This window comes from Streptomyces albicerus (assembly GCF_008905045.1).
Classification (GTDB): domain Bacteria; phylum Actinomycetota; class Actinomycetes; order Streptomycetales; family Streptomycetaceae; genus Streptomyces; species Streptomyces albicerus.
On the sequence record NZ_VWMY01000061.1, the window covers coordinates 9,129 to 65,177 of the forward strand.

General features: G+C 70.4%; 51 protein-coding genes and 3 pseudogenes. 24 read left to right on the plus strand and 30 right to left on the minus strand.

What is annotated here, in order from left to right; all coding sequences use genetic code 11:
* Nucleotides 1–45: 45 nt before the first annotated feature.
* Both GAS53_RS41220 and GAS53_RS41225 read right to left on the minus strand, forming a co-directional pair.
* Entirely contained in the window at nt 46–333 is a 288-nt protein-coding gene (locus GAS53_RS41220) for a DUF1905 domain-containing protein (protein ID WP_151482896.1), read from the minus strand.
* 89 nt (nt 334–422) lie between these two features.
* A complete protein-coding gene (locus tag GAS53_RS41225; protein WP_151482897.1) occupies nt 423–815 on the minus strand; it encodes a nuclear transport factor 2 family protein in 393 nt (130 codons plus the stop codon).
* A gap of 440 nt (nt 816–1,255) precedes the next feature.
* Between GAS53_RS41225 and GAS53_RS41230 the strand changes: the two genes are divergently transcribed.
* The 4 genes from GAS53_RS41230 (at nt 1,256) to GAS53_RS41245 (ending at nt 5,811) form a co-directional block, all read left to right on the plus strand.
* On the plus strand, nt 1,256–1,666 hold the full coding sequence (locus GAS53_RS41230) for a hypothetical protein (protein WP_151482898.1): 411 nt from the start codon (nt 1,256–1,258) through the stop codon (nt 1,664–1,666).
* Between the two features lie 116 nt (nt 1,667–1,782).
* Nucleotides 1,783–4,119: an ABC transporter ATP-binding protein/permease gene (locus tag GAS53_RS41235; protein WP_151482899.1), complete on the plus strand. Its 2,337-nt coding sequence runs from the start codon at nt 1,783–1,785 to the stop codon at nt 4,117–4,119.
* Nucleotides 4,120–4,138: 19 nt separating this feature from the next.
* A complete protein-coding gene (locus GAS53_RS41240) occupies nt 4,139–4,819 on the plus strand; it encodes an SH3 domain-containing protein (RefSeq protein WP_151482900.1) in 681 nt (226 codons plus the stop codon).
* Complete coding sequence (locus GAS53_RS41245; RefSeq protein ID WP_151482901.1) at nt 4,819–5,811, plus strand: serine/threonine-protein kinase; 993 nt, start codon at nt 4,819–4,821, stop codon at nt 5,809–5,811. Before GAS53_RS41240 ends, GAS53_RS41245 begins: the two co-directional genes overlap by 1 nt.
* 89 nt (nt 5,812–5,900) lie before the next feature.
* On the opposite strand, the gene GAS53_RS41250 is transcribed toward GAS53_RS41245, so the two are convergent.
* A complete protein-coding gene (locus GAS53_RS41250) occupies nt 5,901–7,181 on the minus strand; it encodes a streptophobe family protein (protein WP_151482902.1) in 1,281 nt (426 codons plus the stop codon).
* Between the two features lie 163 nt (nt 7,182–7,344).
* Between GAS53_RS41250 and GAS53_RS41255 the strand changes: the two genes are divergently transcribed.
* Both GAS53_RS41255 and GAS53_RS41260 read left to right on the plus strand, forming a co-directional pair.
* Complete coding sequence (locus GAS53_RS41255; RefSeq protein ID WP_151482903.1) at nt 7,345–8,604, plus strand: DUF6777 domain-containing protein; 1,260 nt, start codon at nt 7,345–7,347, stop codon at nt 8,602–8,604.
* A gap of 117 nt (nt 8,605–8,721) precedes the next feature.
* A complete protein-coding gene (locus GAS53_RS41260) occupies nt 8,722–9,243 on the plus strand; it encodes a DinB family protein (protein ID WP_151482946.1) in 522 nt (173 codons plus the stop codon).
* Here the strand turns inward: GAS53_RS41260 and GAS53_RS41265 are convergent.
* From GAS53_RS41265 to GAS53_RS57025, 3 genes are all read right to left on the minus strand, one after another.
* Nucleotides 9,237–10,019: a class I SAM-dependent methyltransferase gene (locus tag GAS53_RS41265; RefSeq protein WP_151482904.1), complete on the minus strand. Its 783-nt coding sequence runs from the start codon at nt 10,017–10,019 to the stop codon at nt 9,237–9,239. The two genes, GAS53_RS41260 and GAS53_RS41265, sit on opposite strands and share 7 nt — an antisense overlap.
* The gene (locus tag GAS53_RS41270; RefSeq protein ID WP_151482905.1) at nt 10,016–11,245 is read right to left on the minus strand and encodes an epoxide hydrolase family protein; all 1,230 of its coding nucleotides are present in this window, start codon (nt 11,243–11,245) and stop codon (nt 10,016–10,018) included. Before GAS53_RS41270 ends, GAS53_RS41265 begins: the two co-directional genes overlap by 4 nt.
* Before the next feature lie 96 nt (nt 11,246–11,341).
* The gene (locus GAS53_RS57025; RefSeq protein ID WP_225859403.1) at nt 11,342–11,611 is read right to left on the minus strand and encodes a hypothetical protein; all 270 of its coding nucleotides are present in this window, start codon (nt 11,609–11,611) and stop codon (nt 11,342–11,344) included.
* 47 nt (nt 11,612–11,658) lie between these two features.
* Between GAS53_RS57025 and GAS53_RS57030 the strand changes: the two genes are divergently transcribed.
* The 3 genes from GAS53_RS57030 to GAS53_RS41285 all read left to right on the plus strand — a co-directional run bounded on the left by GAS53_RS57030 (nt 11,659) and on the right by GAS53_RS41285 (nt 13,293).
* Nucleotides 11,659–11,829: a hypothetical protein gene (locus tag GAS53_RS57030; RefSeq protein WP_225859404.1), complete on the plus strand. Its 171-nt coding sequence runs from the start codon at nt 11,659–11,661 to the stop codon at nt 11,827–11,829.
* Nucleotides 11,830–12,431: 602 nt separating this feature from the next.
* The gene (locus tag GAS53_RS41280) at nt 12,432–12,707 is read left to right on the plus strand and encodes a hypothetical protein (protein ID WP_151482906.1); all 276 of its coding nucleotides are present in this window, start codon (nt 12,432–12,434) and stop codon (nt 12,705–12,707) included.
* Between the two features lie 103 nt (nt 12,708–12,810).
* On the plus strand, nt 12,811–13,293 hold the full coding sequence (locus GAS53_RS41285; protein ID WP_151482907.1) for a VOC family protein: 483 nt from the start codon (nt 12,811–12,813) through the stop codon (nt 13,291–13,293).
* A 36-nt stretch (nt 13,294–13,329) separates the two neighbouring features.
* Here GAS53_RS41285 and GAS53_RS41290 read toward each other — a convergent pair.
* The 3 genes and pseudogenes from GAS53_RS41290 to GAS53_RS41300 form a co-directional block, all read right to left on the minus strand.
* Nucleotides 13,330–14,301, minus strand: a pseudogene (locus GAS53_RS41290) (ABC transporter ATP-binding protein); the annotation flags it as partial.
* 135 nt (nt 14,302–14,436) lie between these two features.
* The gene (locus GAS53_RS41295; RefSeq protein ID WP_151482908.1) at nt 14,437–15,387 is read right to left on the minus strand and encodes an SGNH/GDSL hydrolase family protein; all 951 of its coding nucleotides are present in this window, start codon (nt 15,385–15,387) and stop codon (nt 14,437–14,439) included.
* A gap of 145 nt (nt 15,388–15,532) precedes the next feature.
* A complete protein-coding gene (locus GAS53_RS41300; RefSeq protein WP_151482909.1) occupies nt 15,533–16,939 on the minus strand; it encodes a pyridoxal phosphate-dependent decarboxylase family protein in 1,407 nt (468 codons plus the stop codon).
* A gap of 921 nt (nt 16,940–17,860) precedes the next feature.
* Between GAS53_RS41300 and GAS53_RS41305 the strand changes: the two genes are divergently transcribed.
* On the plus strand, nt 17,861–18,256 hold the full coding sequence (locus tag GAS53_RS41305) for a hypothetical protein (protein ID WP_151482910.1): 396 nt from the start codon (nt 17,861–17,863) through the stop codon (nt 18,254–18,256).
* 182 nt (nt 18,257–18,438) lie between these two features.
* Here the strand turns inward: GAS53_RS41305 and GAS53_RS41310 are convergent.
* Nucleotides 18,439–18,675, minus strand: a pseudogene (locus GAS53_RS41310) (replication-relaxation family protein); the annotation flags it as partial.
* A 304-nt stretch (nt 18,676–18,979) separates the two neighbouring features.
* Between GAS53_RS41310 and GAS53_RS57035 the strand changes: the two are divergent.
* Nucleotides 18,980–19,241, plus strand: a pseudogene (locus GAS53_RS57035) (NF041680 family putative transposase); the annotation flags it as partial.
* Between the two features lie 193 nt (nt 19,242–19,434).
* Here the strand turns inward: GAS53_RS57035 and GAS53_RS41320 are convergent.
* The gene (locus GAS53_RS41320; RefSeq protein ID WP_151482911.1) at nt 19,435–22,335 is read right to left on the minus strand and encodes an AfsR/SARP family transcriptional regulator; all 2,901 of its coding nucleotides are present in this window, start codon (nt 22,333–22,335) and stop codon (nt 19,435–19,437) included.
* 372 nt (nt 22,336–22,707) lie between these two features.
* Between GAS53_RS41320 and GAS53_RS41325 the strand changes: the two genes are divergently transcribed.
* Nucleotides 22,708–23,537, plus strand: a protein-coding gene (locus GAS53_RS41325; RefSeq protein WP_192583498.1) for an IS5 family transposase whose coding sequence is annotated in 2 segments (ribosomal slippage) — nt 22,708–23,038 and nt 23,038–23,537 — 831 coding nt in all. Because the reading frame shifts where the segments join, the coding sequence is not laid out codon by codon here.
* Between the two features lie 273 nt (nt 23,538–23,810).
* On the opposite strand, the gene GAS53_RS41330 is transcribed toward GAS53_RS41325, so the two are convergent.
* Nucleotides 23,811–24,380 (minus strand): hypothetical protein, encoded by a 570-nt coding sequence (locus GAS53_RS41330; protein WP_151482912.1) that lies wholly within the window; start codon nt 24,378–24,380, stop codon nt 23,811–23,813.
* 406 nt (nt 24,381–24,786) lie between these two features.
* Here GAS53_RS41330 and GAS53_RS41335 point away from each other — a divergent pair, with 406 nt between their 5' ends.
* Nucleotides 24,787–25,482 carry a L,D-transpeptidase family protein gene (locus GAS53_RS41335; RefSeq protein WP_151482913.1) on the plus strand — a complete coding sequence of 232 codons (696 nt, stop codon included), beginning with the start codon at nt 24,787–24,789 and terminating at the stop codon, nt 25,480–25,482.
* Nucleotides 25,483–25,528: 46 nt separating this feature from the next.
* Here GAS53_RS41335 and GAS53_RS41340 read toward each other — a convergent pair whose 3' ends face one another.
* Genes GAS53_RS41340 through GAS53_RS41355 form a run of 4 tightly spaced genes read right to left on the minus strand, consistent with a single transcriptional unit; the run spans nt 25,529 to nt 30,082 of the window.
* Nucleotides 25,529–26,731, minus strand: a complete 1,203-nt coding sequence (locus GAS53_RS41340) for a Gfo/Idh/MocA family protein (protein ID WP_151482914.1) — start codon at nt 26,729–26,731, stop codon at nt 25,529–25,531.
* A 60-nt stretch (nt 26,732–26,791) separates the two neighbouring features.
* Entirely contained in the window at nt 26,792–28,135 is a 1,344-nt protein-coding gene (locus GAS53_RS41345; RefSeq protein ID WP_151482915.1) for an ABC transporter substrate-binding protein, read from the minus strand.
* A gap of 10 nt (nt 28,136–28,145) precedes the next feature.
* A complete protein-coding gene (locus GAS53_RS41350) occupies nt 28,146–29,096 on the minus strand; it encodes a carbohydrate ABC transporter permease (RefSeq protein ID WP_151482916.1) in 951 nt (316 codons plus the stop codon).
* 14 nt (nt 29,097–29,110) lie between these two features.
* Entirely contained in the window at nt 29,111–30,082 is a 972-nt protein-coding gene (locus GAS53_RS41355; RefSeq protein WP_151482917.1) for a carbohydrate ABC transporter permease, read from the minus strand.
* Between the two features lie 164 nt (nt 30,083–30,246).
* Here GAS53_RS41355 and GAS53_RS41360 point away from each other — a divergent pair, with 164 nt between their 5' ends.
* Nucleotides 30,247–31,407: an ROK family transcriptional regulator gene (locus GAS53_RS41360; protein WP_151482918.1), complete on the plus strand. Its 1,161-nt coding sequence runs from the start codon at nt 30,247–30,249 to the stop codon at nt 31,405–31,407.
* A gap of 100 nt (nt 31,408–31,507) precedes the next feature.
* Nucleotides 31,508–31,717 carry a hypothetical protein gene (locus GAS53_RS41365; protein WP_151482919.1) on the plus strand — a complete coding sequence of 70 codons (210 nt, stop codon included), beginning with the start codon at nt 31,508–31,510 and terminating at the stop codon, nt 31,715–31,717.
* A 22-nt stretch (nt 31,718–31,739) separates the two neighbouring features.
* On the opposite strand, the gene GAS53_RS41370 is transcribed toward GAS53_RS41365, so the two are convergent.
* The 4 genes from GAS53_RS41370 to GAS53_RS41385 are packed head-to-tail and all read right to left on the minus strand — an operon-like array spanning nt 31,740 to nt 35,593.
* Complete coding sequence (locus GAS53_RS41370) at nt 31,740–32,567, minus strand: carbohydrate ABC transporter permease (protein WP_151482920.1); 828 nt, start codon at nt 32,565–32,567, stop codon at nt 31,740–31,742.
* Nucleotides 32,564–33,484: a carbohydrate ABC transporter permease gene (locus GAS53_RS41375; RefSeq protein ID WP_151482921.1), complete on the minus strand. Its 921-nt coding sequence runs from the start codon at nt 33,482–33,484 to the stop codon at nt 32,564–32,566. The genes GAS53_RS41370 and GAS53_RS41375 overlap by 4 nt, the downstream gene beginning before the upstream one ends.
* A complete protein-coding gene (locus tag GAS53_RS41380) occupies nt 33,474–34,820 on the minus strand; it encodes an extracellular solute-binding protein (protein ID WP_151482922.1) in 1,347 nt (448 codons plus the stop codon). The genes GAS53_RS41375 and GAS53_RS41380 overlap by 11 nt, the downstream gene beginning before the upstream one ends.
* 38 nt (nt 34,821–34,858) lie before the next feature.
* Nucleotides 34,859–35,593: a sugar isomerase domain-containing protein gene (locus GAS53_RS41385; RefSeq protein ID WP_151482923.1), complete on the minus strand. Its 735-nt coding sequence runs from the start codon at nt 35,591–35,593 to the stop codon at nt 34,859–34,861.
* Between the two features lie 239 nt (nt 35,594–35,832).
* Between GAS53_RS41385 and GAS53_RS41390 the strand changes: the two genes are divergently transcribed.
* The 4 genes from GAS53_RS41390 to GAS53_RS41405 all read left to right on the plus strand — a co-directional run bounded on the left by GAS53_RS41390 (nt 35,833) and on the right by GAS53_RS41405 (nt 40,256).
* Complete coding sequence (locus GAS53_RS41390; protein ID WP_192583499.1) at nt 35,833–37,995, plus strand: alpha-N-acetylglucosaminidase; 2,163 nt, start codon at nt 35,833–35,835, stop codon at nt 37,993–37,995.
* 27 nt (nt 37,996–38,022) lie between these two features.
* On the plus strand, nt 38,023–38,805 hold the full coding sequence (locus GAS53_RS41395) for a GntR family transcriptional regulator (protein WP_151482925.1): 783 nt from the start codon (nt 38,023–38,025) through the stop codon (nt 38,803–38,805).
* A gap of 142 nt (nt 38,806–38,947) precedes the next feature.
* On the plus strand, nt 38,948–39,649 hold the full coding sequence (locus GAS53_RS41400) for an ATP-dependent Clp protease proteolytic subunit (RefSeq protein WP_404829401.1): 702 nt from the start codon (nt 38,948–38,950) through the stop codon (nt 39,647–39,649).
* A gap of 1 nt (nt 39,650) precedes the next feature.
* The gene (locus tag GAS53_RS41405; RefSeq protein ID WP_151482926.1) at nt 39,651–40,256 is read left to right on the plus strand and encodes a ClpP family protease; all 606 of its coding nucleotides are present in this window, start codon (nt 39,651–39,653) and stop codon (nt 40,254–40,256) included.
* A 28-nt stretch (nt 40,257–40,284) separates the two neighbouring features.
* On the opposite strand, the gene GAS53_RS41410 is transcribed toward GAS53_RS41405, so the two are convergent.
* The 3 genes from GAS53_RS41410 to GAS53_RS41420 all read right to left on the minus strand — a co-directional run bounded on the left by GAS53_RS41410 (nt 40,285) and on the right by GAS53_RS41420 (nt 43,450).
* Nucleotides 40,285–40,701 (minus strand): helix-turn-helix domain-containing protein, encoded by a 417-nt coding sequence (locus tag GAS53_RS41410; RefSeq protein WP_151482927.1) that lies wholly within the window; start codon nt 40,699–40,701, stop codon nt 40,285–40,287.
* A gap of 126 nt (nt 40,702–40,827) precedes the next feature.
* Nucleotides 40,828–41,832 carry a cation diffusion facilitator family transporter gene (locus GAS53_RS41415; protein ID WP_151482928.1) on the minus strand — a complete coding sequence of 335 codons (1,005 nt, stop codon included), beginning with the start codon at nt 41,830–41,832 and terminating at the stop codon, nt 40,828–40,830.
* 127 nt (nt 41,833–41,959) lie between these two features.
* On the minus strand, nt 41,960–43,450 hold the full coding sequence (locus GAS53_RS41420; RefSeq protein ID WP_151482929.1) for a CAP domain-containing protein: 1,491 nt from the start codon (nt 43,448–43,450) through the stop codon (nt 41,960–41,962).
* A 281-nt stretch (nt 43,451–43,731) separates the two neighbouring features.
* Here GAS53_RS41420 and GAS53_RS41425 point away from each other — a divergent pair, with 281 nt between their 5' ends.
* The gene (locus GAS53_RS41425) at nt 43,732–44,715 is read left to right on the plus strand and encodes an aldo/keto reductase (RefSeq protein ID WP_151482930.1); all 984 of its coding nucleotides are present in this window, start codon (nt 43,732–43,734) and stop codon (nt 44,713–44,715) included.
* A gap of 135 nt (nt 44,716–44,850) precedes the next feature.
* On the opposite strand, the gene GAS53_RS41430 is transcribed toward GAS53_RS41425, so the two are convergent.
* Together GAS53_RS41430 and GAS53_RS58570 are read right to left on the minus strand one after the other, a co-directional pair.
* Nucleotides 44,851–46,035: an MFS transporter gene (locus GAS53_RS41430; protein WP_404829402.1), complete on the minus strand. Its 1,185-nt coding sequence runs from the start codon at nt 46,033–46,035 to the stop codon at nt 44,851–44,853.
* A 35-nt stretch (nt 46,036–46,070) separates the two neighbouring features.
* Complete coding sequence (locus tag GAS53_RS58570) at nt 46,071–46,241, minus strand: hypothetical protein (RefSeq protein WP_404829403.1); 171 nt, start codon at nt 46,239–46,241, stop codon at nt 46,071–46,073.
* Nucleotides 46,242–46,305: 64 nt separating this feature from the next.
* On the opposite strand from GAS53_RS58570, the gene GAS53_RS41435 reads away from it, so the two are divergent.
* Nucleotides 46,306–46,683, plus strand: a complete 378-nt coding sequence (locus GAS53_RS41435) for a MerR family transcriptional regulator (protein WP_151482931.1) — start codon at nt 46,306–46,308, stop codon at nt 46,681–46,683.
* A gap of 26 nt (nt 46,684–46,709) precedes the next feature.
* Here the strand turns inward: GAS53_RS41435 and GAS53_RS41440 are convergent, their stop codons facing one another.
* On the minus strand, nt 46,710–47,456 hold the full coding sequence (locus tag GAS53_RS41440) for an MBL fold metallo-hydrolase (RefSeq protein WP_151482932.1): 747 nt from the start codon (nt 47,454–47,456) through the stop codon (nt 46,710–46,712).
* A 69-nt stretch (nt 47,457–47,525) separates the two neighbouring features.
* The gene (locus GAS53_RS41445) at nt 47,526–47,801 is read right to left on the minus strand and encodes a YkvA family protein (RefSeq protein ID WP_151482933.1); all 276 of its coding nucleotides are present in this window, start codon (nt 47,799–47,801) and stop codon (nt 47,526–47,528) included.
* Between the two features lie 226 nt (nt 47,802–48,027).
* Between GAS53_RS41445 and GAS53_RS41450 the strand changes: the two genes are divergently transcribed.
* Nucleotides 48,028–51,219, plus strand: a complete 3,192-nt coding sequence (locus GAS53_RS41450) for an amidohydrolase family protein (RefSeq protein WP_151482934.1) — start codon at nt 48,028–48,030, stop codon at nt 51,217–51,219.
* Between the two features lie 57 nt (nt 51,220–51,276).
* Here the strand turns inward: GAS53_RS41450 and melC2 are convergent, their stop codons facing one another.
* Together melC2 and melC1 are read right to left on the minus strand one after the other, a co-directional pair.
* Complete coding sequence (gene melC2 / locus GAS53_RS41455) at nt 51,277–52,101, minus strand: tyrosinase MelC2 (protein WP_151482935.1); 825 nt, start codon at nt 52,099–52,101, stop codon at nt 51,277–51,279.
* A gap of 27 nt (nt 52,102–52,128) precedes the next feature.
* Nucleotides 52,129–52,485, minus strand: a complete 357-nt coding sequence (gene melC1, locus GAS53_RS41460; protein ID WP_151482936.1) for an apotyrosinase chaperone MelC1 — start codon at nt 52,483–52,485, stop codon at nt 52,129–52,131.
* Between the two features lie 340 nt (nt 52,486–52,825).
* On the opposite strand from melC1, the gene GAS53_RS41465 reads away from it, so the two are divergent.
* Nucleotides 52,826–53,644 (plus strand): aminoglycoside adenylyltransferase family protein, encoded by an 819-nt coding sequence (locus GAS53_RS41465; RefSeq protein ID WP_225859405.1) that lies wholly within the window; start codon nt 52,826–52,828, stop codon nt 53,642–53,644.
* 557 nt (nt 53,645–54,201) lie between these two features.
* Nucleotides 54,202–55,299 carry a multiple monosaccharide ABC transporter substrate-binding protein gene (gene chvE / locus GAS53_RS41470; protein WP_192583500.1) on the plus strand — a complete coding sequence of 366 codons (1,098 nt, stop codon included), beginning with the start codon at nt 54,202–54,204 and terminating at the stop codon, nt 55,297–55,299.
* Nucleotides 55,300–55,373: 74 nt separating this feature from the next.
* On the opposite strand, the gene GAS53_RS41475 is transcribed toward chvE, so the two are convergent.
* The gene (locus GAS53_RS41475) at nt 55,374–56,039 is read right to left on the minus strand and encodes a Tat pathway signal sequence domain protein (RefSeq protein ID WP_151482939.1); all 666 of its coding nucleotides are present in this window, start codon (nt 56,037–56,039) and stop codon (nt 55,374–55,376) included.
* Nucleotides 56,040–56,049 lie beyond the last annotated feature (10 nt).

The window sequence follows — 56,049 nt, forward strand, 5'->3', positions numbered from 1 at the left end:
CCACGAGAACCACCCCCACAAGACGCCCACAAGAAAGGGAGCGGTTCAGTCCGTGATGCGCTCCTGCAGACGTACGGTCACGGTGTCCCCGGCCTCCTTGCCGATCGCCTTGCGTACGTCGGCCTTGACGGGAAGCTTGTGGGTGCCGTCGCCGAGGGCCATGAACGAGCTCCGGAAGGGATGGCCGTCGATCGTCCCGCGGACCTTGACCAGACCCCGGGTGCCGAAGAACCCGACGGACTCGGGCCAGATGAGATATGTCCAGCCGCCCTTTTCGGGGCTCTTCTGAAGTACGGCAGTGAATTGCTGATCCAGTTCGGTGTCCGTGTTCATGATTTCCCCTGCTTTCCCGGCGGTCTCACACTGGTGCTTTCTCACATACGAGACCATCGGGCGCGGCAAAACTCATCGCGGACGCCGTGTCACGCCCCGGTGGGCACCCGGTCCAGGAATCCGTGCACGCTCCGTATCCGCCCGTCGGCGTCCAGGGAGATCACGTCGAACCCGGCGACCGGTGCCGACCCGTCCGCGGTGCTGACCAGCTCCCAGCCGAAGCGCGCGATGTCGTGGTGCCCGTCCACGGCGCCGGTCAGCCGGAAGGCGAAGCCGGGGAACTGCTCATGGGCCGCGGCGATCACGGCCGCGATGCCGTCGTGTCCGCGGACGTCGGCGAGCGGGTCGGTGTAGCTGCCGTCCACGGTCCAGGCGGCGGCCACGGCCTTCGCGAGGGCCTCGTCCTCGCCCGCGTTCCAGGCCTCGAAGTAACGGGCGACGGCACTCTCGTATCGGTCCTGACGGTCCTCGTTCGCGGACATGGGCGATCAGCCTCCATCGACGTCGTACGTGCTGGTCAGGGCCCGGATCGAACGTTCTCGGGATCCGGTACCGCAACCATGCCCGCCGCCGCCCGGCCCGTCGATTACCCCTCGGGTAATGAGCCCGTACCCCTTGGATGGAGTGCTCGTGGGACCGGGGCCCGCGCGGCCCGTGCCGTTTCGGCCAATCGACGCCGTGAATATGCCAGGAGACTGGCCGGAAAGGCATGGTGACAGTGTGTCAGGAGTGGTGATACTTGAATGCTGGGGCCATTCACCATCCGGAGCGCCGCCCGGAAAACGCCCCGAGAACCGACCAGGAAACCGACTGGGAAACCGCCAGGCGAACCATCTGTAGAACAGCGCCATCGTGCACAGCAAGCGAGCCGCAGGAAAGAGAGGCCGGACCGGCAGCAAGCGGATGCAATGGGGGAGCGATCGTGCACGACGAATTCCTTTGCCATGTCACCGCGTATGGAGTGTGCGGAGGTATGTGGGTCGGCGTACCGCTCGGTACATACCGAGCGCCCACCTTGGCGCTGGCGATGTGGTGGTTACGGGACCGGGCGTCATGGATAGCCGAGCGCCTCGATCCGAACCCCGATGCCCCGTACTTCCCGCCGAACTCGATGGCACCCGTCGCGAACACGGCCCCGGACGTTCCCGGTGTGCTGCGCGCATGGTGCGGTGACATCACTCAACAGGAGCTGGCCGCCGAGGAGTTGGCCGCCGGGCATCTCATCCGCATCGCCATGAGCGACGACACCACCGAATACGAGCTGCTCGCGGAGTCGGTCGACGCCCTGCGGATGCAGCGCACGCTTCCGTTCCTGTCCGTCCCGGCCGCCTGATCCCGGCGGAGTCCCGGCGGGGCCGCTCGGGCGCGGCTCCCGCCGACCGTGCGCAGTGGGCGCAGATCGACCGTGCGCAGTGGGCGCAGATGTGAACGAATAGCTAGAATTCAGGCATGGGAGAGCGGTCTGCGGCGCCCGAACTCGTCCTCGAAACCGAGACGGGCTCCACGGTGATGACCCCGAACCACGCCTATCACCTCGGCCGCGACCCGCTCAGCGACATCGTTCTCGACGACGCCCGGGTCTCCTGGCACCACGCGGTCCTGCGGCCCGACGCCGACCACTGGACGATCGAGGACGAGAACAGCACCAACGGCACGTACGCCGACGGCCGCCGCGTCCACGAGTGGGACGTCGGCCCTGGCAGCGTCATCCGCTTCGGCAACCCTTCCGACGGGCCGTGCGCCGTGCTCGTCGGCCGGCCACCGCCCACGCCCGAGCGTCCCTCCGCCGTCTCGATGCCCGCCGCGACCGGCACCTTCCGGCAGCCCACGACCGTCCGTCCGCTGCCCGCCCGCACCGTCCGCATCGGCCGCGGCGGCGACAACGACCTGGTCATCGACGACCTGGTCGTCTCCAGGCGGCACGCAGAGCTTCGCGCGCTTGCGGACGGGACGTACGAGATCGTCGACCTGGGCAGTCACAACGGCACATTCCTCAACGGGCAGCCCGTCACCCGCGCCGGGATCGCCGAGGGCGACATCGTCGGGATCGGCCACTCGGCGTTCTGCCTGGTCGGCGACCAGCTGCAGGAGTACGTCGACACCGGCGAGGTCTCGCTCGACGTACAGGACCTGTCGGTCGCCGTCGACCGGGGCCGCAAAACGCTCCTCGACCGGGTCTCCTTCCCCGTCGGCGAGAAGTGCCTGCTCGCCGTCGTGGGTCCCAGTGGCGCCGGAAAGTCCACGCTGCTGAACGCCCTGACCGGGCAGCGCCCCGCCGACCGTGGCACGGTCCTGTACGACGGCCGCGACCTGTACCGGGACTACGCCGAGCTCCGCCAGCGCATCGGCCTGGTACCGCAGGACGACATCCTGCACGCCCAGCTGACCGTGCGACGGGCCCTCGCCTACGCCGCCGAGCTGCGCTTCCCGCAGGACACCGCGAAGGCCGAGCGCCGGGCCAGGGTCGACGAGGTCCTGCGCGAGCTCGGCCTGGAGCAGCGCGCCGGGCAGCCCATCCACAGCCTCTCCGGCGGCCAGCGCAAGCGCGTCAGCGTGGCCCTCGAACTGCTCACCAAGCCCTCGCTGCTCTTCCTCGACGAGCCGACCTCCGGCCTCGACCCCGGCATGGACCGCTCGGTGATGCACATGCTGCGCGGGCTGGCCGACGACGGCCGTACCGTCATCGTGGTCACGCACAGTGTGCTCAGCCTCGACGTCTGCGACCGGCTGCTCGTGCTCGCACCCGGCGGCAAGGTCGCCTACTACGGGCCGCCCGACGAGACCCTCGACTTCTTCGGCTACGAGCAGTGGCCCGAGGCGTTCGAGGCCTTCGAGCGGGACCACGACCGGGACTGGGCCGGCGAGTACCGCGAGTCGCTCCAGCACCGGCAGTACATCGTCAACTCCACCGCCCAGCCGCACCTCGCTCAGGCCGTCCCGGCCCCCGGCACCGTTCCCCGGCCGCCCAAGGCCCAGAGCTGGGGCTCCCAGCTGGGCACGCTGGTGCGCCGGTACGCGGCCGCGCTCAGCGCCGACCGGACGTTCCTCGCCATCATGATCGCCCTGCCGTTCGTGATGGGAGCCATGGCCAGGGCACTGGCCGGAAGCAAGCTGACGCAGGAGACGGCGATGAACGCGCTGCTCATCCTCTGCGTCGGCGGAGTTCTGACGGGCGCGGCCAACGCCGTGCGGGAACTGGTCAAGGAACGCGTGATCTACCAGCGCGAACGGGCCGTCGGCCTGTCCAGATCGGCGTACCTGATGTCCAAGGTCGTCGTCCTCGGCGCGATCACCGTCCTCCAGGCCGTCGTCCTGACCCTGGTGGCGCTGCTCGGCGTCGACCTGAACGCGCCCGGCGGCGAGGGCGTGGTCATGGCGCCGCTCGTCGAGATCACGGTCGCCGTCGCGCTGCTCGCCTTCACCGCGATGATGCTCGGCCTCCTCGTCTCCGCGCTGGTGCGCAAGGAGGAGGTCACGATGCCGCTGCTCGTGCTCCTCGCCATCGTCCAGGTCGTGTTCTGCGGCGCGCTGCTGAAGCTCGACGGCGTCCCCGGCATCGAGCAGCTGTCGTGGCTGGTGCCGTCGCGCTGGGCGCTCGGCGCGATGGCGGGCACCATCGGGCTGGCCCGGCTCGTGCCGGGCGACCTCACCGCCGACCCGCTGTTCAAGCACTCGGTGGGCGTGTGGCTGCTCAACATGGGCATGCTCGTCGTCCTCGCGACCGTCTTCGGATACGCGGTCGCCCGGCTGCTGAGGCGGCACGAACCGGAAGTCATGCGGAAGTAGGAAACAGGAAGCAGGCGCGATGACGACAATCCCCGACTTCCGCCCCACGCACGTCGTCCCCGGGGACGGCATGCCGGCCTGGGAGGCCCCGGATCCCACCAGGCCCACCGTGCCGCTCGACGCCCTCCTGCCGGTCCGTCTCGTCGAGCGGCGCGGTGACTGGGGACACGTCGTCTGCGCCAACGGCTGGTCCGCGTGGGTCGACGGCCGCCTGCTGGTCGCCGTACCGCAGGACCCGCCGGCCGCCGGACAGCCCCTCGCCCGCACCGCGGACCCGCGCCCGCTGCTCGCCCGCGTCGAGGAGACGGTGGGCCGCTACCGGCAGACGGTCGAGGAGTTCGCGGCCGGACACCTGGACGGGGAGTCCTTCCACGGCCGTACGCAGGGGCTGCGGGTCGGGATCGTCGTCGACGGGGAGGCCGTGTGGCTGTACGAGGCCGAGCACGAGCGGTGGGTGTACTGCGACGGCACACGGCTGAGTACCTATGCGACACCGGAACCGCCCGCCGAGGCCGGTCCGGAGCGGCCCGCCGCCGGTCGTCCCGAGTCGCCTGCCTCCGGCGACCCCGAGCCGACACAGGTCGTGCGGGACATCGGGCCGGAGCCCACGCAGGTGGTGGGAAATTCGGGACCGCCCAGGAACGCGGGGGACGCGGACCACGCCCCCACCCGGCTCGTCACGGGCGACGGTGACGGCTGATGCCGCACGACACGAGCCTGTACTCGGGTCGGCCCTCCGACCTGATCGGCAAGCAGATCGCGGGCTACCGGATCGAGCGCGAGATCGGCCGGGGCGGCATGGCCGTCGTCTACCGCGCCAAGGATCTGCGGCTCGACCGCACGGTCGCCCTGAAGTTGCTCGCACCGGAACTGGCCCGCAACGACACCTTCCGCAAACGCTTCACGCACGAGTCGCGGGTGGCCGCCGCGATCGATCACCCGCACATCGTGCCGGTCTTCGAGGCGGGCGAGACCGACGGCGTCCTCTACATTGCCATGCGGTACGTCGCAGGCCGCGACCTGCGTCATCTCCTCGACCGTGAGGGGCCGTTGGCCATCGCGGTGGCCACCCGCATCGCCGGCCAGGTGGCGTCCGCGCTCGACGCCGCCCACGACCACGGCCTGGTCCACCGGGACGTCAAACCTGGCAACATCCTGGTCGCGGCAGGCACGGACAGCGACCACCCCGAGCACGTCTACCTCACCGACTTCGGTCTCACGAAGAAGTCGCTGTCCCTGACCGGGTTCACCACGGTCGGCCAGTTCGTCGGCACACTCGACTACGTGGCGCCCGAGCAGATCTCCGGGCGCCCGGTCGACGGACGCTGCGACGTGTACAGCCTCGCCTGCGTCGTCCACGAGACACTGGCCGGCCGGCCGCCGTTCCAACGGGACGACGACATGGCCCTGTTGTGGGCCCACCAGTACGACCAGCCGCCCCCGCTGACCGAGCAGCGCCCCGACCTCGCCGCCCTCGTCGACGGAGTCATGGTGAAGGCCCTCGCCAAGAGCCCCGACGACCGGTACGACTCCTGCCTCGCCTTCGTGGCCGCGTTGCGCTCCGCCGCGACCGGGGCCGCGGCGGCGGGGCACGCGCCCACTCAGGTGGATCTCCGCGTCGTGGGGGCGCCCGAGCGGGTGGGGCCGCCGCCCGAACCGCCGGGCTGGGCGCGGCCGGTGTTTCCTCGTTGATCTCGGTGAGGCTTCGCCTGGGGCCGGTGGGTAAGCGCGGGTTGTGGTGGGCTGGTCGCGTTCCCCGCGCCCCTTAGGGGCGCGGGAACTCAGACCTTCGGATTCTCCACCTCGCCGTGCCGGTGCATCCGTGAGGCGAGCAGCGCGCCCGCGAAGCCGGTGACCAGCCCCCAGAGCACGGCGAAACCGAGGGTGCCCCACAGCCGGGGGCGCAGGAAGAGGTCGCCGGACAGCCCGCTTCCGACGTCTCCGATGCCGAGCAGCGACAAGCCGTAGTGCGCGTCGATACGGCCGATGAGGCAGACCGTGAGCACGGTGAGAACGAGCGCGACCGCCATGTGCAGGGCGTGCTGCCAGGCCCGCATCCGGGCCGGGGAACGCGAGACCATCAGGAAAGCGACCCCGAGCAGCAGTACCGCGTTGACGACGACGAGCCACCACACTTTGCCGTCCTGCTCGGACAGCGTCCGCAGGTTGAGGGTCGAGATGTCCGGCGTACGCAGCACGATGTCCAGCACGTGCGGCATCGGCAGCCCGAACGGCCCCTCGACGCGGCCTTCCCAGGACCCGCCCAGACCGATCGTGAAGGCGAGCCAGACGAGGTTCGGCAGCCCGAGGAGGATCACGGCGAGCGTCTCTGCCGCATGACCGCGCGTCGCCGCCACCACCAGGGCGATGACCACACCCAGGGCGACGTACGCGAGCAGCAGCACGACCATGGCGTACGCGGCGGGCCGTACCGACTCCTGGAAACGCAGCAGCCGGGGCGGCAGCGGGGCCCTGGGCGAGACGAGCAGCGCCAGGACGAGGACGGCTGCCAGCCACAGGAGGCCGTAGGACAGCGTCACCGGCACATCGGCCTTGAAGCCGACCCGGGGCGACGACGCGCCGAACAGCTCGCCGATGTCGGAGAGCGTGCCCTCGCCGAGCGAGATCGCGAAGGTCTGGCGGGCCGACAGCGCGACGGCGGTCAGCGCGAGGAGCCACAGGAAGGCGATCCTGGCGGCCCAGCTCGCCAGTTCGGGGGCCCCGGCGACGGCTCGGTGGCGCAGCGGCCGGAGGAAACCGGCGGCGACGACCAGGACGCCGGTCAGTGTCACCGACAGGGGGATGACCGTCAGTCCCGCCCGGGTCTCGGCGATCGCCCCGGCGTTCCCGGCGAACTCCACCGAGCCGCCGACCGCCACCACGACGGTGGCCGCCACGACACGCGGGAAGGCGCCGTCCGGCAGATCGGCGGCCCCGGCCGCCCACAGCCCGAGGGCGGCGACCACGACCATGGCGATCAGCCCGGCCAGGACCGTCGCCAGCGCCTGCACCCAGCCGTGGCGGGCCACTGTTACCTGGTCGGGGGCTGTCTGGAGGCTCACCCTGCCACGCTAAGCAGGCCTTCGGCTGCGCGCCCGCCGAGAGGGCCGACCGCGTCGGCTTGCGGCCGGTACGGGACCGGAGCACACAATGGGCTCGTTGTGGAAGAAAGTGGCACAAAGTGCGTGAAGTGCCGCGGGATCCCTACGCCGGGAAGAAGAGCTCGTGAGCGTCGAACCGCCGTCCTCCGGCCGCCCCACAGGACCGCCTTCCGGCCCCTTGTCGGGGCCGACACAGCCGGGTCCCACGCCCCCTCCGGGCGAGCGCGCTCCGTTGGGCCCGTCGGGTGGCGACTCGGGTGGCGGTCCTTCAGGTCCCCCATCCGGCGGTGGCCCGGGCGGTCCGAGTGGCCCGCTCGGTCCCGGCGAGCCAGGTGAGGGCTCCGGCAAGGGCCCCGACCGGGCCTGGTGGAAGTCGGCGCCGCGCGTCGCCGTCATCGCCGCCGCGGTCGTGGCCGCCGTGACCCTGGTTGTCGTCTTCACCCGTTCCGACGGCACGTCGGGCTCGGGTGGCGAGGTCTTCCTCCAGGCCGCGGGCAAGTCGGGTCCAGACCCGTTCACCGAGTCGACGGCCAAGGAGAGCTCCACCGCACCCGTGACACCTTCGCCGACGGACACCCCGGAATCCGCCAACGTGACGCGGGGCGTGGACGGTTCGGCACCCGGCCTCTACGGCGGTACACGCAAGGTGGCCAGCTGCGACGTGGAGAAACAGATCTCCGCGCTCCAGCAGGCTCCGGCCAAGAACCAGGCGTTCGCCTCCGTCCTGGGCCTGCAGCCCTCCGGCGTCCCCGCATACCTGCGCTCGCTCACCCCCGTACAGCTGCGGATGGACACCCGCGTCACCAACCACGGCTACCGTGACGGCAAGCCCACCAGCTACCAGGCGGTCCTCCAGTCCGGCACCGCGGTCCTCGTCGACGACCGCGGTGTGCCCCGGGTGCGCTGCGCCTGCGGCAATCCGCTGCTGCCTCCGGTCGCGCTGAAGAGCACACCGAAGAGGACCGGCGACTCCTGGCCGTCGTACCGGTCCTCGAACGTCGTGGTCGTCGCGCCCGCGCCCCAGGTCATCAACATCTTCGTGATCTACGACCCGGACAACGGCGACTGGATCAAACGCCACAAGGGCGACACGGGCGGCAAGGACCAGAAGACGGCTCCGCCGGCCAAGCAGCCCTCCCCGTCGGTGAGTTCCCTGCCGCCCTCGCCGAGTTCCCCGTCTCCGTGCGTGTCCTCACCGACGCCCGACGGCTCGGCGAGCCTCTGCCCGTCCACGCCGTCCACCCCTTCGTCACCGGCACCCCAACCGGAGTCCCCGTCCTCCGAACCCCCGACGACAGAACCCGCTCCCGAGGCCTCCTCCGAGTTGCCGCCCGCCTACACGTCGTCCGACACGACGACGAGCGCGGCCGCCAGCTACCAGTGAGCGGAAACTCGGTGGCGGATCTCCTGCACACGTCGGATGCTCACCCATATGGCGGACACCTTTGAACCGGAGCCGGCGAAGCAAGCGCAGCCCGAGCGGAGTTTCGGGTGGTGGGACATGTTCCTCGATCCCGATGAGGATCCGCGGAGCGAAGGGGGGTTCGTTGGGGAACGGGCCACGATCCTCGGGTATCTGCGGGACCAGCGGCTGACGTTCGAGATGAAGTGCGCCGGGCTCGATGCCGAGGGGATGGCGCGGCGTTCGGTCGAGCCGTCGAATCTGTCGTTGCTGGGGCTGGTGCGCCACCTCGCGGGGGTGGAGCAGGTCTGGTTCCGGCGGGTCATGGCCGGTGAGGACATCACACGCCACTACCGCACCCCGGAGGACCCGAACGGCGACTTCAACGGCGCGGTGCCCGACCCTAAGGTCGTCGCGCAGGCCTGGGACACCTGGCGTACCGAAGTCGCGTTCGCTGAACGGTTCGTGGAGCAGGCGCCCGACCTCGGCGTCACCGGCACCGACGACGGCGAGCCGATCGAGCTCCGCGAAGTGCTGGTGCACATGATCGAGGAGTACGCGCGGCACAACGGCCACGCGGACTTCCTCCGGGAGCGCATCGACGGACGGGTCGGTCAGTAGCCCTCGCCACGCCCGACCAGGATCAGCTCATGCAGGTACCGCTTCGTGATGCTGCCGCCGTGGCGGGTGTCGATCAGCTGTCGGATACCGTCCAGCAGTCCCCGGCGTGCGGGCGGTTCCAGCGCGCGGTGGTTCGAGTACGTCAGCAGCAGGTCGATGTACCCCTGGGTGGTGTAGGTGATCTCCTGTGCGAAGCGCAGTGACTCGACCCGGCCGAACTCCTCGAACTCCCTTGTGTCCGTGGCCACTTCGGACTCACTCGACTGTCGCAGCCCGGGCGGAGTGGCCGGATCCCAGCGCTCGTAGCACTCCTGGACGTCGATGAAGAAGTCGATGCTGCCGCCGGCCACGTGGTGCGTGGTGACGAGGGCGAGCGTCCCGTCCGGCCGGAGCGCGTCCGCCGCCCTGGCGAGCCGTACCGCGGGGTCGAGCCAGTGGAACGCCGTCGCCGACACCATCAGGTCGAAGGGCTCGCGGGGCAGGGGCCATTGCTCGAAGTCGGCCACCTCGACGTGCACCTGCGGGAAGGCCCGCAGATTGCGCCGGGCCACCGCGGCCATCGACGGCCCCAGCTCCACAGCGGTGATGTGACAGCCCAACCCGGCGAGGGGCACGGTCAGTTGGCCGGTCCCGGGGCCGACTTCGAGAACTCGGCTGTCCGGGCCCAGCCCTACGCGTGCGGCCAGTGCCTCGACCAGGGCGGGCGGATAGACGGGCCGCGCCCGGTCGTACAACTCGGCGTCCTCGTCGAAGATGCCACGCAGCGAAGGCGTCATGCGGCACCGCCGCTCTGGCCGCTCTGCTCCCCTTGAGATCCCCGAAGGTCCCGGAAGAACGCCCGTACATCCCCGACGAGCAGATCCGGCTCCTCCATCGCCGCGAAGTGCCCGCCCCGGTCGAACTCCGTCCAGCGCACGATGACCTCCGTACGATCCGCGACGTGCCGCAGCGGGATGAAGTTCTCCCTGGGGAAGACGGCGAGCGCGGTCGGTGCGGTCGACGGCTGCACGGGTGCGCCCCAACCGTCCGCGTGCGCCCGCTCGTAGTAGATCCGCGCGGACGAACCGGCCGTCCCGGTCAGCCAGTACAGCATCACGTTCGTGAGCAGCTGGTCCCGGCCGACGGCGTCCTCGGGGTGCTCGTCCGAGTCGGTCCACTCCTTGAACTTCTCGGCGATCCAGGCGAGTTGGCCGACGGGCGAGTCGGTGAGCCCATAGGCGAGAGTCTGCGGCCGGGTCGACTGGAGGACGCCGTAGCCCTGCCGCTCACGGGTCCACTCCTGGGTGCGTTCCCAGGAGGCGAGCGCGCGTTCACGCTCCCGCGGGCTGAGCGCGGCCAGCTCCTCGACCCCCGGTTCGGCGGTCGCTTGGGCACCCGGCAGCAGGTTCAGGTGGACGCCGATGATCCGGTCGGTGTGGGCGCGGCCCAGCTCGCGAGAGATCGCCGCGCCCCAGTCGCCGCCTTGCGCGCCGAAGCGCCCGTAGCCGAGCCGGTCCATCAGCTCGGCGAACGCTGCGGCGACCCGGCCGAGTTCCCAGCCCGTGTCCCGGGTGGGTCCGGAGAAGCCGAAGCCCGGAATGCTCGGCACCACCACATGGAACGCGTCGGCCGGATCACCGCCGTGGGCGCGCGGATCGGTCAACGGCCCCACGACATCGAGGAATTCGACGATCGAGCCCGGCCAGCCGTGCGTGATGATCAGCGGAGTCGCGTCCGGTTCCGGCGAGCGGATGTGCGCGAAGTGGACGTTCGCCCCGTCGATCGTCGTCGTGAACTGAGGCCACTCGTTGAGCCGGGCCTCCGCCGCACGCCAGTCGTACGCGTGCCGCCAGTACCGTACGAGCTCCCGCAGATAGTCGCGCGGAACTCCGTACGCCCAGCCCACACCCGGCAGTTCGTCCGGCCATCGCGTCCGGTCGAGGCGTGTGTGCAGATCGTCGAGGTCGGCCTGGGGGATGTCGATGCGGAAGGGCTGGATCGTGTCGTCGTCCGGGGAGGTCATGGCGGGCCATGCTAGTTCCGTGCGGGGACCCGGTCGCGTGAATAAAAGCCGTGGTCACCGGCGGCTCAGGCCGTCAACGGCCGGCAATGCGGTTCGTCATTGGACGCGGTTGCGGCCCACGTACACGTTCCTTGCACGGTAGTACGTGTCCCCGCCAGGGCCGGAGTTGCCCGAGGAGCCCTCCATCTGGAGGTTGACGATCAGCCAGAGCGGCTTGCCGACGAAACCGGCGCCGCGGTGGACGGCCTTCCAGGTGCCGTCGAGGTAGTAGTGGATGTCCACGTCGGTGCCGTTCACCTTGGTGATCCAGGCGCGGTACGTGTGCCAGCTGCCCGGTGACGGGACGCCGACGATGGTCGTCGACACGTCCGAGGATGTACGGAAGGTGTTGAACCAGTTGTTGGAGTTCCCCCTTGAACTCCAGGATGTCGCTCTTCGGTGGCCAGCTGTTGACACCGGTCAGCCAGAACGCGGGCCAGGTGCCGGCCGCGCTCGGCGCCTGGAACTCTCCCTTGACCTCGTACTCGGGGAACTGGCTGGTCACCACGATCTGGTTCTTCGCGTGCACCGCGCCCGAGTGGTAGCGGATCGGCAGATGCGGAGGGGAACTGCTCGTCCCCTCGTCCCAGGAGATGCGGGACGCCTTGAGGGTGAGGACGCCGGAGCCCAGATAGATGTGGTTGTGGTCGCTCGCGCTGCCGTACATCCGGGCACTGCCGTTGTGGTCCGAGCCCCACGGGTAGAGGTAGTTCCACTCGGCCTCGAAGGCGCCGTAGCTTGCGAAGGACCCGTTGATCACGTCCTCCCAGGCGGCGGCTCGCGCCACGGCCGGAGTCGCCCGTCCGGCCAGAGTCGCCGCCCCGGCCATCGCGGCTGCTCCGCCGAGGAATCTCCGCCGCCCGTACGCCCCGCCTCGTAACGGCACACCACGCATGACCGTCTCCTCAGAGTCCGAGAGAAACCAGAGACCGACGAACGTGTCTGAATCAGAGACCGACAAAAAGCGTCAGGACTCATCACGCTCCCGCTGGAACCACCAGGCGTCAACGGTCAGGACAAGCCACTTCCCTCCCGTGAGCCCCGGCCGCACCGACGCCCGCGAGCCGCGCGCGGCGTACCGGCCGGCCTGGCATCGTGGGCCGGTGACCGGGCGAGACCGGAGCAGAACGACACCACGGAGGAAGCGATGATCGCACGCGTGGCCGTGTGGGAACCGATGCCGGACGACGACCGGGACTGGGTGCTGGAAGCGGCGGCCGGCGTCCCCGGCGTCCACGCCGCCTATCACCTCGTCGACCCCGACACGGGCAATGGCCTGTCCGTCGCCTTCTTCGAGGACGAGGCCGCGGCCATGGCCGCGCGTCAGGCCATCGTCAAGCGGGCGGAGGAGATCGGGTGGCACGACACGCCCCACCCCGCGCCCGTCTCCGAGACGATCTACGAGGTCAAACGGCATACGTAGAGCTGCGGAACGAAAGGCCCGCGTTGGTGTCCGGGCCACCGATGAGTTTCCGCACGAGGATCCGTCTACACAGGCGACAACGTTCCCGCTCCAGGAGGTGCCCATGACCACCGACGGATTCACCACGTGTCTCTGGTTCGACGGCCAGGCCGAGGAGGCCGCCAACTTCTACGTCTCGGTCTTCAAGAACTCCCGCATCGGCAAGATCCTCCGCCACACCGAGGCAGGGCCCGGCGAGCCCGGTTCCGTACTGACCGTCGACTTCGAGGCCAACGGCCAGAAGTTCGTCGCCCTGAACGGCGGCCCGCAGTTCAAGTTCAACGAGGCCGTCTCCTTCGAGATCCGCTGTGAGGACCAGGCCGAGGTGGACTTCTACTGGAACACGCTCACCGAGGACGGAGGCGAGGAGGGCCCCTGCGGCTGGCTGAAGGACAAGTTCGGCCTCTCGTGGCAGGTCGTCCCGGCCAGGCTGATCGACATGATCAGCGACTCGGACCAGCAGAAGGCGGGCCGCGCGATGGAAGCGATGATGAAGATGCACAAGCTCGACATCGCCGCCTTGGAGAAGGCCTACGCCGGCGAGTGAGGTGGCCGCCACCGGCAGAGCGGCCGCCTCACCGAGTCAGGCGAGCTGGCCGCCCTGCAGTGCGGTGTACATACCGCCGCGCCGCATCAGCTCCTCGTGCGACCCGATCTCCCGTACGGCACCGTCCCCCATCACCACGATCCGGTCCGCACCCCGGATCGTGGACAGCCGGTGCGCCACCACGAAGGTGGTGCGCCCGCGCACCAGCCGGGCCAGGGCCTGCTGGACGAGCGCCTCCGACTGGGTGTCCAGCGCGGACGTCGCCTCGTCGAGGATGAGCACACGCGGATTGCGGATGAGGGCCCGCGCGATGGCCAGCCGCTGCCGCTGTCCGCCCGACAGCCGTGCCCCGTGCTCGCCCACCAGGGTGTCGAGCCCATGCGGCAGCCGGTCCACGAACTCCAGCGCGTTGGCGTCCCGCAGCGCCGCGCGCACCGTCCCCTCATCGGCGTCGGCGTCGTCCATGCCGTACGCGACGTTCTCCCGTACGGTGCCGTCGAACAGGATCGACTCCTGCGGCACCACGGACACGAAACGCCGATAGGTGCGCAGATCCAGGGTGTTCATGTCGGTCCCGTCGAGCAGCAGCCGGCCCGAGGTCGGCCGGATGAACCCGATGACGAGACTGAGTACCGTGGACTTCCCCGCGCCCGAGGCACCGACGAGCGCGATGGTCTCGCCCGGCGCGACGGAGAGGCTGAAGTCCCGTACGGCGGGCCGGCCGGCGTCCTCGTACACATAGCCGACGCCCTGGAACTCGACGGCACCGCGCAGCGAGTCGAGCGGTGCCTTGCCCTCGTTGTCCTCCAGCTCGGGCGCCTGCAGCACCTCGCCGACGGACCGCACGGACTCCAGGCCCTTGGTGATGACCGGAGCCAACCCTGCCAACGTTGTCGTGGAGTTCGTGAGCGTGGTCAGGAACGCGCTGAGCATGACGACGTCACCGGGCGAGACGCCCCAGACGCCGTAGTACGAGACCAGCGCCGCCCCGGTCAGGAAGAGCACCCCGATTGTTGATGAACAAGCGCTTTCTGCCCATGTCTCGATCACCTACACCCGAACCCCGGGCCGCCCGCGCGTCCGACTCCGCCCCGTGCCGCGCGATTTGAGCGAGGCCGCCGAGGAGGCGTCAAGGGGACTTGGTCAGCTCTTCGCCGAGGCGACCGCCTGGGTGATGGCCCGGGTGATGCGCAGGATGCCGGGGGAGCGGACCGGGCAGGGCTTCGGCGTCGAGGTGGTCGGGGCCAGACAGAAGTGCAGGTAGTCGTCGTCGCGGTGCAGGGCGGTGCGGCCGCCGGCCGGCTGGGTGCAGTACTGGGGGTGCTCGCGTTCGTACGCGGTGCACGGCAGGTGCTGCGTCCAGGTGTAGCGGGCCGACGCCGGGCTCACCGCCTTACCGGCATCCGCGAGCAGGTCCCCGGAAGCCTCCGCCTGCCGCTCGTAGACCGCGTTGACGCGCCGGACCCGGTCGGGAGTGATCGGATCCGGGCCCTGGAGCACCCACACGATCCTCGGCCGGTCCGTGCCCGCCGCACCCGCGATCTGGTCGGTCAGCGTCCGCGCGTCGGCGGTGTAGCGCGCGAAGTACTTGTCCCGCGCCTTGTCGTAGGTGATGCCGTCCATGCAGGGGGTGTAGCCCCACGCGTTGCCCCAGAACTGCAGCACCACGAAGTCCGGCCGCAGCGTACGCACCAGGGCGGCCGCCTTGTCCTTCGGCGGGACGAGCGAGTCCTCGGCCGTGCCCTCCAGGTAGTCGCAGAGGGTGGTGCCCGAGTACGGGGCGCTGGTGTAGCGCGCTTTCAGCTCGTCGCGCAGGAGCCCGCCGAGTACCTTCTGGTTCTCCATGGCGAGGGAGTCGCCGAGGTAGAGGACGGTGGGGCGCTTCCCGGGAGCCTTTGCCTCTGCCTCGGCAGCCTCGGTCCCGGCCGTGGTGTCCGGTGTGGCGGCCGGCCGTTGATGCGTGGTCGAGGACGGTGACGTACCGGCCGCCGGAGGAGTGGGCGGCGGCGCGGCCTCGGGCCCGGACGCGGGATCACCGCACGCCCCGACCAGCAGTAGGCCCACCAGCACCCCGGTGATCCACGACTTGCGCATACGGCAACTCCCGCCCCAGCCACCGAAACGGCCCCCAGACAAGCACACCGGGACGCAAGGGGGAAGAGCTGTTCGGGCCTTCGAGGTCTTCCCTGCGCCGGTCCGTTCGCGCCCCAACTCCCCGGTCAACAGCCGCCGTTGCCCGTCAGGCCACCCGCCCCAAAGAGCTCACCGCCCGCTCCACGGCACCGATCACACGGTCCGTATCGGCCTCCGACGTACGCCAGTTGCTGAACGCGGCCCGCAGCGCGTGCGTCCCCTCGTAGAAGGTCGGCGTCATGAACGCCTCGCCGGACTCGGCGATCGCCCGGCCCAGCGCGTACACCCGTTCCTGGCCGGCGTCCTCGGTGAGTGTGAAGCAGACGACGTTCAGCCGGACCGGTGCCAGCAGCCGCAGACCCGGCACGTCCTGGATCCGGTCACCGAGGTGCCGGGCGAGCCGGACATTCCGCTCGACGATCTCGCGGTGCCCCTCGCGGCCGTACGCGGCGAGCGAGAACCAGGCGGGGAGAGCCCGCAGGCGGCGCGAGTTCTCGGGGGTGAGGTGCACGAAGTCGGGTTCTCCGGTGGGCAGTCCGAGATACGGCGAGGCGTTGTGGAAGACGCGCACCTGGAGGTCGCGACGGCGGGTGAACTGCACGGCCGCGTCGTACGGGACGTTGAGCCACTTGTGCAGGTCGATGCAGACCGAGTCGGCGGCGTCGAGGCCGTCGGTCAGATGGGCGTGCTCCGGGGACAGCGCGGCGAAACCGCCGAAGGCGGCGTCCACGTGCAGCCAGAAGTCGTAGCGCTCCTTGAGCTCCGCGATCGCCCGCAGGTCGTCGAAGTCGACCGTGTTCACGGTGCCCGCGTTGGCCACGACGACGGCCGGGCGCCCGTCCAGCACTTCGAGCGCCTCGGCCAGCCGCGTCACGTCGACGGCCTCACGGCCGCCTGGCAGCACCGGGACCGTGCGCAGCCGGTCGCGGCCGATGCCGAGGACGGACAGGGCCTTGGGAATGCTGGAGTGCGGGCTGCCGGACAGGACGTCGACCGGGCCGAGCGCGGCCGCACCCGCCTCGGACACAGAGACTCCCAGCCGCTCGCCCAGCCACTCCCGTGCGAGGGCCAGCCCGACGGTGTTCGAGACGGTCGCACCCGTCACGAAAGCGCCACTGTGCGCCTCGCTCAGCCTGAACAGCTCCCGCAGCCAGCCCAGTGTCTCGTGCTCCAGACCGGTCGCCGTCGAGTCGCCCGAGCCTGTGGCGTTCTGGTCGTACGCGCTGGTCAGCCAGTCGCCGGTGAGTGCGGCCGGCGTCGCGCCGCCGGTCACGAAACCGAGGTAGCGGGGGCCGGCGGAGGCGGAGAAGCCCGGAGCCCATCGCTCCGCGAACCGTGCGAGCGCCCCTTCGGCACCGGCGCCCCCGGCCGGCAGCGGTTCGGCGACCGGAGCCTTGTCCAGGTGGGCCACGGGCCGGACGTCGAGCCCCGACACCTCCCGGGCGGCGAAGTCGCGCGCGGACTGCAGGAGTTCGGGGAGCCGGGAGAGATCGTCGGCAAGGGTGGGGTGCATGGGCGGCAGCGTAGGCGGGTGGCCGTCGGGAGTCGTGGTCCAATCGAGCGGAACTGGACTGATCCGGAGGGCTTCGCCGCCGCGCTCGGCGCCTGGCATACGAGCGAGGGGCCCCGGGACCGGTGCGCGGCCCTACGCGAGGCGGACCGGGCGAACGGCCGGTTCGGCGTCGACGACCGACTCGAGGGCGGGCGCGGCTGAGCGGGTCCGGCGAAGTCCGGTGCGGTTCGGCAGCGTCCCAAAGGGGCGCGGGGCTGCGACATTTGCGGCTCCGCCGCGGGGCGCGACCAGCCACGACGGACCCGCAGGTGACGCACTGGACTTCGAGCGGAGCTCTCAGGCGCCCGCAGCCGCGGCGGCCGTGGTCGCAAGCCGTCTCCCGGCGGGCGCGCCAGGCTCCTGTCGGAGCGGGGACTCGCCCGCACCCTCCACCTACCGCTTGTGGCGCAAACGCCGGGGCAAGCGCTCCTACTGGGCCGTAGACGAGGAGTTTGCCCTGGACGCCGCGGACCGGATCAGCAAGGACGTCGCCGAGACGGTACTGGCCCGGCTGCACCGTGCTGGACAGTCGCGGGAGTACGCTCTCGTGCCGGCGTTCTGGGCTGCCAGCGTCCGCCAGCTTCACAACCCAACCCGCGCTGGCCAGTGAAGCAAGGTTTACGCAAGGTTCCTGCCCACATTCACCCCCCATCGTGGGGCAACGGCCCCGTGGAACCGAGGGGGCACCGGCTCTCTTGACCCCGCCAAGGGCCGGGCGACGCCGTCGAGTTGCGAGCTGATGGCTTGCGCATGTCGCAGATCACCGTGTCTGCCGGCTCACCCTTCTCGGCAGCTCGGCAGCTCGGCAGCTCGGCAGCTCGGCAGGTACGCCGTTCGACGTCTGAGGCACAGCTTCAGGACCCATCACACGCAGGAGGAACCATGGCATTACGCAAGGCCATCACAGTGGCTCTCGCGTCCCTGGCACTAGCCGGCGCCGGTCTGACGACCTCGGCATCCGCCGCGCCAGCGGGAGACAACTCCCAGGGGAAAGTCACAGGCTCAGCCAAGGCCTGTTCCACTGTCGCCGCGTCGTCGAGTGCCGACTCGGGCTCGGTGTCGGGCGTCCGCACCGCGCTGGCCAAGGACGTCAGCCCGAAGGGCGACGACCCCGAGTGCCCGCCCGCCGGGCGCGGCTGGAAGTACATCGGCGAATACTTCTGGGCCAGCACGTGCATCTCGGCCGGCAACGGCGGAATCAACGCTGGTTCTTGGAAGCAGTACCAGTGCACATGCGGCGGTGCATTCAGCGACTACGAGCTCTGGGTGCGTAAGTGACGCACCGGTGAACCACCCGTGGGTGCTCCGGCGCCGTCTACCAGCGGCGGCGGAGCACCCGGCAGCGCGCCGAACGCGATGTCGTACGCGCGAACCTCAGCGCAGGCCGCGCAGCGTATGGAACCGCTCGGTGCCGACGCTGGCGCTGAGCCGATGACCAAAGGCGTGGGCGGGCGGAGTATTCACAGGTCGGTCCGCGGGCGGGGCTTGCCGCCGACGAGAGGGGTCCAAACCGTCTGGGCGGAACCGTGTTGCTCGATGTCTTTCAGTACGGGGGCTCCGAGCGGGACTTTGTGGGCGAGGGCCGCAGCAAGCGGGTGTTGAGCAACCATCCCCTGCAGATCGCTCATCCGATTGCCCAGCCTGGTTTGGGAGGCACCGGTGAGCACGAAGAGCACACGGGGAAAGATCGGATACCAGCAGCCGGGGACGATCTCCGGCGCTTCGACGGCTTCTGAGATGAGCACCTCCGCACGGATGTTGCAGCCGCCCGTGGGGTTGTTTCCGGCGTTCCAGTGCTTGAAGGAGGTGCGCTGGTAGCCCTCCCTCGATGCGGTGACCAGGGGTAGGCGGTCGACGGCGATGGCGAGCGGCACGGTCTCCGCGGCATGAGCCGGCGGGGCGGCGGCGAGCGGCAGGACGACAAGGGCGGCGGCCTCAAGGCCCCGCAGAGCAGTCTTGATCATCTGCTGTTGATAGCGGCTGCCCGGTTGTGCCATGCAGTGGCCCTGGGACCGCATCCACCCACGCCTCACCCACCGCTCTGCCTGGATCAACCACGACGGCGAATTCCCGGTCGTCGAAGGTACGTTGATCCGTCTCCAGGTCGAGCGGATGCCGGGCGGCGGTGACCCACTGCCCGTGTGGCCGTGGTCCTTCCAGGACCTGCATGACCGCCACCGACGCCGAGCGTTGGCAGGCGTTCCTGAGGCGCTTCGATCTGGAGCACACCTTCAGAATGATCAAGACGACGCTCGGTCGGACTCCCAACGACTTAACCGGAGGGGTCCATCTCACGGTCGTGTCTTTTCCTCACAAGTGCTCAGCTCACGCACTGTTCGGCCAAGTTCCAGTGCTCCACACCCGGGGTGACGTGCCTGATGGCCGAGTCGACCAGCTCGATCACCTTGACCATCGTCGTCACCCGTACGTGTAGCACTACCTGTTGTTGCCTGGTGTCACGGCGGCGTCGTAGGGCTCGCTTCCCGGTCTGCGGCGGGATCCGGCCGCGCGTCGGGCGGGAGTTCGTCCAGGCGGCGGAGTCTTTCCCGTATCTCCTCGGCGTCCGGGTGGCGGACCTTCTCGAGGATCGCCAGTGCCTGCTGCCAGCTCTTGCGGGCCGCGTCCGGCTTGCCGGCGGCCAGGTGGACGTCGCCGAGGTTGCCGAGGGTGTGGGCCTGTCCCCACTGGTTGCCGATGTCGGCTTGGGTGTCGAGCGCCTGGTGGTAGTACTCGACCGCGTCGTCGTAGCGCTGGAGCCGGTGGTGGGCGGTGCCGAGGATGTCAAGCGCGATGCCTTCAATCCAGCTGTCACCGATGGTGCGCACGACGGTCAGCGCCTCCTTCAGGCAGCCGATGGCCTCTTCGCACCGCCCGAGCTGCTCGTAGGCGTCGCCCAGATTGACCAGGATGGTTCCCTCACGCCAGGCGTAGTCGAGACCCCGGTTGACGACGAGCGCTCGGCGGCCGTACTCGACGGCCTTGTCCGGCCGGCCGATTCGACGGTAGACGTAGCCCAGGTTGGATAGGGCCTGGCACCTGCCGACTGTGTCCCCTAGTTCCCGGCAGAGGACCATCACCTGCCGGAAGTGGTCGATGGCCTCTTCGTACCGGTGCACCTGCGTCAGGGCGCAAGCCATGTCCATTAGACCCCATGCCTCGCCGACGCGGTCGTGGGCAGCGCGGGCGGCGTCGAGGCCGGTCCGGGTGGTGTCGAGCCAGTCCTGCAGATGGCTGCGGAGGTAGAAGAACCCCCACAGCGTGGCGGGCAGCTGCCACGCGATGCCCGGTCGGCCGACGGCGACGGCCTGGCGCACCGCGGCGACGAAGTTGGGGCGTTCGCTCTCGCACCACTCCAGGGCTTGGTCGTAGGCGCTGAACGCAAGAGGGTGGCAGGAGGCGGGCAACGGGTCGAGGGGAACCCGCCGGCGGTCCGGGGTGAAGAACGGATAGGCGGCGTCTGTGGTGTGCAGGTACCAGGTGAGGAGCCGCTCGACGGCGCGGCCCCGTTCTTGCGGTGTCTCCTCGGCGAGGACGCGCTCGGCGGCGTAGACACGCAGCAGGTCGTGCAGGGTGTACCGCCCGGTTAGGTGCTCGGTCAGCAAGTGGGCACCGGTGAGTTCGACCAGCAGGCCTCGGGTCTGACGGAGCGGGAGCCCAGCGAGGGCGGCTGCGGCGGGTGCGGAGATGTCGGGCCCGGCGTGGAGGCCCAGCAGGTGGAAGAGGCGCGCGGCCGGGGCGGACAGGGCGTGGCATGACCAGGAGAAGACGGCCCGTACATCGGTGGTGAGATCGCCCCCGACGAAGGCGTCGAGACTGCCGTGGCTGTCGCGTAACTCCTCGGCGACGGCTCTGAGGGGGAGGACGGGGTGGGTGGCGGCGCGGGCGGCGGTGATGGCCAGGGCCAGCGGAAGCCGGGCGCACCGGGTGATGATCTCCTGCATGGCGTCCGGTTCGGCCGCCACCCGGTGTTCGCCGAGGCGGTGGGCCAGCAGGGCGCGGGCCTCGGCCGGGGAGAGCAGGTCCAGGGCCAGGGGGTGGGCGCCCTCGGCGGCGACCAGGCCCGTCAGACGGTTGCGGCTGGTCACCACGGCCAGGCAGCCGGGAGCGCCGGGCAGCAGCGGACGAACCTGGTCGGCGTCGCGGGCATTGTCCAAAACCACCAGTAGCCGCCGCCCGGCCAGCAGGCTGCGATACAGGCCCACCCGCGCCTGAAGATCCACCGGAATGCGCGGGGCCGGTACCCCCAGCGCGTCGAGGAAGCCCCGCACTGCCTGATCGGGCGTCACCACCGCCCCGGACGGGTCGAAGCCGCGCAGGTTCACATACAGCTGGCCGTCCGGGAACCGGTCGGCCACCCGGTGCGCCCAGTGCACCGCCAGCGCCGTCTTGCCCATCCCGGCCGTGCCCGACACCGCCGAGACCATCACTGCGGCCGGCCGCTCCGCCACGGCCAGGATTCCGTCCAGCCGGGCCAGCTCCTCCTGCCGGCCGGTGAACCCCCGCGCCTCCAACGGCAACTGCGCCGGCACCGCCCGACCGGCCTCCGGCTCGGCGGACGGCTGCGGGCTGCGGGCCTCGGGCGGGGCGGGTTCGCCGCGCAGGATCGCCTGATGCACCCGCTGCGCCTCCCCGCCCGGGTCCGTGCCCAGCTCCTGGGCCAGCCGCTTCTGCAGGGCGGCGTAGCAGGCCAGGGCCTCCGGACCGCGCCCGGCCGCCTGCAGCGCACGCATCAGTGCCACGGCGAGCGGCTCGACCAGCGGATGCGCAGCCACGATGTCGGTCAGCGCACCGATCACCCCCTCGTGCTGGCCCACGCGGAACTCGGCCTCCGCCCAGGCCAGCACCGCCTCGATCCGCTGCTGCTCCCAGCTCTGCCGGGTGCGCTCCGCCCACGCACCGGCAAGGCCCGCCAGCGGCTCACCACGCCACAACCCGAGTGCCTCCCGCAGCATCCCCACCCGCTCGGCATCCGTGCCGCTCGCGGCGCGGGCCTGCTCGACCAGCCGCCGGAACCGGTGCACATCGATGTGGCCGGCCGGCACGTCCAGCAGGTAGCCGCCCGGACCGCGCCGCAGCTGCGGCCCTGCGCCGGCGCCGTCCGTACCCGCATCGAGGGGTGTGGCCACAGTTGCCAGCATCCGGCGGATCCGGGCGATGTGCGCGTAGAGCGAGGGGCGCACCTGGGCAGGCAGGTCCTGCCCCCAAACCCGGTCGATCAGCGTCTCCACCGCCACCCAGCGGCCCGCGTCCGCCAGCAACGCCGCCAACACCGTGCGCTGCTTGGCCGGCCCCGTATCCACGGCCGCGCCATCCGTGCCCCGTAACTCGACCGTGCCCAGCAGCAGAAACTCCGTCATGCCCTTCCCCCGCCGTCGCTCTGCACAATCCGCGCACAGGGCTGCCGCCCCGCGAGCTTCACGCCCCGACCCGCGCTGACCAGTCAAGCAAGGTTTACGCAAGGTTCCTGCCCACATTCACGCCACACCGTAGGGACATCGGCCCGTGACACCGAGGGGGCACCGGCCTTCTCGACCCTGCCAAGGGCCGGGCGAAGCCGATCGGTTGGGCTCTGCCGGCATTCAGATCGCGCCGGCCAGCTAAGCGCCCCGCTGGAAGCGCGGTGATGAAGCCGCGGGCCGGTGGGGGCTGGTCGCGCAGTTCCCGGCGCCCCTTACGGGGCGCGGTACCGCACCGGACGTCACCAAGGCCGCTTAGGGCGTGTCTCTTTGATGGTGTGGAACCGGATCGAGCCGCTGATGGCGGATCCGGTCCGCGGGCGGCGGTGGGCCGACCACCGGCGCACTCTTGAGGCCATCGCGTGGAAGTACCGCACCAACTCGCCCTGGCGGGACCTTCCCGACGAGTTCGGCTCGTTCCAGACCGCTCACAAGCGGCTGATCAGGTGGGCCGTCGATGGCACGTGGGAGATGCTCCTCGCTGCCGTCCTGGCGGCGGCGGACGCCGATGACGACATCGACTGGACGGTGTTGGTGGACTCCACGGTCGTCCGGGCCCACCAGCATGCTGCCGGTGCACTCAAAAGGGGGCGGTCCGCTTCCGCGAGCCCGCCGATCACGCGCTCGGACGCTCCCGCGGCGGGCGGAGCACCAAGGTTCACCTGGTCGCAGACGGCCGCGCACGGCCCCTCGCCTTCACCGTCACCGCAGGCCAAGCAGGTGATGCACCCGCCTTCGAGACGGTGATGTCCCGCATCCGCGTGCCCCGCGCTGGTCCGGGCAGGCCACGGACCCGGCCGCTCCTTGTCCTGGCCGACCGCGCGTATTCCTCCCGCGCCATCCGCAGCCATCTGCGACGTCGGGGCATCCGTGCGGTCATCCCGCAGCCCTCCGACCAAGTCGGTCACCGCCTGCGGCAAGGCCGACTCGGCGGCCGTCCGCCCGCCTTCGATGCGGAGGCCTACAAGCAGCGGAACACTGTCGAGCGGTGCATCAACCGCCTCAAACAGTGGCGTGGCCTGGCCACACGAACCGACAAGCTCGCGATCGCCTACCAGGCCGCACTCCACCTCGCGGGCATCCTCATCTGGACCCGGCGCTAACCAAAGCGACAGAACCTAGCCGTGGGCACCGTCGTCACGGCTCCGGCCCTGCTGCGGTTCGCCGGCCGGCTGCACACCCGGCAGGGCTGCGGCAGCTTCGTCCGCCTCCCCGCCCGGATCACCGGCACCACGCCATGGCCGACGGCGGCCTCACGGCCATCAGCACCGGCTTCCGGCAGGCACTCCGGCAAGAGCGCGGCGACGCTGACCTGCTCCGCAAACACACTCGTCAGGCCCCCGCCGACGCGCAGGACATCCCTCGTCAGACAGGCCTCACCGTGAACGCCGCAGCGGCCCCCGCTGCCGGGCGCCCTGGTCGGTGGGCGGGGCCAGTATCTTCTCCGCCGCGGCGATGAACTGTCTGCGTGCGTCGGCGAAGGCGCTGTCCGCCTGGGCGTTCTGCACGAGGCGGTCGTCGAGATCCAGCCGCATGCGCCAGACGTCCGCCTGCCGGGCGGCCGCCGCGTGGACGGCGTCGGCCAGTTCGCCCATCGGGGCGGGGCCGGTGATGGCGACGTTCGTCGCCGCCCTGCGCAGCGCGCCGAGCGCAGCATCGGCCGGCTGCCACAGCTGCCGATGGTCCTCCTCGCTGCGCCACTCGAAGGCCACACGGGCCTCGATGACGGCATTGATGCTCTGCCGGAACGTCTCACACTGGTCGAGCACGGTCGCGAAGGCGGCGCGCCGCTCGTCACGCAGACGGTGCCGGAACTGGAAGGCCTCGTGGTCGCGGGCCTGTCGACGTGAGGCCCTGGCCTGGAGTAGCGGTCCGGTCACCCCGGCGGCCATGGTCCCCCCGATACCCAGGGCCGTCGCCCAGATGATCGCGTCGGCTTGGTCCATGGCGCACATCATGCCGCCGCCGCACCCGTCCATGGCCGAACTTGACCGATTGGTTTGGCACTTGGACCACCGCTGCGGCGGCGACGCGCACCATGCCGCGGGAGTCGGCGAGCCGGCCGCCCCGGGAAGAACCTGGTGACCGCCCTGCGGGCCTCGGTGCCATGGAGCGCGACCACACCGGATGTGGCGCCCGACACAAGGCGGACCGGATGTGGCTCCTCGTACGAGAAGGGCAACCGAGTGTGACCGCAGGTGGCGCTGGGTGGCCGAAACTGACCGTCTCCGTATGACTCCGGAGCGTGGAATGTCACCGTTTGGTCGCAGCTCGATCGGTCCCACAACCGATGTCCCCCGGTGCGGGTCTAGCTGGCAGAGATTGACCGGATCGAAAGGGAAAGGCCTGATCATGGGGGACATACGCAGACGGGGAGCCGTCGTGCTGGGGATCACCGGACTGGTGGCACCGCTGGCCGTCGCACTGGGAGCGGCGCCCGCGCACGCCGCGAGCTGCACCACGCAGACCGGCCCGTATCAGAAGCAGGTGGAGAAGTTCCTCGGCCGGCCGGTCGACGGCAGGCAGTCCGCCGCCGACTGCACGGCGATCAAGGCCTTCCAGACCAAGCACGGCATCACCCCGAACATCGGCTACGCGGGCTCCGTCACCTGGGGCGTGATGGACCTGAAGCTCAAGCAGAAGGCCGTCGGGAACAACCCCAACAAGGACGGCAAGTGCCCGGTCAACAAGGGCCGCATCGCCTGCGTGAACCTGACGCTCCAGCTCAGCTGGATCCAGGACGGCAACAGGCTCGTCTACGGCCCGGTGCCGGTCCGCACGGGGCGCAACGGATACGAGACCCGCACGGGCCTGAAGAAGGTCTACTGGCGGAACATCGACCATGTCTCGTCGATCTACCACGTGCCGATGCCCTACAGCCAGTTCTTCGACGGCGGCCAGGCCTTCCACTCGGTCGGCGTGAGCATGTGGAACCCGCCCGGCTCGCACGGCTGCGTCAACATGACGAAGACGGACGCCAAGAAGTACTGGTCGCTCCTGAAGAAGGGCGACGACGTCTACGTGTACGGCCGCAAGCCGGGCACGTGACGGGGCCCGGCCGCCCCTGGGGGAACGGCCGGACCACGCACACGGACTACACCTCGGGCGCGTCCCCGAAGTCCGGGATCTCCAGCCTCGCCCCACCCTGCCGCGCGGACTCGTGCGCGACGATGCCCGGCAGGGTGTAGCGGGCGGCCACCCACGCGTTCACCGACGGCAGCGTGCGCGTGTTGACCGCGGTCACGAAGTCGTCGACCAGGAAGTGATGGCTGCCCTCGTGCCCGTTGTGCAGGTTGTCGAACTCCCGGGGCAGCCGCGACCGGTCGTGCACCGGCGCCGACCCGGAGGTGAAGGCGGCCCGCAGATCCGGTGCGATGTGCTGGAGTGACGGGTCGTCAGGAGCCATGGTGGGCTTGGGCTCAAGGAGTTCGCTGATGTCCTTGACCCCCTTCTTGTCCTGCCAGAAGGCCACCGTGGCCAGTTGCTCCATGCTGGCGTCCGTCCCGAAGAACCGGAAACGCGACTCCCGGATGTGCGAGGGATAGCCCACCCGCCGGAACTCGTTCGTACGGAACGACCCGCCGCCCGCGACCTCGAACAGCGCGGTGGCGTTCGAGAAGTCGTTGCCGAACTGGCTGACGTCCTGGTCGAAGACCCCGTCTCCGCGATCGTCCTTGACCCCGATCGCGGACACGCTCACCGCATGCGTCTGCCAGGCACCGAGGACCCCGCCCACCGAGTGCGTGGGGTAGAGCAGCGGCGGATAGCTGGCGGTCGCCTTCCAGTTGTCGCCGCCGCTGTACTGGTAGGCCTCGTAGAATCCGAGATCCATGTCGTGGACGTAGTCGCCCTCGGCGTAGAAGAGCCGTCCGAACGCGCCCTCGGCGATCTGGTTGCGCGCATGCACGGTCGCCGGGTTGTACTGGCTGGTCTCACCCATCATGTACGTCAGTCCGGTGGCCCGTACCGTGTCGATGATCGCCGCTATCTCCTCCCGGCTGATCGCCATCGGCACCGCCGAGTACACGTGCTTGCCGGCGTTCAGGCCCTGGATCACCAGCGGGCCGTGGGTCCAGCGCTGGGTGAAGATCGCGACGGCGTCCACCGCCTTGGACTCCAGCATCGCCTCGTACGACGGGAAGGTGCCCGACAGCCCTTCGGCGGACGCCAGTTGCTCGGCGCGCTCCGGGAGCAGATCGGTGACGTGGACATCGCCGACGCCCGGGTGGGCGAGGAACAGCTTGGCGAACTGGCCGGAGAACTGTCCGGCGCCGACGATGCCGAGGGAGAACGTCATGTGGGGGTTGCCCTTTCGTTGATCCACACGTGCGGATTCACTGGTCGAAGCGGTGTCGATTCACTGGTTGAGAATGAAGTTGATCTGGTCGTTGACCTCGTCGAGGCTGCTCACCGGCGTGCCGTTGCCGTAGATGTCCTCCATCGCGGGCTGCATGAGCGCGGTCACGTCCGCCGCGTAGTTGGTGATCGGATAGGAGAAGGTCCGGAAGTCCTTCTTGTTCTCCACGGGCTCGGTGAAGGCCGTGACGTCGATGCCCTGTTTCTTGTAGGCGGCTTCGGCGGCCTCGGTGCCCGCCGGAGTGGCGGGGAAGACGATCCCGTACTTGCCGACGACGGTCTGGCACGCGTCGGAGGCCAGATACGCCACCCACTTGCGGGCGCCCGCCTTGTTGTCGGAGCCCTTGGTGATGGAGTCGGCGAGGCCGTTCATCATGGTGGCGCGCTTGCCGGTCGGGCCGACGGGGGTGAAGGCGGCTTTCATGTCCCTGCCCTTGAAACCCTTGTACGTGGAGATCATCCACGCACCGTCGAAGGCGGCGGCGGCCTTGCCCGCGGAGACCTGCGTGTTGGCCTGGTTGGACTGGATGTTGTAGTCGGTGAAGGGGACCATGTAGCCCTTCTTCGCCAGGCCGAAGTACCACTTGACGACAGACTGGAAGGTCTCGCTGTCGTACTGGTACTTCGTGCCCCAGCGCGCCTTGTCCGTGTAGCTCCACCCGGCGGAGGCGGTGAAGGGGCTCCACTGCGTCTGGCCGTCGCCCATGCCGCCGCCGTTGCTTGCCAGCCCGTACACCTTGACGTTGTTCTTGTCGAAGCCCGGCTCGTCGCCGCGCTTGCCGTTCTTGTCGATCGTGAGGTGGGCGATGGCCTTCTCGAAGGTGCCGCCGTCCTCGGGGTTCCAGGAGAGGGCGTTCAACTGCTCGGCGGTGAGACCGGCGTCCTTGGCCATCTTCTGGTTGTAGAAGAGCGCGACGGTGTCCCAGTCCTTGGGGGCGCCGTAGCGGTGGCCGTCCTGGCCGATCCAGTTGGCGGCGAGCCCCGGCTGGTAGTCGGCCTCCTTGATGCCCAGGTCGTCGAGCGGCTCCAGCACCTTCAGATCGGCGAACTGGCCGAACTTCTGGATGTGGTCGGTGAACACGTCGGGCTGGGTGCCCGCGATGAACCCGGCGGTGAGCTTGGTCCAGTAGTCGCTCCAGCCCAACTGGGTGATCTTGACCTTCAGTCCGGGGTTCTCCTTCTCGAACCCCTTCGCGCAGGCCTGGTAGGCGGGCAGCTGGTTGGCGTCCCACAGCCAGTACGTCACCGTGTTCGAGGACGACCCGGTGGAGTCGCCGTTCGCGCAACCGGTCACCAGGGACAGCGCCAGCGCTCCGGCCAGCGCGGTCAGCGTACGAAGTCGCATCACAGTTCCCTCACTTGATCCCGGTGAAGCCGATGGAGCTGACGATGCGTCGGGCGAAGCAGGCGAAGAGCACCAGCATCGGGAGCGCGGCGATCAGCGTCGCCGCCATGAGCCCCGACCAGTCGACGCCGGTCGCCGGGGTCTGCGCCCGGAAGACCGCCAGCGCCACGGTGAGAACGCGCGAGCTGTCGCTGTACGACACCATCAGCGGCCAGAAGTAGTCGTTCCAGGAGGTGATGTACGTCAGCACGGACAGCGTGATGATCGGCGTGGACGCCATCGGCAGGATCACCCGGAAGAAGATCTTGATCTTTCCGGCGCCGTCGAGCAGCGCCGCCTCCTCGACCTCCCGGGGGATGTTCATGAAGAACTGCCGCAGGAAGAAGACCGCGAACGGAGTCATGAAGAGAGTGGGGAGCGCGATGCCGAACAGCGTGTCCACCAGGTGGAGTTGCTTGATGAGTACGAAGTTCGGCAGCAGCGTGAAGATGGTCGGCACCATCAGCCCGGCCAGGAACAGACCGAACACCTTGTCCCGGCCGCGCCAGCGCAGCCGCGCGAAGGCGTACGCGGCCATCGCGGAGAAGAAGATCTGGCAGCCGGTGATCAGCGTGGAGACGATCGTCGAGTTGAGCAGATAGCGCCAGAAGTCGAGCCCGCCGCCCGCGCCGCCCTGCGCGACCGCCTCCTCGGCCGACTGCAGGCCGAGGGCACGCTCGAAGCCGCTGGTGGTGAGGTCGACCGGCAGTGGGTTGGTGGGGTCGGCGTTGAGGCCCGCGTTGGTGGACAGCGCGGTGCGCAGGATCCAGTAGAACGGCAGCAGGGTGATGAGGACGATCAGGCCCATCACGGTCCAGGCCGCGGCCCGCCCGAAGGAGAGCCTGCGCCTGACCGGCCGTACACCGGTCGTTGGTGTCGTTGGCGTAGGCGGCGTTGTCGGCGTCGTTGTCACGGCAGCCACGGTGACTCCTTCCGTCAGCCGAGATCGGTCTGGCCGGCCCGGGTGAGCCGGTACTGGAGGACGGTGATCGCGCTCAGCACGACCAGCAGGGCGACAGACATCGCCGAGGCGTAGCCGAACTGGAAGCGGCCGAAGGCGGAGCCGTAGATGTAGAACTGCAGGACGTTGGTCGCGTTCGCCGGACCTCCCGCGGTGGTCACGGCCACGGTGTCGAAGACCTGGAACGAACCGATCACGGTCATGATCAGGACGACGGCGAGCACCGGCCGGAGCAGCGGCATGGTGATCCGCCAGAACATCCGCCACTCGCTCGCGCCGTCGACCTTGGCCGCCTCGTACATGTCGTTCGGTATCGCCTGGAGGCCGGCGAAGAGGAGCAGGGCGGTGTAGCCGACATGCCGCCAGACGTTGATCATCGCGATGGTGGGGATCGCCCAGGTCTCGTCGGCGAGGAAGGGGATGCGATCGATACCGAGGCCGCTGATGATCTCGTTGCCGATGCCGAGCTGGGTGTCGAGGACCCAGAGCCAGACGAGGCCGGCGACGACATTCGACATCAGGTACGGCGTGAGCACGACGCCGCGCAGCATGGCCGACTGGGTCAGCCGCTGGAGCAGGACCGCGATGGCGAGGGCCGCGACGGTCTGGATGCCGATGTTGATGACCACGTACTCGACGGTGACCGTGAGCGAGTCCCAGAAGATGGGGTCGTGGATCATCCGGTCGTAGTTGTCGAGGCCCACCCACTCCGCCGGTGTCAGCAGGTTGAAGCGGGTGAAGCTCAGGTAGATGCCCCGCAGCGTGGGCCAGAGCAGGAAGACCAGGAAACCCAGCATGGCCGGCGCGATGAACAGGGCCGCGAGGGCTCCGTCGCCACGGCCGCCACCGTCACGTTCTCGCTTCTTGCCGGGTTTCGGCTTCGGAGCTGTCCCCTCGACGCCGCGCAGTGGCAGACGCGACGGAGGGCTGCTGGAGGCGACGGTCATCGGGAGACTCCCTCGTCTGCGGCTCATCCTCGGGCTCCCACTTACTTTTGGGGCGAAAGAATCCAGCCGTCAAGGGGCGTGCAGACATCTTTTGCTGACGTGGTTCGACGACTACTGTGGCGTCATTACTTCTGCATCGAAAGAAATCTTGTGGGGGTCCGGTTATGACCGCACGTGCCGCCAGCTGGCTGCCACTCAGTCCCGGTGAGCGTGCCGTCGCGATCGAGGTGCTCACGCACGGCCCGCTGTCGCGCAGCGACATCGCCCGGCGGCTCGACCTCTCCGCCGGCAGCCTGACCAGGCTGACGAAGCCGCTCATCGAGTCTGGCCTGCTGGTGGAGGTCCCCGAGGGCACCGCGCTCCTGGAGGTGCGTCAGGGCCGCCCCTCCCAGCCCCTCGACATCGTCGCCGAGTCCCGCACCTTCATCGGGTTCAAGATCACCCAGGACATGGTGTACGGCGTGGTCACCACCCTCAAGAGCGACATAGTCGCCCGCCACGACCACCCGCTCACCAGCCATGATCCGCACCACGTCGTGGACGTGCTGCGGCAGGTGACGGAGGAGTTCGCACGGGACTTCCCCGGCCTGGCCGGGATCGGCATCGGCCTGGGCGGCCGCTCCTCTGACCGCTCCGTCGTCGACGAGTCGGCCTTCCTCGGCTGGCACGACGTCCCCCTGGCCCGGCTCGTCGAGGAGGCCACCGGGCTGCCGGCCGTCGTCGAGAACGACGTGGCCGCGCTCGTCGAGGCCGAGAGCTGGTTCGGCGCGGGCCGCGGCCTCGACCGGTTCGCGGTGCTCACCATCGGCGCGGGCATCGGCTACGGGCTGGTGAGCGGCGGCAAGCGGATCGCGACCGCGGAGGACGGGGTGGGCTACGGCCGCTTCTGGATCGTGAACCCCCACGGCCCGCTCACCCCCGACGGTGAGCGCGGCAGCGCCGTCTCCCTGCTGACCGTCCCCAGCATCCGCTACCAGATCCGGGCCGCGACCGGCCGTGATGTGTCGTACGACGAGATCCTCGCCCTCGCCGCCGAGGGCGAGCCCATGGCCGCCCGCGTCGTCGACGAGGCGGCCCGCGCCCTGGGCACGCTGGTGGCACAGATCGCAAACTTCGCCATGCCGCAGAAGATCCTCCTCGCCGGCGAGGGCGTGGGCCTGGTCGACGTGGCGGGCCCGGTGGTCGAGGAGGCCGTCCTCGCCAATCGACACCCGCGGGCGGAGCCGGTCAATCTGGAGACCAAGGTGTCCGACTTCCACGACTGGGCCCGGGGCGGCGCGGTGCTGGCGATCCAGGTGCTGGTTCTGGGGGCCGCCGGTGCCTGACGCCGCCGCAGGTCGACGACCAGCGGGAAGCGCTGATCGGCTACCAGTAAGTAGCTCTTCTGACAGTGACTACTCACATGGTCTTCACGCCGGAGCCCGTATGATTCACGGCATGTCCACCACTCAACGTCGTGCACCGTTCGCCACACAGCGATCGGCCGCCGAGGTCAACGAGGAGATCCGCGCCCTGTGGCTGCGGACCGGTGGGACGCTCAGCGGCGAACAGCGGCGGGAGTACCAGCGGCTCGTCCTGGAGTGGGCGGCCGCCTCACCGCGTGAGACTTCGCACACACCCACGAAGGCGGCGTGACTGATCTCTCCCGTGCGGGGCGTCAGCCCTTCATCGCCCCCTGCAGCAGTCCCGCGATGAAGCTCCGCTGGAAGATCACGAAGAGGATCAGGATCGGCAGCATCACGATGATCGTCCCCGCCGCCAGCGTGGGGATGTCCGTGCTGTTCTGACCCACGAAGAAGCCGAGACCGGCGGGCGCCGTGTGCTTGGTGGTGTCCTGGATGAGGACCAGCACCAGCAGGAACTGATTCCACGACCACATGAAGACGAGCAGCCCGAGCGTCATCAGGGACGGCCGGGCCAGCGGGAGCAGGATCCGCAGCAGAATCGTGGCCGACGAGGCGCCGTCGATCCGGGCCGCCTCCACCAGCGACGCGGGCGTGGACTGGAAGTGCGTGCGCATCCAGAACACGCTGAACGGCATGAACAGCGCGATTTCCACCAGGATCACGCCCAGGTACGAGTTGGTCAGCCCGAGGCCCCGCAGGTCGAAGTAGAGGGGAACCACGATCAGTTCGACCGGGATGGTGAGGCCGGCGATGAAGAAGGCCGCGACCGCGTTGCCGCCCGGAAGCTTCATGGTGCCGAGCGCGTACCCCGCCAGCGCGGCGAGGACCAGGGAGGCGGGGACGACACCGAGGGCGATCGTGAGGCTGTGCCGGATGAGGTCGGAGAACCCGGCCACCGACCACGCCTGCTCGTAGTTGTCCCAGCTCCACCGCTCCGGCCACGTCAGGCCCACCACCGGTGTGCCGGCCGGCTGCAGGGAGGCGAGGAAGACGCTGAGGAACGGGATCACGACGGCGATCGCCATGACGGTCAGGAGCGCGTACCCGGACCAGCGTTCCGATCGCGTGGCGGTGTTCATGACTCCGACCTCGACAGACGGTTGATGAGGTAGACGATCGCGAGGATCAGACAGCCGAGGACGACGGCCAGGGCCGCGGCGAGCCCGACCTTGCCCTCGGAGAACGCCAGCCGGTACACGAGCAGGCCGGGGACCGTCGTCTGCTCGCCCGGGCCGCCGTTCGTCGTCACATACACGATGTCGAAGCTGGCCAGCGCGGCGACCGTCGTCACGGTCATGGCGACGGCGAGTTCACCGCGCAGATGCGGCAGGGTGACGGAGACGAACTCCCGGACCGGGCCGGCACCGTCGATCCGGGCCGCCTCGTACAGGCTCGGGTCCACCTTCTGCACGCCGCTGAGGAAGAGCATCATGCACAGGCCGCTGAGCACCCAGGTGCCGACGAGGCCCACGGCGATCAGCGCGGCGCCGAAGTCGCCCAGCCATGCCCGCGTCACCCCGTCCAGGCCGACCGCGCGGAACGTCTGGTTGACCAGCCCGTCGTCCCCGTAGAGCCAGCGCCAGGTCACGCCGACCGCGACGAGCGGGATGACCTGCGGCAGCATGAACAGGAAGCGGTACGCCCCCATGCCGGGCCGCCGGTACCGGGCCAGCAGGCCGGTCATCGCAAGGCCGAGCACGATGGGCACGAAGGAGAAGAACACCACCAGCACCAGGGCGTTGAACACGGACCGGCGCAGCACGGAGTCCTGGAGGATCTCCTGGTAGTTGCCGAGGCCGACCCAGTCGCCGAGTGTGACGCCGTCCCACTCGAACAGCGAGAGATATGCCGTGTGCAGGGCGGGCAGCACCGCGAAGGCGAAGTAGACGAGGAACGCGGGCAGCACGTACACGTAGCCGCGCCACGGACTGCGCCCGCGGGTGGCCGAGGGCCGGACGGGCGCACCCGGGGGCCGGACTGGCGGCCTACTCGGCATGGTGTTCCTCCCACTCGTCCTGAAGTGAGTCGAGGTAGTCCGCGGGCTCGACGCGGTCCGCGATGAGCTTCTGGACGCCGGAGCGCAGCCGGTCGAGCATGGCGGGGGCGGCGAAGTCGGGGAACGTCGTGATCCCGTCGTCGGCGACGGCCCGCCGGTGGCCCTCCGCGATGTCGGCCAGCACGCCTTCGGGTTTTGCCACGGCCTCGGGGTTGGGCGGCAGGAAGCCGTTGTCGCTGATGATCTGGCCGGCCTCGGGCGAGGTCAGGAAGTCGAGGAACACGCCCGCCGCCTCGGGGTGTTCGGTCCGGGAGGAGACGGCGTAGGAGACGCTGAAGCCCGAGGCCACCGTGGGGTCGGTGGCGTCCTCGCCCGGCATCGGGAAGAAGCCGACGTTGTCTCCCATGGCGGTCGCCAGCTGCCCGGCGGCCCAGTTGCCGTTGATCAGGAAGACGCTGTCGCCCTTGGTGAACTGGGCGGTGGAGTCGAGTTGCCCGGTGCCGTTGGCGGACTCGTTGTAGTACCCCTTGCGACCCCACTCGACGACGAGCGCGCTGGCGGTGATCCCGGCCCGGTTCTCGATGGTGGCGCCCTTGGTGCCGTTGACCCAGTCCCAGTAGTCGTCCGTGGGCATGGTCTGGTTGAGGAGGGCGGCCCACAGGTGCAGGCCGCCGGAGTCGAGGGCGCCGACGCCGAGCGGGGTCAGGCCCGCGTCCTTCGCGGCGGCGAGCTGGTCCTCGAACTCGGCCAGCGTCTTGGGCGGTCCGTCGATCCCGGCCTTCTCGGCGAGCTCCTTGTTGTAGTAGATGCCGGTCATCGACAGGCCGGCCGGGACCCCGAACAGGGCGCGACCGCCGGTGGCCTCGCTGGTCTGCCCGGCGGTGAGCTGGTCGAGGCTGACCGGAGGTATGGCGTCGTCCCAGCCGTACGCCTCCCGGTAGGGCGCCAGGTCGAGGATGTGGCCGTCCGCCGCGAGGTCGGTCATCCCGACCGCGTACTGGGCGATGTCGGGGGCGGTGTCGGAGGTCATGGTGAGCTTGAGGTTCTGGACGTAGTCCGAGAACGTCTTGTACTGCGGCTCGACGCTGATGCCTGGATGGTCCTTCTCGAACGCGGCGATCAGCGCGTCGACCATCAGCGGGGCGTCGGCGAACTGGAGGCGCAGAGTGACGTCCCCGTCCGGCACGGCGGTCGAGGACGGCACGCTGCGTGGCCCCGACACCGCGGTGGTGCTGCCCGGAGTGAGGGCGTCGCAGGCGGTGAGCGGCAGCGCGAGGGCGACGGCGCAGGCCGCCCCGGCGATGCGACGGCGCACCCGGTGCGTGCTCTCCATCATCGGCCTCCTTGCGTGGTCTCGTCGGGCGGACCGGTGCCTCAGCCTCGCGGGCAGCGGTCCTTGACCTTCTCCAGCAGCGCGCTGTTGTGCAGCTCGGCGTCCTCGCCGGTGTTCTGACTGACGATCAACGGCGGGGCCTGGCCGTGGGTTTCGGCAAGCAGTTGGGCGGCCCGGCAGGTCACGGCGTTGACGATCGCCGCGCCCAGGACGGTCGACAGGGCGCCCACGGTGAGGTCGCCCAGGGGTACCACCGCGTCACCGGGGCGGCCGTGCGTGTCGATGACGATGTCGGCGACGTCGAGCAGTCGGTGCCCGCCCGCGTGCCGGGACTCGGCGGCCAGCGAATGGGCCCGACTGGTGACGGCGACGACGGTCGCGCCCAACTCGCGGGCGCCGAGGGCGAACTCGACCGGCACGGCGTTGATGCCGGAGTTGGAGATGACGACCACCACCTCCCCGGCCCTGATGTCCGCCGTACGGAGGATCGCCGCCGCATAACCGCTGACGCGTTCGGCCGCACCCGCGTGCCGGGGAGCGGCGGGGGAGAGCGCCGGGTCGGCGATGACGTTGACCGGTGCGAGGCCGCCCGCGCGTTGGAGGGGTTCGACGGCGACGAGCTGCGAGTGGCCGCTGCCGAAGTAGTGGACGACGCCCCCCGCGGCGATGCTGTCCGCGATGGCGCCGGCGGCGCGCTCGATGGCGGGCTGCTCGGCCGTGGCCAACGCGGTGAGGTTCTCCTGGAGGACGGCGAAGTAGGCGAGATCGGCGTTCATCGTGTCGAAGCCACCTGAGGTGTCGAGCCGGTGTGGGGGCGGAGCTCGTACGGCGGGTCGGGGTCATGAGGAGCCGCTGGCGTGGCTGTGGACCGTACCAGAGGGTCATGGAGCTGCACAGCCCTCGCGTCAACTCGCCGTCTTCCCAGTCTCTTTCATTGACTCTCTCTGTCGACGGACCTAGCCTCGGTAGCTGTGGTACGTACCACGGTCGACCACGTCAGGAGCCGGTCCGGACGATGACACCACCCGAGGAACCAAGCACGGGAAGCCCTGCCGCCCGGGAACTGCTCGGGCGGCTCCTCGGGGACCGCGCCGCGGAGTTCACCGCCGATGTGGTGCCCGGGGTCGGCGGGCCGGACTGGTTCGAGGTCGACGCCGGTTCGGGACGTGTGGCGCTGCGCGGGTCCAGCGGAGTCGCGGTCGCCTCGGCGCTGCGCTGGTATCTGCGCACCGCGTGCCGGACGCAGATCACCTGGGACGCTCCCGTGCCCCGGCTCCCGGACCGTCTGCCGCGCACCGGCACGGCCGCCCGGACGACCTCTCCCTACCTCCACCGCTACCACTTCAACGTCTGCACCTTCGGCTACACCACGGCCTTCTGGGACTGGGCGCGCTGGGAGCGCCACATCGACTGGATGGCACTGCACGGCGTGACCACGCCACTGGCGATGACCGGCATGGAGGCGGCCTGGCAACGGGCCCTCCTGCGCGCCGGCCTCGACGACGAGACCGCCCGGCGGTTCCTCGGCGGCCCGGCCCACCTCCCGTGGAACTGGCTCGCCTCGCTGGACGGCTGGGGCGGGCCGCTGCCGCAGAGCTGGATCGACGGTCACGCGGACCTGGGCCGCCGCATCCTGGACCGGGAACGTGTGCTGGGCATGCGGCCGGTCCTCCAGGGCTTCTCCGGTCATGTGCCCCGGGAGCTGATCGCGGACCGGTGCGCCCGGTCGACGACCCTGCCCTGGTGGGACTTCGAGGTCGGCGTCCTGGACCCGCGCGACCCGCTCTTCGAGGAGTTCGGCACCGCACTGCTGGCCGAGCAGACCCGGCTGTTCGGCACCGACCACCACTACGCCGCCGATCCGTTCATCGAGACGACGCCCCCGGTGACCGACCCGGCGGACATCGCTCGCGTCGCCCAGGCCGTGCACGGAGTCATGACCGCGGTGGACGACCAAGCGACCTGGGTGCTCCAGGCGTGGCCCTTCTCGTACCGCTCCGACTACTGGACGGCGGAGCGGACCCGGGCCTTCCTCGACGCGATCCCCGACGACCGGATGCTGATCCTGGACCTGTGGGCCGAGCACCGGCCGGTCTGGCGCGACACCGACGGCTACCGGGGCAAGCCGTGGGTGTGGTGCATGCTGCACAGCCTGGGCGGGCGGCCCGGCCTCTACGGGAAGCTGGACGAGGTCGCCACGGGCCCCGCGGAAGCGTGCGGCGACGCACGCGGGGGTTCGCTCTCCGGCGTCGGCGCGAGCATGGAGGCGTTCGGCGGCGACCCGGTCCTGTACGAGCTGCTGGCGGACGTCGCCTGGCAGGGCGGCGTCAAGGACGTACGAGCGTGGCTGGAGAGCTGGACGGAAGCCCGGTACGGCCGCCGGACCACCGGCCTGCTGCGTGCCTGGGAACTGCTGCACGGCACCGTCTACGCCGCGGACGGACCCGGACCGCCGGGCTCGGTCATCGTCTGCCGGCCCACGGTGGAGGGCGATCTCCGCCCGGAGCTGCCGGTGCACCTGGCGGCGCCTGCCTCGCCCACCGTTCCACCCGGCTTGGCCGAGGCGTGGACACTTCTGGTCGACGAGGCGACGCACGCGGACAGCGCGGGGCCGCTCGGCCGGGACCTGTGCGACGTCACCGCGCAGGTCCTCACCCATGTGGCGTGCGATCAGCAGCGGCGGGCGGCGGACGCGGCCCTGGCACGGGACGCCGACCGCTTCGAGGCCGCGGCCACCGAGCTGCTGGCCACCATCGAGGACCTGGATGAACTGCTGGCCACCCGGCCCGAGTACCGGCTGGACTCCTGGCTGGCCGATGCCAGAAGCTGGGCCTCCACCCTCGCCGAGGCCGAACTCTACGAGGCCAACGCGCGGCGCATCCTCACGATCTGGGGGCACGCCCGCAGTGAGCTGCACGACTACTCGGGCCGCCACTGGGCCGGCCTCGTCCGCTCGTTCTACCTCCCCCGCTGGCGACGCTGGTACGAGCACATCGTCGGGGCGCTCGCGACCGGATCCCCTTACCGGGCCGAGGAGTTCGAGGCGTCCCTGATCGACTGGGAGGAGCGGTGGACCGCCATCCGGAGCGGTACGCCGCCGCCCGGCCCGGACGCCGCCGGACCGACCCTGGACGTGGTGCGTACGCTGATGCCCCGTTACCGCGCCTCTCGGGGCTAGCGGACACGTGCGAACCGCGGAGTGAATGTGACGGTCGAGGACAGGCGCGGAGACGACGGCCCGGCGACGGAGTCCCCCAAGACGGAGTCCTATGAAAGGGACTCCTACAGGACGGATTCCTACAAGCACGAGGCGCTGCGGCGGCGGCTCCAGGCCGACATCGCCCGGATGCGGCCCGACGAGGCTCTGCCCACCGAACGGCAGCTCGCCGAGCGGTACAACGTCAGCAGAGCGACCGCCCGGCGCGCGCTCCAGGCGCTGCGCGAGGACGGCCTCATCCGCAGCGTGCGGGGCGTGGGGACGTTCGTCTCGCACCCCCAGATCACCAAGACGTCGACGCTCACCTCGTTCTCGGAGGACCTGCGCTCGCGCGGCTACCGGCCCAGCGCCGAACTCCTCGCCGCGGAGCTGGTCGAGGCCGACCTGAACCACGCCACGGCCCTGGGCGTCGACCCCGGCACCACCCTCCACCGCATCGAACGGCTGCGCCTCGGCGACGACTTCCCCATCTGCCTGGAGACGGTCTACCTCTCCGCCGAGCGTTTCCCGGACCTCGACGAGTCACTCCTCAAAGGCTCGCTGTCGGAAGCCCTGCAGAAGACCCATGGCGTCCGGGTGGTGCGGGCGACCCAGCAGATCCGGGCGGTCAACGTGACCGGCCGCCAGGCCCGGCTGCTCGGCGTCAGGGAAGGATCCGCTGCCCTGTTGGTACGGCGCACGGCCTTCGACGACACGGGGCACGTCGTGGAGTACGGCGAGTCGTTGTGCCGTGGCGATCTGTACGAGTTCTCGCTGGTGGTGACCAAGTAGCCCTCCCCGGCAGCACTTCCTGGGCCGCGTGCTCTGCCGTCGGCGAATCTGCTGCGGGCCAAGATTCCTTCCGCGCCGCCGCCGGCGGACCGAGGGTGGAGACACCGCGGCGACCCGGGCCGCGCCACCACAAGGAGGAGCGATGGCACCATTCAGCACCGGACCCGGCACGGGACTCGGGATGGGTCCCGGTACCCGAATCGACCCCGGCCGGGCCCTGGCCCTGGCACCCCGGGCCGAGGAGGGGGACACTCCTCCGTCACGGTTCGACGACCACCTGGCCGCCCAACTCCTCAACCAGCGCATCGTGTTCCTCGGCACCCAGGTCGACGAGGTCTCCGCGAACCGCGTCTGCGCCCAGCTGCTCGTGCTGTCCGCGGAGGACCCGCGCACCGACATCGGCCTCTACATCAACAGCCCGGGCGGATCCGTGACGGCGGGCCTGGCGATCTACGACACGATGCGGCTGATCCCGAACGACGTCGCGACCCTCGTCATGGGCTTCGCCGCGAGCATGGGCCAGTTCCTGCTCACCGTCGGGACGCCCGGCAAGCGCTTCGCGCTGCCGAACGCGCGGATCATGATGCACCAGCCGTCGGGCGGCATCGGCGGCAGCACCGCCGACATCGCGATCCAGGCGGAGAACCTCGAGTTCATCAAGAAGACCGTCGAGAGGATCACCGCCGAACACACCGGCCAGACCGAGGAGACGATCGCCCGCGACGGCGACCGCGACCGCTGGTTCACGGCCGACCAGGCACGGGAGTACGGCATGGTCGACCGCGTCGTCGAGGCGCTCGACGACGTCCGCCCGGCCACCTCGAAGCGACGGATGGGACTCTGACATGGGCCAGTACACGATCCCGAACGTCGTCGAGCGCACCCCGCAGGGTGAGCGCTCGTACGACATCTACAGCCGGCTGCTGTCCGAGCGGATCATCTTCCTCGGCACCGAGATCGACGACGGCGTGGCCAACGTCGTCATCGCCCAACTGCTCCACCTGGAGTCGTCCGCTCCTGAGCGGGAGATCGCGATCTACATCAACTCGCCCGGCGGCTCGTTCACTTCGCTGATGGGGATCTACGACACGATGAGCTTCGTCAGCGCGCCCATCTCGACGTTCTGTGTCGGACAGGCCGCCTCGACGGCGGCGGTACTCCTGGCCGGGGGAGACCCGGGACGGCGGTTCGTGCTGGAGCACGCCCGGGTGCTGCTCGGCCAGCCCGCGAGCGGCGGCGCGCGGGGCACGGCCGCCGACCTCAGCATCCAGGCGAAGGAGATGCTTCGCATCCGTTCCCAGGTCGAGGAGGTGCTGTCCCTGCACACCCATCACTCCGTGGAGACTCTGCGCGCCGACATGGACCGCGACAAAGTGTTCACCGCGCAGGAGGCCGTGGCGTACGGGCTCGCCGACGAGGTGCTGAGCCGACGGCTCGTGCCCGTCCCGTAGGCGCTGCCGGCCGTGTGAGGGAGGCCGCTCAGGCGACGAGGCGCAGGCGCACCTCGCCCAGATGCGACTGCGCCTGTGTGGGCCGGGGTGCCGTGCCGGCCCTGAGCGGGCGGGCCGGCTGGACGAGTCGGCTGTGGACCTGGACCAGCAGATCGGCGAGGCCGAGGCCGAGCGCGTGCGCGGCGGCCGCGAGGACCTCGGACGAGGCCTCCTTGCGGCCGCGTTCCAGCTCGGAGAGGTACGGCATCGAGATCCGGGCCGCGTCGGCGACGTCCTTGAGCGTACGTTCCTGAGCGAGCCGCTCGCGCCGCAGAACGTCACCCACGACGTTCCGCCACAGCGGCTCCTTGGGGGTCGGTTCGGCGGGCCCGGTTGGCTCGGCGGGCTTCGCCGGCACCGGTCGCAGGGGAATGACGCGGGCTTGGTTCGGCGCGTGGCTGCTCACCTCTCCACCCTATGAAGACCGGCACACTTCAGGGAGGCCATCGCGTTCTGCCCTCGGCGAATCATCGGGGCTCGCGCCTGTGCTGCTCCCTCCTCGTGGCGCCGACGGCGCCGGCCGGTCCTCCGGTCAGTGGGCGTGCGGCTCGTCGCGATGCACCGGACCGTGCGCGGCCTCGCAGTGCGAGCTGTCGTCGGCGTCGCCGGTCCGTACTTCCAGGACCTCCGCCGGGGCGTGGTCGACCTGCAGGGTGGTGTGACTGATCTCGTAGTCGCACTGCAGGATCTTCTCCAGGTCCCTGCGCACCGTATGGCAGTCCGCGACGGGCTCGACCAGGACATGTGCGGACAGCGCGGGCTGCCCCGACGTGATGGTCCACACGTGCAGGTCGTGCACCTCGGAGACCGACGTGTGCGCGACCAACCGGTCCCCGATGCCGTCCGGGTCGAGGTGCGCGGGCGCCGCCTCCAGGAAGATCCGCCCCGACTCCCGTACGAGCCCGTAACCCGCCTTGAACATGAGGACCACCACGACCAGCGTGGCGATGGCGTCGGCCCGCGCGAACCCGGTCAGCAGCACCACGAGACCGGCGATCGCGGTGCCGATGAACGCGAACAGGTCGTTGAGAATGTGCTGGTAGGCACCCTCGACGTTGAGCGAGGTGCGGTTGGCCTTCGAGATGCACCAGGCCGCCGCTATGTTCACCACGATCCCGGCCAGGGCCGTGCCGAACACCAGCCCGCCCTCCACGTCGGGCGGATCGACCAGCCGCCGCACCGCCTCGTACGCCAGCCAGGCGCCGAGCAGCAGCAGCGTGAGCCCGTTCGCCTGCGCGGAGAGAATCTCGGCCCGCTTCAGTCCGTAGGTGAAACCGCCGCGGGCAGGACGCTCGGCCAGCCGCATCGCGATCAGCGCCAGCACGATGGACACGGCGTCGGTGAGCATGTGCGCCGCGTCGGAGATCAGCGCGAGCGACCGGGCGAGGACACCGATGACGACCTCGGCCGCCATGAACGAGGTGATCAGTGTCAGCGCGATCGCGAGCCAGCGGCGGTCCGCGCCCGCGGCCACACCGTGCGAGTGCCCCGCGTGCCCGCCCGACCCGTGGTCATGGTCGTGGTGCGCGCTGGTCATGTGTGTCCCCCTCGGTCCGGTGTCCGACCCCCGCAGTGAAGCGCACCTCGCGGAGATCGGCAAAGGCTGCACCGGTGACCGTTGTCATCATCGTTAACAGGCCCTTGACCTGCGCCGATGGTTCAGGTCAGGCGCCGAAGAGCTGTGTCCAGTATGTGCCCGCCGCGCCGCCGCCCGCGAAGCCGACGCCTATATGGGTGAAGGCCGGTTTGAGGATGTTGGCTCGGTGGCCGGGGCTGTCCATCCAGCCGCGTACGACCTCGGCGGCGGAACGCTGGCCGCAGGCGATGTTCTCGCCGATGGTGCGGCGGGTGCTGCCCGCGGCGGCTGCCCGGTGCCAGGGCTCGCTCCCGTCGGGGGAGGTGTGGGAGTAGAACGCGCGGGCGACCATGTCCGCGCTGTGGGCCTGCGCAGCACTGGTGAGCAGTTGGTCTCCGGCCAGCGGCGGCAGACCCGCCGCAGCCCGCTCGGCGTTCGTGAGCGCGACGACCTCGGCAGCGGTCTGCGCCAGCCCCGCGGGGGTGAGCGGCCGGGCCCATACCGCTGTCCAGTAGAGAGTCCCGGAACGGCCGTCGGGCACGTACGCCACACCGGCCTCGGTGAACGCCGGGTCGTGGATCGTACGCCGGGACTGCTCGCCCGACAGGCAGTACTCCACGAACTCCGCCGCGTCGCGCGGGCCGGAGACGAGGTGCTCGCCGACCGTGAGATACGCGTATCCGCCCGCTATGACGCGCTGGTACACCGACAGGCCGTCCGTGCCCTCGGAACCCAGGCGGCCCTGCGCGGCCATGCCCGCCGCGTGCGTCCGCGCGGCGGCGGTGAGCCGGGCGTCCAGCGACACGGGCGGGGAACCGGCGGCGGCGCGGGCGGAGTTCACCAGGCCGAGGAAGCCGTCGGGGGCGTCGGCGGCGGAGGCGGTACGAGGGATTCCGGCGGATGAGATACGAGCGCTCGGTGCCGGTGCCGGTGCCGGTGCCGGCGCGGGGCGGGGGCTACCCGTCGGTGTGCGACCGGCACCGCGGAGCCGGTCGAGCCCGGCACGCGCGGCGCTCAGGGCCGTCGCGACACCGGCACCCCTGGAGCCTCCGGCCGGGGAGCCGCCCGGAACCGCGGCCCCGCCCGCCCCCGCGTCGGCGTCCTCGCTCACCTCGACGCCGAAGTCCCGCGCTATCCCCGCCAGCCCGTCCGCGTACCCCTGGCCCAGCGCGCGCAGCTTCCACGTGGTTCCACGGCGGTAGATCTCGGCGAGCAGCAGCACGGTCTCCTGCCGGGGGCGCGGCGGGGTGAACCGGGCGAGGACACGGCCGCCCGGGCCGGTCACGTGCAGGGTCGGCGCGGGCAGCCCGCCCAGCGGAGTGCCGGGCTCGGCGGGGCTGACGACGACGGTGACGCGGCTCGCCCCGGCGCGCAGCCCGAGCGGATCGACGGTGAGCGTCTCGCCGTGCAGCCGCGCACCGGGCGCGACCGGCTGGTTGTAGAACACGAAGTCGCCGTCACCGCGCACCTTGCCGCTGTCGTCGGTGATGAGCGCCGACACGTCGAACGGGCCGGGCACCTGGAGGGTCAGGGTGCCGCCGGGCAGGGGCAGATTGCCCCCGGGAACCAACTCGCTCATCGTGCCGCCTGTCGGGGTGCCGGGTCACAGTGCGCGCCCCGAGGGGCGTTGCCCGGACAACGTCCCACCGGGGCGCGCGGGTTCCTGACACTCCACGCGGTCAGCGGCGGGCGATCCCTGGAGCGATGTCCTCATGCGGTCCTCGTGCCCCCTCCGCGGGCACCGCACCGCGTGCCACCGCGCCCGTCGCCGGTGTCGGACCCCCGCGGCCGTCGCCTGAACGCACCACCACACGGGGGCGCCGTCCGCGGGAGCACAGGCCGGGTGCCAGACTGACCCCCATGGACGAGCGCGTATTCGGCAGGTCAGGACAGCAGGCATCGGTCGTGGGACTCGGCACATGGCAACTCGGTGCCGACTGGGGCGACGTGGACGACAAGGAAGCCCTGGCGGTCCTGGAGGCCGCCGCCGAGTCGGGAGTGACGTTCTTCGACACGGCCGACGTGTACGGGGACGGGCGCAGCGAGGAGACCATCGCCACGTTCCTGCGGGGACGGCCCGACCTCCATGTGCTGGTCGCGACCAAGATGGGCCGCCGCGTCGACCAGGTCCCGGAGAACTACGTACTCGACAACTTCCGTGCCTGGAACGACCGTTCGCGGCGCAACCTCGGTGTCGACCGCCTCGACCTGGCGCAGCTGCACTGCCCGCCGACCTCCGTGTACTCGTCGGACGAGGTGTTCGACGCCCTCGACACCCTGGTCGAGGAGGAGCGGATCGCCGCGTACGGCGTGAGTGTCGAGACCTGCGACGAGGCCTTGACCGCGATCGCCCGTCCGGGCGTGGCCAGTGTCCAGATCATCTTCAACCCGTTCCGCATGAAGCCCCTCCAGCGGGTCCTGCCCGCGGCGCAGGAGGCCGGTGTCGGCATCATTGCCCGCGTGCCTCTCGCGTCCGGGCTGCTTTCCGGCAAGTACACGAAGGACACGGTCTTCGCGGAGAACGACCACCGGACGTTCAACCGGCACGGCGAGGCCTTCGACCAGGGCGAGACCTTCTCCGGCGTCGACTTCGCCACCGGCGTCGAGGCGGCCGCCGAGTTCTCCGCGCTCGCCCCGGAAGGCTGCACCCCGGCCCAGTTGGCGCTGGCCTGGATCATCCAGCAGCCGGGCGTGACCTCGGTGATCCCCGGCGCCCGTTCGCCCGAGCAGGCCCGCGCGAACGCGGCCGCCGGGAAGCTGCCGCCGCTGTCCGAGGAGACCCTCACGGCGATCTCCGACCTGTACGAGCGGCGAATCAAGGAGCAGGTGGAAGGCCGCTGGTGACGGTGATCCGCGAGTAGTGCGGGCCGCCTGAGCGCCCAGTTCCCCGCACCCCTGAGGGGCACGTCCGACGGGCCCCGTAAGGGGCGCGGGGAACTGCGCGACAAGCCACGAACGGCCCGCAGCCTCCCCGCGACCTCAGCGACTACCGTTCGCCCCCGGCAGGGGCCCGGCAGGGAACCCGTGCGTGCGGGCCCCGACCACCACGACCAGCACCGGAACCAGCAGCACCAGCACACTCCACGGGAACGAGCCGGTGCCGAGGAGGCCCAGGAGGACGCCCCCGGCCACTCCGCCGCCGGCCATCGCCGCGTTCCACAAGGTGACGAGCATGGCCTGTGCGGCGTCCGCCGAGTCCCCGCCCGCGTCGGCAACGGCCGTCTGCAGCAGGGTCGGGGCACCTCCCCAGCCGAGCCCCCACAGCGCCACGGCGACGTGGACGAGCGCGGGGCTGTCGGCCAGTACGGCCAGGAGAGCGGCCGCCACGGCGACCAGGAGCGTGCTCGCGAGCGTCAGGGCACGCAGGCGGCGGTCGATGTGAGCGCCCACGAACCAGATGCTCACCAGCGACGCGGCGCCGAACACCAGCAGCACGAGATCCGTCGAGCCGCCCATGCCGAGCCGGTCCAGGAACGTGGCGATGTACGTGTAGAGGATCGTGTGGGCCAGCACGAAGACCAGGGTGACGAACAGGACCGGGGCGACGCCCGGGACCGTCAGGGCCCGCAGCATCGGCACCCGGCCCTCCCGACGCCGGCCCGGCTGGTCCGGAACGATCCAGGCGATCCAGGCGATCAGGGCGACGGCGAGCACGGTCACGAGGCTGAACGTCACCCGCCAGCCGAGCGTCTCGCCCAGAAAGGTCCCCGCGGGCACGCCAAGGGACAGCGCGACCGGAATGCCGGTCATCACGATCGCGATGGCCTTGCCCTGCAGGCGAACGGGTGCCAGGCGGCGGGCGTATCCGGCGAGCAGCGCCCAGGCCAGACCCGCGGCCACCCCGGCGACGAACCGGGCCGCCATGGTCAGGGCGTAGCTCGCGGAGACCGCGGTCACCGTGTTGGCGGCGGCGAAGCCTGCCATCGCGGTCAGCAGCAGCCGCTTGCGCCGCCATCCCGCGGTGGCCGCGGACAGGGGGATCGCGGTGAGCGCGGTCCCGACCGCGTAGATGGTCACCGACTGCCCATCGCGGACTCGCCGACCCCTAGGGTCCTTCTGACGGATCTCCGCGGCGTCGCGACGCCCAGCACGCACTCTCGCCGCACCGCGCGAAAGCCCAAGTAACACCGCTACGAGGGCTTCCGCGCGGCACGCCGAGAGCACGCACCGGACGCCGCTCCTTCTCCCACGGAGATCCGTCAGAAGGACCCTAGGCCGGCGCTCATCGCGGGCAGCACGCCGGCGGGCAGCGTCTCGGTGAGGCTGGTGATGAAGACGGCGGTGGCCAGTGCCAGGAGTGCGGCGAGAGGGAGCTCGCGGCTGTCAACTCCCGTAGGAGAATCGGGTGGTTCTGTGGTGTGGGTGCTCATGCCGCGTATGCTCGAACCCTCACATTGATGTGAAGGTCAAACGGCGAAATGCGAGGTGGGTCGCATGCGGATCGGAGAGCTGTCGGAGCGCACCGGCACACCCCCGCGACTGCTGCGCTACTACGAGGAACAGGGCCTGATCACCCCCGAGCGCTGTGCGAACGGCTACCGCTCCTACGACGAACGTCTCGTGGACCGCGTCCAGCAGATCCGAGGGCTGCTCGACGCGGGGCTGCCGACCCGGATCATCAAGCAGATCCTGCCCTGCCTCGACAAGTCCAGCACCATCCACTTCCCGGACCCGACCCCGGAGATGCTGGCCACGCTGGAGCTCGAACTCGACCGTATGACCCGGCGCATCGACTGCCTCGCCCGCAACCGTGACGCGATCGCCGCGTACCTCGACGTGGTACGCGGCGATCGTCGGCCTGCCCGGAACTGACCGGGCCCGTCGAGGAGTTGGCCAGGTCAGGCCGCGCGCTCCCGGGCCCGCTGGGCCGCCTCACGCACGGAACCGCGGTGCACGGGCCCGTGGCCGGGCAGCAGGACGTCGCCGGAGAGTGCCTCGAAGACGTCCAGCGAGGCCAGCGCGCCGCCTCGGTCGTGGTCGAACATGACGGGCAGCAGCTGCGGGCCCGTCACCCGCGAGGTGGGGTGTCCGCTGACCAGCCCGTCGCCCGAAATCACGGCGCCCACATCCGGCAGGTGGAAGGCGCAGTGCCCCGCCGTGTGGCCGGGGGTGTGTACGGGAACGGGGCGGCCGGGCAGGTCGAGAGGGCCCTCGCCGGGAAACGGCTGCGGCTTGGTGACCGGGACGTGGGCGGTGCCGCCGGACCGCAGCGTGTGCACGGCCCACGGCACCACGCCCGGCCGCCAGGCGTTCCGCAGAACCTTCCCGACGGTCACCTGGTGCAGGAAGTCCCGGCGCGCGTGCGGGACTTCGGCCTCATGGGCGAAGACCGGCGTGCCGTACGTACGGCTGAGGTACTCGGCCGAGCCGATGTGGTCGTTGTGGGCGTGCGTGATGAGCACGGCCGTGACCGCCCCGGGCGAGCTGCCCACGGCCGACAGGGAAGCGAGGACCTGCTCGCGGTCTCCGGGATAGCCGGTGTCCACGAGCGTGACGGCGTTGCCCTCGGTGAGGATCACCCAGTTGGTGTTGCTGCCGTGCACCACATGGATGCCGTCGGCGACCTGTTGGATATCTGCCTGCATGATCGTCCCGAACTGGAGGTCCCTACATTCCCTGCCTGACAGACACAGCCAAGCAGACCCGCGGCCGCCTCAGCGCAGCGGGTCGGCCGAAGCGCGCATCGACCTCAGGGCCAGCAGCAGTACGGCGATGTCGTCGAAGTAGGCCGGGTCCGGCAGCAGATCGGCCGGCAGGACGACATAGGCGACGGCTCCCCAGAACACCCAGCGCGGACCGGTGGGCAGCCCGGCCCGGCGGAGGTCGCGCCGGGTACGGACCAGTCGGACCAGGAGTACGACCGCCACCGTGAGGGCCGCTGCCAGCACGGCCGCGACGACGAGAACCAGAATCCACGCGTTGGTGTCCATGAGTCCTTCCCCGGCTCGCCCAGTGCTCCTGTTCGCATGCCCAGGTTCGCCCCGCCCTCACCGTCCGGCAGGTCCGACACGCGGCGCGGTACGCCGGAATGCCGCCCGCCGCACAGAACGCGGACCCGGTACGCGAAGGGAGGGTGACGCCTCGTCAACGGTGGGCCCGTTTGGCGAGAATGGCGCTGTTGCTCACGCGCCGGAAGATACGCGAGCGTGCTGAGTCATGGACCGTGACCGGAGCAACGCCGCCCTCTCCCTCCCTCTCTCCCGTCGTCAACTCCTCGCGGCCGCGGGCGCCGCCGGCGCCGTCACCGCCATGGGTGTCGTCCCCGCCGCCGCGCTGCCGCGCACCGGACTCTCGCTGTCCTTCACCGCGGCCACCAACGGCTCGGCGACCCTCGCTCCCGGCAGGGACCGGCTGATCGCCGAGATCCAGAGCGTGCTGTGGTCGCTCCCGCGCACCGGTGGCCAGGCCGTCCCCCTCACCCCGGCGGGCCTGGAACCGAACCGGCCCGTGTACGCCCCGGACGGCAAACTCATCGCTTTCTGCGCGTACCAGGGCGGCGGCTTCCACGTCTGGACGATGCGGCCCGACGGCTCGGACGTACGGCAGCGCACCGACGGGCCCTGGGACGACCGCGGCCCGGCCTGGTCGCCCGACGGCGGCCGTATCGCCTTCGCCTCCGAGCGCGGCGGCGATCCGGTGACCGGCAGCCCGTACCGCATCCATGTACTGGACCTGCGCACAGGCGGCCTGACCCGCGTGACGGGTCTGCCTGGCCAGGAGGGCCCGTTGCAGGACGGGGCGTGGGAGGACTTCGACCCCACCTGGTCGCCGGACGGGAAGCGGATCCTGTTCGTCCGGGCGAAGGGCGTCACCACGGCCACCGGCCCCGGCCTCGAGGCCCGGACCGTCGCCGCCGTCCCCGCCGAGGGCACGGGGCCCGTCGTCGTGGAACACACCGAGACCGCGGCCGCGCAGGTCATGACCCCCGCGCTCGCGGCGGACGGGCGACGCCTGGCGTATCTGCGGACCACCGCGGCACCCAACGGCTCCTGCACGCTCGTCGTCGACGGCGAACCCGTCGCGGTCGCCGGGGACATCGCGCCCGTGCCGCCCCGCTGGACGCCGAAGGGCGAGCTGCTGCTCACCGTGGACGGCCACTTCACCCTCGTACGACCGGAGAAACCGACCGAGGCGGACGCGATCCCCTTCGGGGGTGAGCTGCCCGTGGACCGGCCGCGCTACAAGGTCAAGGAGTACGACCTGGGGGAGGCGGGGCGGGCGCGGCCGGTGCGGGGGATTCATCTGCCCGCGCTGTCGCCCGACGGGCGGCGGATCGCCTACGCGGCGCTCAACTCGCTGTGGCTGGGGGACAGTTCGGGCGGCAGGACACCGGAGCGGCTGCGTCGGTCGGCGGCCACCGGCTATCTGCTCGGGCCTTCGTGGGCGCGCGACGGACAGTCGCTGCTTTATGCGGACGACCGTGACGGACTGCTCGGCGTGTACCGGCGAGATCTGGCCACCGGCGAGGAGACCGCGCTGGCGACCGGCGGGCGGGTACATCCGGCGCTCTCGCCCGACGGGACACGGCTCGCCTGTCTCGACATGACCGGCCGGCTCGTCGTCCGTGACCTCGCGGCCGGTACGGAACGGGTGCTCGCGAACCCGCTCGGCGCGGGCGGTCTGCCCGGCCGGCCGAGCTGGTCGCCCGACGGCCGCCACCTCGCGCTCTGCGACCGCAACCGCCTCAACCTCCGCTTCCGGGAGGGCTACAACCTCATCCGGGTCGTCGACACCACCACCGGCACGGACCGGCTGCATGCCGTCGCGCCCCATGTCTCGCTCGCCGACCGGTACGACTCGGGACCCGTCTGGTCGCCCGACGGACGCTGGATGGCGGTGATCGTCGAGTCCGCGCTCTGCCTGCTGCCCGTCGCACCCGACGGCACCCCGCGCGGCGCCCTGCGTATCCTCACCACCGAACCGGCCGACCACCCCTCCTGGTCCGGCGACTCCAAGACGCTGCTGTACCTGTCCGGCGCGCGGCTGCGCCTGATCGACGTCGACGGCGGGCCGTCCCGTACCGTCCGCGTCCCGCTCGACCAGCGCAGACCCGTACCCGCCGACACGGTGGTGCACGCCGGCCGACTCTGGGACGGCACCGGCGAGTCCGTACGGGAGGACGTCGACATCGTCGTACGCGGCGGCCGCGTCACCGCCGTCGAACCGCACCGACGGCGCGGGGCACTGCGCCGGATCGACGCCTCCGAGCGGACCGTCGTGCCCGGACTGTGGGACACGCACACCCACCCGTGGCAGGTCACCTACGGCGGCCGCCAGACCGTCGGCCAGCTCACCTACGGCATCACGACCGCCGTGTCCCTCGGCGGGTTCGCCTACGAACAGGCCCGGATCCGTGAGGCGGTGACGGCGGGTCAGCTCGCCGGGCCCAGGCTGCTGACCACCGGCGAACTGCTCGACGGCTCCCGAGTCGCGTACAGCATGGGGCGTGCCCACCGCACCAGGGACGGTCTGCGGCGCTCGCTGGAGCGGGGCGCGGCGTTGGACTGGGACTTCGTCAAGACGTATGTCCGAGCGCCGAGTTGGGTGATGGAGGAGGCGGCGCGGTTCGGTCACGAGCGGCTCGGGGTGCGCTCGGGCAGCCACCTGCTCTCGCCGGGCGTCCAACTGGGGCAGGATCTGACGACCCATCTGCAGGCCACCCAGCGCGCCGAGTTCGGGCACGCGGTGACCGCGTCGGGGCGTGCCTACGAGGATCTGCTGGAGATCTACACCGCGCGAGGCGTCAACTTCGGCCTCATCTCGACACCGTTCACCTCCGCGCCGCTCCTCGGTGCGGATCCGGGGCTCGCCGACGACCCCCGGGTCACCGCGGTGATGCCGCCCTGGGACGCCGCACTGGTCCAGCAGGGCGCGGGCGTGCCGCCGACCGAGGCCCAGCTCGCCACACTGCGCACGGAGACCGATATCTACCGGCGGATCCTGGCCGCGGGCGGCCTCGTCGCCCTCGGCACGGACCAGCCGCTCGTGCCCGTCGGCCTCTCCCTCCACCTCGGCCTGCGCGCGCTGCACCGGGGCGGTCTGTCCCCGGTGGCGGCCCTGCGCACCGTGACCGTGCTGCCCGCCCGGCTCTTCGGCGTCGACGACGACCTCGGCACCGTCGAACCGGGCAGGCTCGCCGACCTGACCGTCGTGGACGGCGACCCCTTCACGGACTTCGACACGCTCGTACGGACGGTCTCCGTGCTCCGGGGCGGGGTGCCCCACACGACGGACGACCTCGTGGCCGCGTACGAGCCCGCCTCGCGTCACACGGCGGCGGGCGCGGACGACTGGCTGGACGTGGGGCGGCTGATGCGCCGGGACGGGTGCTGCGACCCGGGCGTCTGACACGCCGCTCCCGGCGCCCTCGGACCGCGACGGGCCCCGGAACCGGAGCTCGACCGGTCAGGCCGCGTCGAAGGTGTAGTGCGGCGTGTGGTCCAGCAGATCGGCGGGCGTGGAGTCGTTCCACGGCTTCATGCTCTCGTCGCGGTCGACGACGTCCGGGGTGCCCGCCACCGGCAGATAGCCGGAGTCCGGGTGCCGGCGCTGCCACTCGGCCCACAGCTTGTCTATGAAGGCGTGGTGGAGCCAGAAGACCGGGTCGTTCGGGGAGACACCCGTGGCCATCTGACCGCCCACCCACACGTGGACACGGTTGTGGAGGTTGACGCCCCGCCATCCTTCGAGGTGGTTGCGGAAACCGTCGGCCGCGCTGTTCCAAGGCGCCATGTCGTAGGTGGACAGGGCGAGTACGGACTCGACCTCGGCGGGGGTGGGCAGCCGGCGCCCATTGCCGCCGAGCGAGCGGCGCAGGTACGGGCGCGTGTCGACGCGTACGGCCAGGGGCCAGTTACCGGTCGACGCGGCGAACGGCCCGTCCGTCACCTGCCCGTCGACGGCGCGGCCCGTGCCGCCGAGGAAGTCCGGCGCCCACAGGGCGGCGCGCGTGGTGCGGTCGACGCTCCAGTCCCAGTACGGCAGCGCGACGGAGGCGTCCACGGACTGCAGCGCCCGCTCGAACTCGAGCAGGAATCTGCGGTGCCAGGGAAGGAACGACGGCGAACGGTGGCCGACCCGTTCGCCGTTGTCGATGTCGGTGAGGATGAACGCGTTGTGGGTTGTGACGAAGGCGTCGTACCGGCCGTCGCGCTTCAGCTCGAGGAGCGTGGCGACGAACCGGCGCTTCTCGTCCGCGGTCAGGTCCGCCTGGTTCTTGCGTACGGTCATTGCGGGTGAACTCCGGGTCTGCGGGGGTCAGTTGAACGGGACGAGGGGAGCGCCTTGCAACTCCTCCACGGCGGCACGGGCCGCCGCGCGCGGGCTCGGCACCGGGTCGTAGTGGCTCACGACGCTGATCCAGGTGCCGTCGGCGTTGCGCATCACGTGCAGCTCGACGTCGTCGACGAACACCGCGTAACCGGTGCCGTGATGGTGGCCGCCGGTCGGCCGGCCCTGTATCCGGCGGCCCTTGTAGACCTCGTCGAAGGCGGCGGGTCCGTCGCTGTGGGCCGCGGCGGAGGTCGGCGAGGGGGCGACGAGAGGGAGGGTGCCGGCGGTGACGGCCAGACCGGCCGCGCCCCGCAGGGCGCGGCGGCGAGTGGGATTCGGCATACGGAGACGTCCTCATGCTCGGTCCGGCGAGCACACGTTGACGCATATGCCGCCGGAAAAGGATCAATTGACGTTTCGTATGCCTATCGGGCTCTTGGGGGAGCGGGGAAGTCGTAGCCGCCTGGTTGGCCGTCATCCGGACAATTGGTCACATGTCGTACAAGGTTGAACGAGGGTGATCTTGCTGTGCCGGGGTTCGTGGAAGCCCGCAATGCGGAACTTCGAAGCCCGGCGAGGCTCCCGGCGAGACGATCTTGCGGGTTCCTCCGCATCCCGTGGTGTCGCTCACGCCAGGAAACTGACGTGAATGCCCACCATCGGTCCGCCTACGATCCGTACCGTGACCGACCATCCGCCCCAGACCGGAAAGGTCCTCCACCTGGTGCACGAGGCGCTCGGCGCGGAAGTCGTCGGGGTGTACCTTCACGGCTCCGCCGTCCTCGGCGGCCTGCGGCCGAGCAGCGATCTCGACGTGCTCGTCGTCGCACGGCGACGCACGACGGGCCAGGAGCGACGAGCTCTGGTCCACGGGTTGCTCGGGGTTTCCGGCGACCGCGCCCGGAACGGAGGGCCGGTCCGCCCCGTCGAACTGACCGTCGTCGCCCAGGGCGACGTCCGCCCCTGGCGGTACCCGCCGCGCTGCGAGTTCCTCTACGGCGAGTGGCTGCGCGACGAGTTCGAGCGGGGAGGGACGCCTGCCCCGGCGCTCATGCCCGATCTCGCACCACTGATCACGATGGCGCTCCTCGGCAACGCCCCGCTGTACGGTCCGCCGCCCGCGGAAGTCCTCGATCCCGTGCCGCACGAGGACCTCCGGCGCGCGATCGTCGCCGGGGTCCCGGACCTGCTGGCCGACCTCGAATCGGACACCCGCAACGTCCTGCTGACCCTCGCCCGTATCTGGACGACCCTCGCGACCGGGGTCATCACCTCCAAGGACGCGGCGGCCGCCTGGGTGCTCGGCCGTCTCCCGGACCGGCACCGGTCCGTACTGGCCGAGGCGCGGTCCCTCTATCTGGGGGATGCCGCGAACCTCGCACATCCCTCGGGGCCCGGAGATCTTGGAAACGAGTCATGGGACGGCTCGATGCCGGAGGTCCGCGAACACGTCGACCATGTTGTCCGCGCGATCGATCAGCTAGCTGCCCGGGGCGGGTAGTTGGAACCGGATCGTCCAGAAAGCGCACCGGTCCGAGCACCGGCCTGCTCCGGACGATCGTGCGCCGTCGCAACTAATGTGACGAAAGAGGGCCACAGCGGCCCTACGTCGGGATACGCTGCCCGGCGCACCCCACGTTCGAGGCCGCGCACGTGGGGGCCGGTGACCCCGGTCTCATCGTGTGCGGGTTCAACGGAGCCCCAACGCGAGAGACATACCGTCCGGTCTGACGCTCCATCCCTCACCGCGACCCGGTGAGACCAGCCGATCCCGGAAGGCTCCGTGTGTCCGGGCCCCGGTCAACCTTGGCGTCCGGCACCGGTTGCGTACGCGCAGTGCGAGCCTTCCGGTACGGCGTCTCGAATCCTGTCACGGCAGCCTCGGCATCACCTCGGCGCCGATCAGTACGCACAACGGACTCCGCCCCCGGAACCGTGCGCTGCGGACGTCTCCATCACGGCCTGCCGGTCCGGCCGGGTGCGGACGACGGCCGTCGGCTGCCCGGCGCACAGGTGGCCGCCGAGTTCCACCGACTGCCTGTCACCCAGTGAGGAACGATGAGCATGCGCGCCCGCGCCACCGTAGTTGCGGCCATATCCACGGTCCTGTCCCTCTCACTCACCGCATGTGGTGAGGACTCCGACGCCGGCAGCGGCGGCGAGGCCGCGTCCGTCGGCATCGCCATGCCCACCAAGACGTCGCAGCGGTGGATCGACGACGGTCGCAACATGGTCAGCGAGCTCAAGGGGTTCGGCTACACCACCACCCTGAAGTACGCCGACAACGATCCGGATGCCCAGGTCGCGCAGGTGGAAGCCATGATCGACGACGGTGTGGACGCCCTGGTCATCGCGTCGATCGACGGGCGCGCGTTCAAGGACGTTCTGCGCAAGGCCGGGGACGCCCACATTCCCGTGATCTCGTACGACCGGCTGATCCTGGGCACCCCGGACGTCGACTACTACGCCACCTTCGACAACGTGAAGGTCGGCTCGCAGCAGGCCGACTACCTCGTGGAGGGGCTGGGGCTCGTCAACGGCAGCCGCAAGGGCCCGTTCACCGTCGAGCTCTTCGCGGGTTCCCCCGACGACAACAACACACGCTTCTTCTACGAGGCCGCCATGGAGGTCCTGGAACCGTACATCCAGAACGGCGACCTGATCGTCAGATCAGGGGAGACCGAGCTCGACGAGATCACCACCCTGCGCTGGGACGGCCCCACGGCCGAGAAGCGCATGAACAAGCTGCTCGACTCGGACTACACCGAGGAGAACATCGACGCGGTCCTCTCGCCGTACGACGGAATGTCCATCGGCATCATCAATGCGCTGAAGAAGCACGGCTACGGTACTGAGGGCAAGCCGCTGCCCATCGTCACGGGACAGGACGCCGAGGTGCCCTCGATCAAGTCGATCATCGCCGGTGAGCAGTCCCAGACCGTCTACAAGGACACCCGTGAGCTGGCGCTGGTCACCGCGTACATGGTCAACTCCGTGGTCCACGACAAGAAGCCGGTGCTCAACGACAGGGCTACGTACGACAACGGCGAGAAGGTCGTCCCCGCGTACCTCCTCGACCCGGTCAGCGTCGACAAGGGCAACTACGAGTCGGTGCTCATCGACTCGGGCTACATCAAGAAGAGTGACCTGAAGTAGGCCGTGAACGCGTGCGGGGCGGGAAGAAACCTTCCCGCCCCGCACGCGTTCGTGTGGACCGCTGTCGGCCGACGTCAGTTGACGAAGACCGCCGGGCTGCCGTCCTGGGTCGTGTCCACGACCGGGGCGTACTTGGCCGTGAAGTAGCCGTTGCTGAAGCACAGCGACGAACCGGAGAACTTCGTGAACTGCTGGTTGGTGAACGCGATGCTGTTGTCGGCGTTGTCGGCCGTGCCGGACAGACTGGGCGCCCGGTAGACACAGTTGATGCTGCCGAGGAGCGTGCGCAGTACGACGGTCGTCTGGATGGACGAGCCGTCGGCCGGGGTGATGGTGACCGTACCGTCGGAGGTCACGGCCGTGGTGTAGGGCAGGTTGTCGACGGTGATGCGGGTGACACCGAGTACGCCGACGACGTTGCTGGTGCAACTGGCGCTGTCGAAGGTGTGGTTGGTGACGGATTCGGTGGCCGTGCCGGGCGCGGCCGGGTTGTCGATGACCTCGGCGACGAAGGTCGACGACGTGCAGGAGATGCCGCTCGTTCCGGTGCTGCTGGAGTAGAGCGTGGCGCTGGTGCCGCCGGCCAGCGAGGCGCTGAGCACGTCACCGGGCGCGACGGCGGTTCCGCCGGCGCCGCCGGTGGTCAGGACCGTACCGTCGGCCGCGGAGGCCGGGCCGGCCGCAGAGAGGGCGAGAGCCGTGACGGCCGCGCCCAGGGCAAGGGAAGTCCGAGTACGCATGCGGGTGCCT

Bases quoted from the DNA above. Each gene is read 5' to 3' on its own strand.
- GAS53_RS41220 (WP_151482896.1), bottom strand. From the start codon at position 333: ATGAACACGGACACCGAACTGGATCAGCAATTCACTGCCGTACTTCAG.
- GAS53_RS41225 (WP_151482897.1), bottom strand. From the start codon at position 815: ATGTCCGCGAACGAGGACCGTCAGGACCGATACGAGAGTGCCGTCGCC.
- GAS53_RS41235 (WP_151482899.1), top strand. From the start codon at position 1,783: ATGGGAGAGCGGTCTGCGGCGCCCGAACTCGTCCTCGAAACCGAGACG.
- GAS53_RS41240 (WP_151482900.1), top strand. From the start codon at position 4,139: ATGACGACAATCCCCGACTTCCGCCCCACGCACGTCGTCCCCGGGGAC.
- GAS53_RS41245 (WP_151482901.1), top strand. From the start codon at position 4,819: ATGCCGCACGACACGAGCCTGTACTCGGGTCGGCCCTCCGACCTGATC.
- GAS53_RS41260 (WP_151482946.1), top strand. From the start codon at position 8,722: ATGTTCCTCGATCCCGATGAGGATCCGCGGAGCGAAGGGGGGTTCGTT.
- GAS53_RS41265 (WP_151482904.1), bottom strand. From the start codon at position 10,019: ATGACGCCTTCGCTGCGTGGCATCTTCGACGAGGACGCCGAGTTGTAC.
- GAS53_RS41270 (WP_151482905.1), bottom strand. From the start codon at position 11,245: ATGACCTCCCCGGACGACGACACGATCCAGCCCTTCCGCATCGACATC.
- GAS53_RS41280 (WP_151482906.1), top strand. From the start codon at position 12,432: ATGATCGCACGCGTGGCCGTGTGGGAACCGATGCCGGACGACGACCGG.
- GAS53_RS41285 (WP_151482907.1), top strand. From the start codon at position 12,811: ATGACCACCGACGGATTCACCACGTGTCTCTGGTTCGACGGCCAGGCC.
- GAS53_RS41295 (WP_151482908.1), bottom strand. From the start codon at position 15,387: ATGCGCAAGTCGTGGATCACCGGGGTGCTGGTGGGCCTACTGCTGGTC.
- GAS53_RS41300 (WP_151482909.1), bottom strand. From the start codon at position 16,939: ATGCACCCCACCCTTGCCGACGATCTCTCCCGGCTCCCCGAACTCCTG.
- GAS53_RS41305 (WP_151482910.1), top strand. From the start codon at position 17,861: ATGGCATTACGCAAGGCCATCACAGTGGCTCTCGCGTCCCTGGCACTA.
- GAS53_RS41320 (WP_151482911.1), bottom strand. From the start codon at position 22,335: ATGACGGAGTTTCTGCTGCTGGGCACGGTCGAGTTACGGGGCACGGAT.
- GAS53_RS41330 (WP_151482912.1), bottom strand. From the start codon at position 24,380: ATGGACCAAGCCGACGCGATCATCTGGGCGACGGCCCTGGGTATCGGG.
- GAS53_RS41335 (WP_151482913.1), top strand. From the start codon at position 24,787: ATGGGGGACATACGCAGACGGGGAGCCGTCGTGCTGGGGATCACCGGA.
- GAS53_RS41340 (WP_151482914.1), bottom strand. From the start codon at position 26,731: ATGACGTTCTCCCTCGGCATCGTCGGCGCCGGACAGTTCTCCGGCCAG.
- GAS53_RS41345 (WP_151482915.1), bottom strand. From the start codon at position 28,135: ATGCGACTTCGTACGCTGACCGCGCTGGCCGGAGCGCTGGCGCTGTCC.
- GAS53_RS41355 (WP_151482917.1), bottom strand. From the start codon at position 30,082: ATGACCGTCGCCTCCAGCAGCCCTCCGTCGCGTCTGCCACTGCGCGGC.
- GAS53_RS41360 (WP_151482918.1), top strand. From the start codon at position 30,247: ATGACCGCACGTGCCGCCAGCTGGCTGCCACTCAGTCCCGGTGAGCGT.
- GAS53_RS41365 (WP_151482919.1), top strand. From the start codon at position 31,508: ATGATTCACGGCATGTCCACCACTCAACGTCGTGCACCGTTCGCCACA.
- GAS53_RS41370 (WP_151482920.1), bottom strand. From the start codon at position 32,567: ATGAACACCGCCACGCGATCGGAACGCTGGTCCGGGTACGCGCTCCTG.
- GAS53_RS41375 (WP_151482921.1), bottom strand. From the start codon at position 33,484: ATGCCGAGTAGGCCGCCAGTCCGGCCCCCGGGTGCGCCCGTCCGGCCC.
- GAS53_RS41380 (WP_151482922.1), bottom strand. From the start codon at position 34,820: ATGATGGAGAGCACGCACCGGGTGCGCCGTCGCATCGCCGGGGCGGCC.
- GAS53_RS41385 (WP_151482923.1), bottom strand. From the start codon at position 35,593: ATGAACGCCGATCTCGCCTACTTCGCCGTCCTCCAGGAGAACCTCACC.
- GAS53_RS41390 (WP_192583499.1), top strand. From the start codon at position 35,833: ATGACACCACCCGAGGAACCAAGCACGGGAAGCCCTGCCGCCCGGGAA.
- GAS53_RS41400 (WP_404829401.1), top strand. From the start codon at position 38,948: ATGGCACCATTCAGCACCGGACCCGGCACGGGACTCGGGATGGGTCCC.
- GAS53_RS41405 (WP_151482926.1), top strand. From the start codon at position 39,651: ATGGGCCAGTACACGATCCCGAACGTCGTCGAGCGCACCCCGCAGGGT.
- GAS53_RS41415 (WP_151482928.1), bottom strand. From the start codon at position 41,832: ATGACCAGCGCGCACCACGACCATGACCACGGGTCGGGCGGGCACGCG.
- GAS53_RS41420 (WP_151482929.1), bottom strand. From the start codon at position 43,450: ATGAGCGAGTTGGTTCCCGGGGGCAATCTGCCCCTGCCCGGCGGCACC.
- GAS53_RS41425 (WP_151482930.1), top strand. From the start codon at position 43,732: ATGGACGAGCGCGTATTCGGCAGGTCAGGACAGCAGGCATCGGTCGTG.
- GAS53_RS58570 (WP_404829403.1), bottom strand. From the start codon at position 46,241: ATGAGCACCCACACCACAGAACCACCCGATTCTCCTACGGGAGTTGAC.
- GAS53_RS41435 (WP_151482931.1), top strand. From the start codon at position 46,306: ATGCGGATCGGAGAGCTGTCGGAGCGCACCGGCACACCCCCGCGACTG.
- GAS53_RS41440 (WP_151482932.1), bottom strand. From the start codon at position 47,456: ATGCAGGCAGATATCCAACAGGTCGCCGACGGCATCCATGTGGTGCAC.
- GAS53_RS41445 (WP_151482933.1), bottom strand. From the start codon at position 47,801: ATGGACACCAACGCGTGGATTCTGGTTCTCGTCGTCGCGGCCGTGCTG.
- GAS53_RS41450 (WP_151482934.1), top strand. From the start codon at position 48,028: ATGGACCGTGACCGGAGCAACGCCGCCCTCTCCCTCCCTCTCTCCCGT.
- melC2 (WP_151482935.1), bottom strand. From the start codon at position 52,101: ATGACCGTACGCAAGAACCAGGCGGACCTGACCGCGGACGAGAAGCGC.
- melC1 (WP_151482936.1), bottom strand. From the start codon at position 52,485: ATGCCGAATCCCACTCGCCGCCGCGCCCTGCGGGGCGCGGCCGGTCTG.
- chvE (WP_192583500.1), top strand. From the start codon at position 54,202: ATGAGCATGCGCGCCCGCGCCACCGTAGTTGCGGCCATATCCACGGTC.
- GAS53_RS41475 (WP_151482939.1), bottom strand. From the start codon at position 56,039: ATGCGTACTCGGACTTCCCTTGCCCTGGGCGCGGCCGTCACGGCTCTC.